General features: G+C 62.7%; 29 protein-coding genes (1 of these 29 only partly in view). 13 read left to right on the plus strand and 16 right to left on the minus strand.

Translation table 11 applies throughout. From position 1 onward, the window contains the following. Positions 1-1,716: the 5' portion of a tetratricopeptide repeat protein gene (locus AAGA68_10575; GenBank protein MEM9385496.1), read on the minus strand. 864 nt of this gene lie to the left of the window's left edge; only the first 1,716 of its 2,580 coding nucleotides appear in the window; the start codon lies at positions 1,714-1,716; its stop codon lies beyond the left edge, outside the window. A gap of 151 nt (positions 1,717-1,867) precedes the next feature. Continuing rightward, positions 1,868-2,599 (minus strand): choice-of-anchor H family protein, encoded by a 732-nt coding sequence (locus AAGA68_10580; GenBank protein ID MEM9385497.1) that lies wholly within the window; start codon positions 2,597-2,599, stop codon positions 1,868-1,870. Positions 2,600-2,996: 397 nt separating this feature from the next. Here AAGA68_10580 and AAGA68_10585 point away from each other — a divergent pair, with 397 nt between their 5' ends. The 3 genes from AAGA68_10585 (at position 2,997) to AAGA68_10595 (ending at position 10,141) form a co-directional block, all read left to right on the plus strand. Then, a complete protein-coding gene (locus AAGA68_10585) occupies positions 2,997-5,471 on the plus strand; it encodes an RHS repeat-associated core domain-containing protein (GenBank protein MEM9385498.1) in 2,475 nt (824 codons plus the stop codon). Positions 5,472-5,473: 2 nt separating this feature from the next. Then, positions 5,474-8,233 carry a hypothetical protein gene (locus AAGA68_10590; GenBank protein ID MEM9385499.1) on the plus strand — a complete coding sequence of 920 codons (2,760 nt, stop codon included), beginning with the start codon at positions 5,474-5,476 and terminating at the stop codon, positions 8,231-8,233. 147 nt (positions 8,234-8,380) lie between these two features. Next, positions 8,381-10,141 (plus strand): integrin alpha, encoded by a 1,761-nt coding sequence (locus AAGA68_10595; GenBank protein MEM9385500.1) that lies wholly within the window; start codon positions 8,381-8,383, stop codon positions 10,139-10,141. Positions 10,142-10,352: 211 nt separating this feature from the next. Here the strand turns inward: AAGA68_10595 and AAGA68_10600 are convergent, their stop codons facing one another. The 4 genes from AAGA68_10600 to AAGA68_10615 are packed head-to-tail and all read right to left on the minus strand — an operon-like array spanning position 10,353 to position 12,979. Continuing rightward, positions 10,353-10,889, minus strand: a complete 537-nt coding sequence (locus AAGA68_10600; protein MEM9385501.1) for a lipocalin family protein — start codon at positions 10,887-10,889, stop codon at positions 10,353-10,355. Beyond that, the gene (locus AAGA68_10605) at positions 10,886-11,572 is read right to left on the minus strand and encodes a DUF6134 family protein (protein ID MEM9385502.1); all 687 of its coding nucleotides are present in this window, start codon (positions 11,570-11,572) and stop codon (positions 10,886-10,888) included. The genes AAGA68_10600 and AAGA68_10605 overlap by 4 nt, the downstream gene beginning before the upstream one ends. Continuing rightward, on the minus strand, positions 11,569-12,378 hold the full coding sequence (locus AAGA68_10610; GenBank protein ID MEM9385503.1) for a DUF1295 domain-containing protein: 810 nt from the start codon (positions 12,376-12,378) through the stop codon (positions 11,569-11,571). Before AAGA68_10610 ends, AAGA68_10605 begins: the two co-directional genes overlap by 4 nt. Continuing rightward, a complete protein-coding gene (locus AAGA68_10615) occupies positions 12,371-12,979 on the minus strand; it encodes a DUF2878 domain-containing protein (protein ID MEM9385504.1) in 609 nt (202 codons plus the stop codon). The genes AAGA68_10610 and AAGA68_10615 overlap by 8 nt, the downstream gene beginning before the upstream one ends. A gap of 161 nt (positions 12,980-13,140) precedes the next feature. Here AAGA68_10615 and AAGA68_10620 point away from each other — a divergent pair, with 161 nt between their 5' ends. After that, positions 13,141-13,845, plus strand: coding sequence for a response regulator transcription factor (locus tag AAGA68_10620; protein ID MEM9385505.1), 705 nt, complete (start codon positions 13,141-13,143; stop codon positions 13,843-13,845). Then, entirely contained in the window at positions 13,842-15,188 is a 1,347-nt protein-coding gene (locus tag AAGA68_10625; GenBank protein MEM9385506.1) for a HAMP domain-containing sensor histidine kinase, read from the plus strand. The genes AAGA68_10620 and AAGA68_10625 overlap by 4 nt, the downstream gene beginning before the upstream one ends. On the opposite strand, the gene AAGA68_10630 is transcribed toward AAGA68_10625, so the two are convergent. Beyond that, positions 15,185-15,595 (minus strand): hypothetical protein, encoded by a 411-nt coding sequence (locus tag AAGA68_10630; GenBank protein MEM9385507.1) that lies wholly within the window; start codon positions 15,593-15,595, stop codon positions 15,185-15,187. The genes AAGA68_10625 and AAGA68_10630 overlap by 4 nt on opposite strands. A gap of 335 nt (positions 15,596-15,930) precedes the next feature. Beyond that, complete coding sequence (locus tag AAGA68_10635) at positions 15,931-16,443, minus strand: helix-turn-helix domain-containing protein (GenBank protein MEM9385508.1); 513 nt, start codon at positions 16,441-16,443, stop codon at positions 15,931-15,933. A 97-nt stretch (positions 16,444-16,540) separates the two neighbouring features. Between AAGA68_10635 and AAGA68_10640 the strand changes: the two genes are divergently transcribed. Together AAGA68_10640 and AAGA68_10645 are read left to right on the plus strand one after the other, a co-directional pair. Continuing rightward, entirely contained in the window at positions 16,541-16,909 is a 369-nt protein-coding gene (locus AAGA68_10640; GenBank protein MEM9385509.1) for a hypothetical protein, read from the plus strand. Between the two features lie 114 nt (positions 16,910-17,023). Continuing rightward, positions 17,024-17,290 (plus strand): hypothetical protein, encoded by a 267-nt coding sequence (locus tag AAGA68_10645; GenBank protein MEM9385510.1) that lies wholly within the window; start codon positions 17,024-17,026, stop codon positions 17,288-17,290. 72 nt (positions 17,291-17,362) lie between these two features. Here the strand turns inward: AAGA68_10645 and AAGA68_10650 are convergent, their stop codons facing one another. From AAGA68_10650 to AAGA68_10665, 4 genes are read right to left on the minus strand one after another with little or no spacing between them, the layout of a single operon-like run. Then, a complete protein-coding gene (locus tag AAGA68_10650; GenBank protein MEM9385511.1) occupies positions 17,363-18,940 on the minus strand; it encodes a long-chain-fatty-acid--CoA ligase in 1,578 nt (525 codons plus the stop codon). Further along, a complete protein-coding gene (locus tag AAGA68_10655; protein ID MEM9385512.1) occupies positions 18,937-24,771 on the minus strand; it encodes an amino acid adenylation domain-containing protein in 5,835 nt (1,944 codons plus the stop codon). The genes AAGA68_10650 and AAGA68_10655 overlap by 4 nt, the downstream gene beginning before the upstream one ends. Before the next feature lie 35 nt (positions 24,772-24,806). Next, positions 24,807-25,352 (minus strand): FcoT family thioesterase, encoded by a 546-nt coding sequence (locus AAGA68_10660; GenBank protein ID MEM9385513.1) that lies wholly within the window; start codon positions 25,350-25,352, stop codon positions 24,807-24,809. After that, a complete protein-coding gene (locus AAGA68_10665; protein ID MEM9385514.1) occupies positions 25,349-26,221 on the minus strand; it encodes a TauD/TfdA family dioxygenase in 873 nt (290 codons plus the stop codon). The genes AAGA68_10660 and AAGA68_10665 overlap by 4 nt, the downstream gene beginning before the upstream one ends. A 496-nt stretch (positions 26,222-26,717) precedes the next feature. On the opposite strand from AAGA68_10665, the gene AAGA68_10670 reads away from it, so the two are divergent. From AAGA68_10670 to AAGA68_10685, 4 genes are all read left to right on the plus strand, one after another. Then, entirely contained in the window at positions 26,718-28,388 is a 1,671-nt protein-coding gene (locus tag AAGA68_10670; protein MEM9385515.1) for a serine hydrolase domain-containing protein, read from the plus strand. A gap of 663 nt (positions 28,389-29,051) precedes the next feature. Beyond that, positions 29,052-31,853, plus strand: coding sequence for a hypothetical protein (locus AAGA68_10675; GenBank protein MEM9385516.1), 2,802 nt, complete (start codon positions 29,052-29,054; stop codon positions 31,851-31,853). 64 nt (positions 31,854-31,917) lie between these two features. Beyond that, positions 31,918-34,596, plus strand: a complete 2,679-nt coding sequence (locus AAGA68_10680; protein MEM9385517.1) for an RHS repeat-associated core domain-containing protein — start codon at positions 31,918-31,920, stop codon at positions 34,594-34,596. Positions 34,597-35,037: 441 nt separating this feature from the next. Next, positions 35,038-36,270, plus strand: a complete 1,233-nt coding sequence (locus AAGA68_10685) for a hypothetical protein (protein ID MEM9385518.1) — start codon at positions 35,038-35,040, stop codon at positions 36,268-36,270. Positions 36,271-36,393: 123 nt separating this feature from the next. Here AAGA68_10685 and AAGA68_10690 read toward each other — a convergent pair whose 3' ends face one another. From AAGA68_10690 to AAGA68_10700, 3 genes are all read right to left on the minus strand, one after another. After that, positions 36,394-37,167: a GDSL-type esterase/lipase family protein gene (locus tag AAGA68_10690; protein MEM9385519.1), complete on the minus strand. Its 774-nt coding sequence runs from the start codon at positions 37,165-37,167 to the stop codon at positions 36,394-36,396. A 125-nt stretch (positions 37,168-37,292) separates the two neighbouring features. Next, positions 37,293-39,035 carry a HAMP domain-containing sensor histidine kinase gene (locus AAGA68_10695; protein MEM9385520.1) on the minus strand — a complete coding sequence of 581 codons (1,743 nt, stop codon included), beginning with the start codon at positions 39,033-39,035 and terminating at the stop codon, positions 37,293-37,295. Next, positions 39,028-39,699: a response regulator transcription factor gene (locus AAGA68_10700; protein ID MEM9385521.1), complete on the minus strand. Its 672-nt coding sequence runs from the start codon at positions 39,697-39,699 to the stop codon at positions 39,028-39,030. Before AAGA68_10700 ends, AAGA68_10695 begins: the two co-directional genes overlap by 8 nt. A 176-nt stretch (positions 39,700-39,875) precedes the next feature. Between AAGA68_10700 and AAGA68_10705 the strand changes: the two genes are divergently transcribed. Together AAGA68_10705 and AAGA68_10710 are read left to right on the plus strand one after the other, a co-directional pair. Further along, positions 39,876-41,741, plus strand: a complete 1,866-nt coding sequence (locus AAGA68_10705) for a DUF1800 family protein (protein ID MEM9385522.1) — start codon at positions 39,876-39,878, stop codon at positions 41,739-41,741. A 19-nt stretch (positions 41,742-41,760) separates the two neighbouring features. Then, positions 41,761-43,164 (plus strand): DUF1501 domain-containing protein, encoded by a 1,404-nt coding sequence (locus tag AAGA68_10710; protein MEM9385523.1) that lies wholly within the window; start codon positions 41,761-41,763, stop codon positions 43,162-43,164. 109 nt (positions 43,165-43,273) lie between these two features. On the opposite strand, the gene AAGA68_10715 is transcribed toward AAGA68_10710, so the two are convergent. Then, positions 43,274-44,279, minus strand: a 1,006-nt coding sequence (locus tag AAGA68_10715; GenBank protein ID MEM9385524.1) for a hypothetical protein, incomplete at its 5' end; no start/stop codon positions are given.

Raw genomic sequence — 44,279 nt, forward strand, 5'->3', positions numbered from 1 at the left:
CGTTGATTCGGCTCGTTCGTAGTCGCCGCGGGCGTACTGAATGTGCCCCAGTTCGCTGAGACTCTTCGCCACATCAGTGTGGTCCTGAGGGTGCAGCGCCTGGTTGACGGCCAGGGCACGCTCGAGCGCCTCGGTGGCCGCTTCCAGTTCGCTCACTTCGTACAGTGTGTTGCCGAGCAATGCCAAGCTCTTTGCCAAACCGGCCTGGTCGGACAGGTCTCCCTGCAGCTCAATCGCATCGTTGAGGTGCTGCTGTGCCTCATCGTAGAGACCCAGACTCTCGTAAACGGATCCCACCGAGAATCCGAGGCTGGCGCGCACTTCGGGCTGGACTTCAGGATTTCGCTGCAGCATCTCAGCGCCGCGATCCAAGATCTGCTTCGCCGTGATATCCGCGCCGAGACGCTTGTCAGGATCGGAGTGACTGAATATCTCGACTAGAAGCTCCGCCGTTGCCGTGGCTCTGTCTGCCTCGAGGCGAGCGCGATCTCGTTCTTCGGCGAGCTGACTGTTGTGAAAGACGAAGGCGGCAGCACTGGCGAGGACGATGCCGAGGGCGACGGTGACAGGCCCGGGGTTTCGCTTCAGGAACGCCCCGAAGACGTAGGGCGCTGTGTTCGGTCGCGCCGCGACCGGATAGCCGGCCAGATAGTGCTCGATATCCGAGGCGAGACGCTCGGCGGTTCGGTAGCGCATCTCCGGTTCGCGGGCGAGGGCCTTCAACACGATGCTATCGAGGTCGCCGCGCAGTTGGGCGCTTCGCCTCTTCCGGTCGATGGCGCCGTCATCGTCAGCGTCCGGTATCAGGACGGCGTCGCTCGGTTGCTGCAAAGCGCCGGGATCATCGGAATCCGGCGGCATGTGGCCGGTCAACAGGGTATGCAGTAGCAGCCCAAGCGCGTAGATGTCGCTAGCCGTGGTGGTGGGCAACCCGGCCGCTTGCTCGGGGCTCGCGAAGCGTGGCGTCATGAGCCTGGACGTGAGCTCGGCGTCCGTCTGCAGCAGGCGTTCGATGTCATGGCCAACGAACTCGGAGATGCCGAAATCGAGGAGCTTCGGCGTGCCGTCCGCCGTGACCAGGATGTTGGCCGGCTTGATGTCCCGATGAATCACCAGCATCCGATGGGCGTGGCTAACGGCGCCGCACACCTCAAGGAAGATGTTCAGCATGCGAGCTAGAGGCAAGCGATGCAGACGGCAGTACTGATCCAGCGGCACGCCGTCAATGAACTCCATGGCCAGGTACGGTATGCCGTCAGCGGTTGCCCCGGCATCGAGAATTCTCGCGATGTTCGGGTGATCCAGCTTGCCGAGAATGCGCCGCTCTGCGTTGAAGTGGGCGACCAGATCCGGCGGCAGGCGTACAGGATCGACCAGCTTGATGGCCACCTGTTGCTCGAAGGTGCCGTCGTCGCGGGTGGCGAGGTAGACGTCGCCCATGCCGCCGCGGGCGATGAAGGAAACGACCCGGTACGGACCGATTTGCGCGCCTTCGTAGTGTGTCGTTGCGCCGAGGATCGCCTCTCTCGCGGAGTCGACGATCCCGGTAGCCACCGATGACCTCCTCGTGTCGTTGTTGATCATCGACTTGAGGAGATCAGCCAGCGCACTGTCTTGCTGACTCAGCTCATCTAGTGCAGCGCCTCGCTCAGAAGCATCCATCTCCGACAGTCGGTGGAAGTGGTGCTGCAGGGCATCCCAACGGTCCTTCTCCATCCGCGCGTTAGCCCACCAGCGTCGGGTTGTTTCGCCATAACGTGAGCATGAGATTGCGTGTCCTTGAGAGCTGCTTCGCGTGGCGTGCGCCACGCATCAACGGAGTGCGATCGATGCTATCTCCGATACTGGCACCCAGGCAAACTCGGCCCTAGTCGCTCGATGACTTGCGCCCAAGGCGGCGACGCAGGCCGAGCGCAGCGAGCAAACCACCGAGGGAGATGAGTCCCGCCGAGCCGCCACCGCCCTGCGAGGACACGACGACTGCAGGCTCACTGTTGCTGGCGTCCAGCGCGACGCTCTCGAGCGGCAGATCGAACAGCGCTGCGGATTTCTCCGGGCCGAAGTCGGCGACCAGTCGACCGTCGAAGGTATCGTAGACCTCGATCAGCACGTCGTAGTAGCCGGTGGGGAAGCCGGACACCAGGTCGGCGTCGAAGAAATACTCGTCTGCGCCGCTGGCCCCGAAGATCCGGAACGTGTCAGTCACGCCGTACTCGGTCCACGGGCCACCTTCGAGCGACAGATACAGCACGGCGTAGACGTCGGCTTGATCGAAGATCGTGTCCACATCGAAGGTCAGTTCGATACGCGTACGGAACCCGTCGAAGTCGAAGTCATCGCGGATGACGGCGAAGGCATCGAACACCCAAAAGTCGAGATTTAGAGATTGGCTAGGCGCGATGGTGGCCCCCTTTCGGGCGACCTTGTCGCCGGTACCCCGCTCGGGCTTTACCGTGGCCGTGCTCACGGGAAGATCAGCCTCACGCTGTGAGACCAACCCTTGAGTCGCCAGCGTCTCTGCATTGGGCTCGGGCGCGTTCTCCGCGACGGCCGTTAGCGCTAGCCCCGCCAGTGCGAGGGCGATAGTGTTTGCTTTCATGGTGTCTGCTCCACGTTCTTCACGGTGCAGATGTATTAGGCGGCATGGATGCTGAACGGGCCCTGAAAGTCGGCTTGGGGGCTTGCTACAGAAGCGGACACCTGCGTGACAGCAATGCCTTGCGGTCGGTGACCCGGTTTCTCTCCTGATTGCGCCTAGTGGAGTAAGGGAGCCTCTGACAGGCCACCGCTGCCGAGGTTGCAACCAGCCGTGGTTCAGCAGGAGCGTGCCAGGCTCGTTCCAGCCACGCCGTGCCGAGGCGATCGGGCGGCGCCAGGAGAGGTCACCAACGATGAGCCGTCCGCTTAGGATGTTGTCCCCAAGGGGATCAGGGAGATCCGCTCAGGTCACCCTCACCATCATCTCACCACTAGCAGCCGCAGCTTTGGTCTGGGGGATGGATGCTTTCCCAATCGCGGCCGACACCGCGCTGACCACCGCATCAGGTGAGTCGGTCATGTTCACCACGGGCGCCTTCGGCGAGGTCGTGAGTCAGGTGGACGAAGCGGGATTGCCCACGCTGATCACCCGGTCCTCCGATGGCCTACCGTTGATGGCCACGCTGCCGAGCGGCCGGCAGATCATCCGCACCTTCAACGGCGTTGGGGATGTGCTCAGCGAATTCGACTCTGCCTTCGCTGGCACCACCACCTACCGCTACGATAATACCCTCGCGCAGCTCATCGAGCTTACCGATTCGTTGGGTAATATCACTTCCTGGACCTACGATGACCGTGGCAACGCGACGCAGATCACCTCTCCCCTAGGCAGGGCGCTTCAGTTCGAGCACGACGAGCGTGGGTTGATCACCGCCTTCGTCGAGCGATCAGGCCTGCGCGTGGAAGTGTCCTACGGCGCGGCGGGACTCGCCTCCGCAATCACGGCCAGCGACGGCAACACCGCGCGATCCGGCGCTCGCACCCATACGCTCGCCGGGAACCTAATGTCCGAGACCAATGCCGTCGGGGAGACGCAGTCCTTCACCTACGACGCCCTTGGGCGGCTCAACTCGGTGACGCTGGCAGATGGCCGCGGCGTGGGCGTCGCCTTCGATGCGCAGAACAACCTCACGTCCGTCACACCGCCGGGAAGAGATGAGTATCGCTTCGAGTACGACCATACAGGGCGCACCACCGCCTATCACCCGCCATCCGGCGCGCCGATGCGCTGGGAGTACACGCTCGCCGGTGATCTGGCCCTCGTGCGACGCGCGGACGGTCGCGAGGTGAGCCTGCGCTACGACGATGCAGGGAGGCTGGTTGAGGTGACCGAGCCCGACGGCATGACCACCCTCGCATATGACCCCAGCACGGGCGAACTCAACCAAATAGCGTCCACGGACGGCGTGACCTTGAGCTACGAGTACGCCGCTGGCGTCAAGACCAGAGAGAGCTGGTCCGGCGCCGTGGACGGGTACGTCGGGTACGCCTACGACGCCAAGGGTCGGGTCTCGGCGTTGGATATCAACGGATCGATAGTCTCCTACGGCTACGATGCGGACGACGAGATCACCTCCGTCGACGCCCTGACCTTGACCTACGATGAGTCCACCGGTGACCTGCTGAGCGTGAGCGCGGGCGTCGTGACCGAGAGCTTCACTTACAACGCCTTCGGGGAATTGACCAGCCACCAGGTCACCGCCGGCGCGTCGATCCTGTACGACGCCGAGTACGTCTTGGACGGCCTCGGTCGCATCGCCCAAGCCACCGTGACGATCGAGGGCGACACGATGGTCTCCTCGTATGCTTACGACGCGGCGGGAAGACTCACCAGCGCCACCGTGGACGGCACACCCACCGACTACGTATTCGATGAGAATGACAACCGCCTAGACCTCGGCGCCACCTACAACGCGCTCGATCAGGTGCAGTCCCTCGGGACCACCACCTTCGCCTACAACGGCGATGGCGACCGGGTGGCCCGGACGCAAAGCGGTGTCACGACGCTCTACGAGTACTCCGCCCTCGGCCAGTTGCGTAGCGTAGACGACGGTACAACCAGCGTTACGTACCTCAATGATGGCGAGGGCCGGCGCGTGGGGCGCCTGGAAGGCGCCACGCTCACCGAGGGACGCCTATACGCCGGCAACGACCGCTTGCTAGCGCGTCTCGATGGCGCCCAGAGCACCACCCAGCGCTTCGTCTATGCAGACAAGCGCCAGGTGCCCTCCCTACTGATCGACGGCACCGATAGGTACAAGGTGGTTTCCGATCAGATCGGCAGCGTTCGCCTCGTCGTCGATATCGCCGATGGCAGCGTCGCCCAGCGCCTGGACTACGATCCTTGGGGAGCGGTGACCCTCGACACGAACCCGCAGTTCCAACCCTTCGGATTCGCTGGCGGCACGCTGGAGGCCGACGCCGGCCTGGTGCAGTTCGGCACCCGCGACTACGACCCCGATACCCAACAATGGACCCAACGCGACCCAAGCTACTTCTCAGGCAGTGCCTACAACCTCTACGCCTACGCCGGTGCAGACCCCGTGAACTTCTTCGACTTCTCAGGCCTGCGACCGGTGCGGGCTACGCGCAACGTAGCCAGGGTGGTCGACATCGCCGGTGCTGGTGGCCTGTTCCTGGTGCAGGAAGACGGTACGCGCACGCTCCTGCGCCCCGGGGATCGGGTATGTGTCGGGGATGTACTGGAGACGGATGTGAGAACGATCGCCGTGCTGGAGTTCGCCATTGGCGGCCAAGCGAATCTCGGGCGCGGTGACCAGGTACGCGTGGTCAGTGACATCGCGATCGAGTCAATCGACCAGAGTTTCCTCACCAAACTGAGCGGCGATTGGGGCCGCCTGCAGAAGCTTGAGAAGAACACGAAGAAGTTGCGGATCCGAACCACCTTTGGCGAAGTTGGGATAGAGGGATGAGGATGAACGTGAAGCGTTTCGCAGGGCTGACCATCGTGCTGTCGACGCTGCTGCCTGCCGCCTGCGGCGGCGGGGGTAACCCGGCCTCACCTACCCCGCCGCCCCCTGATCCGGACCCCGATCCCGGCGCTGCACCGCCGCCCGAGGGCACCTTCATCCGCGGCACGGTGGTGGATACGAATGCATTCGTGGAGGACGGCAGCACCGTGCCCATCGCCGGCGTGATCGTCCAGTTCCTGGGGGAGGCGGCCACTGCTACGAGCGATGATCGGGGCGTTTTCGTGCTCGACAACCTAGCACCGGGCGAGAAGGTGATCGACTTCGATACGACCAACGCGCAGTCGCCAGACGGCGGCGTCTACGCCGGGTTCCGAGAAGCGATCACTCTCCAGGAGGGCGCGAACGACATCGCAAGACCCTTCTACCTGCCGCGGATCGCCGCTGGCAGCCTCACTACCGTCGACCCCAACATCGATACGGTGGTCACCAATGCCGAGTTAGGCGTGAGCCTGACCGTGCTTGCCAACTCCGCGCGTGGGGAGAATGGCGAGTTGTTCGAGGGCGAGCTTTCGATTTCCGAGGTGCCCGATGGTCTCGCCCCTGCCGCGCTACCGGAAGACCTCGATCCCGGATTGCTCTTCACGGTCCAACCGGTGGGCGTGACCTTCGATCCACCGGCCACCCTGTCCATAAGCAACGAGCGCGATAGCTGGCCGGACGGTAGTCAGATCGATTTCTGGTCCCTCGACCCGGACCTCGGCGTGTTCTCCATCGTCGGCGAAGGGCTCGTGATCGGGGACTCGATCGAGACCGTCTCCGGCGGCGTGCGCGCCGCAGACTGGCATGCACCCCTACCTCCCCCGGTCGACCAGGGCGACACCCCCGACGACAACGACGGCGATTGCCAGGGCGAGGCCTGTTGCAAGCCTTGCAAGGCCAAGTTCGGCTCCTTTGTGCAAGTGGCCAATGGTCGTTTCACGGAGCAGATCGAGTTGCCCTCCTACTTCTCGCTGGGCGTCGAGCGCACCTTGACGCTCGTCTACGCCTCCGATCGCGCCTACCCGGTGGAAGCGATGGTGGTCGCTCCCGCCCTGCGAGCGACAACTCCCGTACCTAACGATTTCACCTATCGTGGCTTTTTGGACGGGGTGGACCAGGGCTACGACATCACCTTGGATGCATCCATGCTCAACACGGGCGAGGAGCAGTCCTTCCGTATCGTGCTGCCCCTCGATGGATCTGATCTGCAAACGGATGCCTACGTGGGCCAGGCCCGGGTCACCTCTCGCTACGACGCCACCAACATCACGGGACGGCTGTTCGAGGACGTCAACATCGTCAACGACATTCAATCGCCGGTGGGTGCCGGGTGGCGTATCGGCGGGGTCGACCGCATGTACTCCGCGAGCGCCGGTGGCCTGCTCCTCGTCGATGGCCGTGGTGATGTGGTGCGCTTTCGCGAGAGCAGTGGATCGGGGTCGCTCGTCACCTTCATCGCGCCCACGACAGCCGCGTCGCAAGTCACGCAGGTGCAGGCCTTGCTCGATGACATCGGCGTGCCCTACCAGACCCGTTCGATCAGCGAGTCCACAGTTCCTCAGATCTCACCCACCGATATCGCAGATACCGCCCTATTCGTTGCGATCGGCACCAATGGCGTGGGCCTGTTCGGCTTCCAGAGCATGCCGGAGGAGGACAAGCGCAACGTGCTGGATACGCTCGAACAGGGAGTCGAGCAAGGCGTGCCGTATCTGATCCTGGGCGATGACATCGGGCCGCGCGAGTCGACACTCGAAGAGGCAGACCTCGTTCGCTACGAGCGCCTGACGGGCATCCGCCGAGACACGGCCGAAGAGCCCCGGGGAGGCTTCTTTGGCTCCCGCGGCTTCTGGCGTCTGATCGATCCCACACAACCGATTTTCAACGGCCCCTTCGGCGCCTTCACGATCGACCCCAATTCGCCCTTTCCCGACGGCCTGGGCGAGGACAGCGATTATTCTCGCTCGACCGATCAGCGCGCGAACCTAGGTGAGGTGGTGCTGGTGGAAGAGTACCTCGACGGCGAGAACGCTAACTCCGTCGACTCGGAGATCCTCAATGATCAAGCCGTCTTTCTCTCCGAGTACCCCTCCGGTGCACGTGGACTGACCATCACGGCGAACCTCCCCTCCCAAGGGCAGACGATCGATCCCAACATCGGCTTCCTGCTGCAGAACGCGGTGGACTGGCTCACCACCGGGATCACCGCGCCGGGCGCGCTCGTCTCGCCGTCGGGTGACTTCTCCGTGGTCACGGTGAACGACGACGGATCGACCACCCGTCGCTTGCCCTCAGGGCTCGTGTACGAGTTTGATCCCGATGGGTACCTGCAAAGCAAAGCCGATCGCAATGGCAATGCCGAAACCTATGAGTACGACGCAGAGGGTCGCCTAGTGGCCAGGGAGGATCCGCTGGGCATGCGGACCACCTTCACCTACCAGAATGGCCGACTCAGTTCGATCACCGATCCAGCGAACCGAATCTCCTCCTTCGCCATGGATGCGCAGGGCAACCTGATTCAGGTTGAATTGCCCGATGGCAGTGTTCGCGAGTATGGGTACGACGATCGTCACCTGCTGACACGTCAGACGAACACGCGAGGCGAAACCACAGATTACGAATACAACGAGGTGGGCCACGCGATCCGCAGTACAGGCCCTGACGGATCGGTGATCACGTTGGCACCGAGCCAGTCGATCGGCCTTGGCGAGGCCGATGACTGACAGCGCAGCAGAACGCTTCACATTAGTGGAATTTGTCGCTTTAGGGAGATGATTTGGTACAGCGGGTAGCCACCTACGTTTACTGGCTCTAGGCGGCATCCGTTTGGTAGAGTGCTAGCAGTAGTTTAGCGTGCTCTAGGAGCCAACATGCCAACGGACTGGCCTCTCTCTCGGCGTGGCGCCAACGATCGCGATCGCCTCGCAGGCGACGTGCAGCGCAGCATCCGAAGGCTCTATGCGCCTCGCTTGTCATTGTTGTTGATGAGCAGTGCCCTCCTCGCACTGCCTCCAGCAACATACGCACAAGCCTTTCCCGCGCGCTTCGAGTTGCGCAGCCTGTTCCCGCCCGCCGGAGGTGATGGCAGCGAAGGGTTCGTCATCGTCGGCGCTAGTAACTTCGACGATCTGTCTGTCGTCACCGCTGCTGGCGATGTCAACGGCGATGGCATAGGCGATCTAGTCGCAGGCGCGAGCGGTGCCCAGGCCGGCGCCGGCGAGGCCTACGTGATCTACGGCAGCCAGGCGGGTTTCCCACCGCTGCTCGATATTGGCCTGCTCGTCTCAGGCCAGGCTGGTGAGGGTCAGACAGGCACCGTGCTGCAGGGAACGCAAACGGGCGATCTCACGGGCGCGGCTGTGGCCAGCGCGGGTGATGTCAACGGCGATGGGCTCGACGATCTACTGATCGGTGCCTCGGGTGCCGCAAACCGAAGCGGTCGCGTGTACGTGGTGTTCGGCCGATCGGGTGGCTTAGGTGCCACCTTCCCCTTAGAGCAACTTACCCCGGAAGCCGGTGGCGACGGCACGCTAGGCCTGGTTGTCGAGGGCATCGACACGGGGGATGTCGCCGGTAGCGCAGTAGGTTCCGTCGGTGACCTGAATGGCGATGGCCATGGCGATTTCGCTATCGGTGCCAGCAATGCGGGGGATACCCCTAGTGCGGGTGAAAGCTACGTCATCTTCGGGCGACCGAACGACACAGTGTTCCCTCCACGCCTGAACTTGGCCGAACTTTTGCCAGAAGCGGGCGGTGATGGCAGCGATGGCATCGTTTTGACGAGTCCGTCGATAGGCAACACGGTGAGTGGCGTCGGCCGAGCGGGCGACCTCAACGCGGACGGCATCGACGACATGTGGATCGCGGCGCCTCGCCGGGGCAACCCTGAGGGCCCTGGCGTGTACGTCGTCTTTGGCGATGACTCATCCCTGGCGCCCCGCGTTGATCTTAGCGCCCTCAACGGCGACGACGGGGTGAGAATCGACGGCACCTCCGTCTCCGCCTACACAGGCATAAGCGCGGGGGTGGCCGACATCGGGGATTTCAACGGTGATGGCATCGATGACCTCGTCATCGGCGAGTCGAGCGGTGGCGGAGGGTCGGGCAGGGCCTTCCTCGTGTTTGGTCGTGACGATGGATTCCCTAGCCGAGTTGCCCTCACGGACCTGACTCCCCCAGGCGGTGCCAACGGCACGCGGGGCGTGCTCTACGTGGGCGCAACCCCGAGGGAAGCGGCTGGTGCTTCCGTCGCGAGCGTCGGTGACGTAAACCAAGATGGCTGGCCGGATCTTTTGATCGGGGCGTCCGGCGCAGATCGTTTCGGTGCCGAAAACGTAGGCCGAGCCTACCTGGTTTACGGACCGTCGGCGCCAATGCTCGCCACCTTCCCCCTCGGCCGCTTGTTCGCACGCGCAGGCGGCGACGGCTCGGAAGGCGCGGTGTTCAACGGCGTGGACGAGCAAAACGTCGCGGGCGTTTTTTCGTCGGGTGTGGGCGACATCAACGGCGACGGCATCGACGACTTCGCCATCTCCACTAGCGCGTTCTACAGCGCCCTGAACCGCATCGCGGCAGGCGAAGCCTACGTGGTATTTGGCCAAGCCGACACGCCGCGCTCGCCGTCGGAATAGCTATTGCTACGTCGTGTCGTGCTCGTCTGGGGCGGAGGAACAACCTCCCCTGAAGAGTGCGCTTGCACATTGCGAGAGCCTCGTGCTCGCCGCTCGAAGCGTTGTCCGCCTTAACCGCCGCTCGCTCCCGCATGTTGTTCGGCTTGAACAAGCCACGGCTGCTCAACTCTGCAAGAGCCGAGCAGCCGCGACTTGTGACCGCTCCATGAATCTACGATTCGGTTAGTTCCCAGCGCTGCGGAACTCGACGAAGCTCAGATACGTCGTAGCCCATCTCTTCAACCTGGTTGACCAGGGCGGTGTAGATCTCCTCCGACAGCGCCGGCTCGCGGGCCATGATCCACACGTAGTCGCGCTTGTTGCGACCGATGATGGTGGTGTCGTAGTCGGCGCCCAGCTGCACGATCCGAAAGTCCGAGCGAAACGGCCAGATGAACTGCATAGCCCAGACTGCATTCGAATCCTCGTCCACCACGATGGCGTTGGGCTGGTACTCCTTCGACGGTCCGTCGAAGGCCTTGTTGTTGAAGGTGAAGGTGGTCTGGATACGGTCACCGTCACGCGCGTAGCTCTCCACCGCGTTGAAAGCATTGCGCTCGAGGGGAGCCGGGATGTGGGCGATGACGTACCAATCGCCCATGAATCGATCCAGATCCACCTCGGGCACCGTGGCCAACTCAGGCTGGCTCGCGCAGCCACCGAGGGCCGCAAGGCTTAGCAGTAAGCTTGTCAGGAACGTGCGTCTCATGTCCGCGCCAGTTCGTAGCGAAGCTGACGACCCTTTTCTACCGTGGAGGTCAGGGCCAGCCACTCGCCTTCGGGGGTGTACCAGAGATCCAGATCGAGACCCTCGGCGTTGAGACTGTAGCGATCAGCCACCACTGGCTGGCCCGCCACATCGATCGATTCGCGACCGACCAGGGCCACCTCTACCGGTTGATAGGCACCCGTTTGTGAGTTCAGCAGCTGCGTGTCCTGAAGGGCTGCCAGATCCCAGTAAGCAAACGTGCGTACGCAGCCGGCATCCAGGGAATCGGGGCCGGCGGTGGCCGCCAGGTCGAAGCCGCCGACATCGCGTTGACCGATCACCCGGAACTGGTCGCCGTTGTCGTTGGTGCGCGCCTCGATCCGCTCGAGGCAGCCGTCGCGCCAGGTCTCCACGTTCTCGTGGCGGTAGCGGTAAGCCGTCACGAACAGGAACTTGACCTTGAACTGCGCTTCGGTCTCCAGCTTGTAGCCGTTTTCCTGCGGGTTCAAGCGGAAGTTGTGGAACCCGATCGGGTTGTCGTTCAGATACACCTGGAAATTCCATTCCTGGGGATCCAAGGTCTCGTTCACATCGGTCACGCCTGCGGTGGCGCCGGCCACGGTGACGGCCATCAGCATGGCGGCGCCCGCTGCCGCCTTGGTGAGGGTGTTCGTCAGTTTCATGCCAAGTCTCCTTGTTTCAGATCGAGATCCTTCGAACGACGTCGAGGGCCGGGGAAGAACGCGTTGGTCTCCCGCACGTAGCGGGCGTACTCGGGGCGGCGATTGCCAATGTCCTTTTCCAGCAGGGCAACGCCAGACACTTTCAGCAGCAGGCCCGACATCAGCAGAGGCGAGAGGAAGGTCCACCAGCCGCCGGCGGCGAGGCCGAACAGGAAGAAGCCCCACCAGATGCAGAAGTCACCGAAGTAGTTGGGGTGTCGGGTCAGGGCCCAGAGACCGCTGTCCAGCACCTTGCCGCGGTTGTCGGGATTGGCGCGAAAGCGCGCCAGCTGCCAGTCACCGCCAGCCTCGAAGACGAGGCCGACCAACCAGAGCAGGGCACCGACGACATCGAGAAGCCCCAGCGGTGCGTCGCTCTGGATCGCCACCAGCAGCGGCATGGAGATCACGAAGGCCAGGAGACCCTGCAGGCCGAACACCATGTACAGGCTCTTGAACTCGAAGGCGGGCTGGTTGGCCGCACGAATCTCCTGGTAGCGGAAGTCCTCGCCCTCGCCCCAGTTGCGCCAGGTGATGTAGGCCGACAGCCGTACCGCCCAGATGGCGAGCAAGGCCAGCGCGACGAGGGCTCGGGGTCCGACCTCCCCCAGCGCCGAGGCGTAGGTGGCAGCGGACAGCAGGAACATCAGCGACCACATGGAGTCGACGATGCTCACGTCCTTCAGGCGCAGGCTCAGCAGCCAGCCCAGGCTCGCGAAGGCGAGCACCGCGGCGAGGGCGGTTAACAGTGCACTAAGCTCAAACATGCGCCACCTCTCCTGCCTTGACGGTCACGTCGGTGCTGAACGTCGAGGCCAGCGCGAGCAGCGTCGGCAGAAGCAGCGCCCAGGTAACGGACAGGCCGATCAGCGCCAGCGTGGTGTTCGTGAAGCTCACCGCGCCGATCGTCGATGCACCCAGGTACGACAGGGGTCCGCACACCGCGCCCAGCACGGTGGCCAGGACCCAGCGATGTTGCAGCCAGCGGAAGGCCACGTTCAGGGTGGTAGCGAAGGCCAGCCAGAGGCCGCCGATCCACACGGGGGCCAACCAGCTTGCCGCCTGCCCCGAGCCGTACTCGAGCAGTCCGGTGGCGGCGAACAGGCTGTCCGCGGCGACGCCTATCAGGGCCGTCAGCAGCGCGAGGTAAAGCTCGTGCCGACGGTTGGGAACGGTCCAGAGATGGCCCGCCAGGACCGCGGCGCCAGCCCCGACCCCAAGCCAGGGGTTCGCATTGGCTGCGCCGACGATCGCGGCGGCCCAAGCGGCCTGGAATGCCACGACGTTGGCAAGCACATGAACGGTGGACGGGGAAGCGGAGGGTCTCGTCTCGGGGGGATCGTCAGCGATGGTCGTCGGGGTCTGCATAGCTCTCTCCAGTTGGGATGAGCAGATGGTGCAGCGCTGGTCCCAGCGAGAGGTCTCAGTTCCTTTTCCAGTTGTTTCTGAATGTTTCTACGGCCCCAAAAAACTACGCTGGAGCCGCCAATTCAGGGTTTTTTACCGGCAAATGCCGCTAAGGTGAGGTCGTGAACCGGGTACTGATCATCGACGACGACGAGCGCCACTCGGCGCTGCTGAAAAGCTATTTCGAGCGATTCGGTATCGAGCTCGTATGCGCCGTCGATGCCGAGACCGGTTTGCCCCTGATCGACAGCGAGAAACCAGATCTCGTGCTGCTCGACGTTATGCTCCCCGGCAAGGACGGCTTTGAAATCTGCCGCGAAATCCGACGCCGGGGGCAGCTGCCTATCATCATGTTGACCGCCCGAGATGACGTCATCGATCGCGTCTCCGGGCTGGAGCTGGGCGCCGACGACTACATCACCAAGCCCTTCGAACCGCGCGAACTGGTGGCGCGTATCAATACGATCCTGCGCCGCTCCAGTGCCGGACAACCCAGTGCCGCGGCCGCCGACGGGACGCTGCGGTTCGAGGGGCTAGAAATCGATCCTGCCCAGCGCGCCGTGCGGGCGGCCGGCGAGGAGGTGCACCTCACCTCCATGGAGTACGAACTCCTGCTGCTCCTGGCCAGCCACCCGGGCCAAAAGATGTCCCGCGATGAAATCCTGAACAAGCTCAAGGGCATCGACGCCAACATCCTCACCCGCTCCGTGGACATCATGATCAGCCGCCTGCGGCACAAGCTCGACGACACGGAGAAGCCAGGCCGGCTGATCCAGACGGCCTGGGGTTACGGCTACGTGTTCACCGGCCAAGCGGCCGGCGAATGAAAGGTCGGCTGACCCGCTCCCTCTCCCTGCGACTGCTGATTGTCTTTCTGCTGCTGGGCGCACTGTTCGTCTACGGCGCGCAGCTTGCCGTGCGCTGGGTCTACGCCACCGATCAGCTGCGCGAGCTGGTCAGCGGCCACCTGTCTCTGCACGTGAACTACGTGCGCCAGGACGTCGGCTTTCCCCCTGCGATCGAGAACGCCGAGGCGCTGACGAAGAAGGTGCCCGTGGACATCCGGTTGGTCGGGCCGGCGCTCGACTGGGCGTCGCATCCGCAATTCCCCGCCCTGGAGCAGCTCGAGTTCGGCTCCAGCGATGCGTTCGGCGAAGATGTGCAGACCTGGCTGCGGGATCTGGAGGACGTGACCTTCGCCGTCCTGGACGGCCGCGGCTACCTACGCATGGACAACGGGCCCTTCGCAATCGTCGTCGCCACACCGGCGCTGAGCCAGCCTATTGATCAGCGTAGGCTTACCCCCTTGATCATCGCTATCGGCCTGGCCTTGGTGCTGCTGGCTTACCTGGCGGTGCGCTGGCTGTTCAAACCGTTGGATACCATTCGCGAAGGCGCAGCCCTCATGGGTGCCGGGCAGCTGCAGCATCGCATTACCGATGTCCGGGAGGACCAGCTCGGCGATCTCGCCGGTGAGATCAACGCCATGGCGAACCAGGTGCAGCGAATGCTGGACGCCAAACGCCAGCTGCTCCTCGGCATCAGCCACGAACTGCGAACGCCCCTATCCCGCATCAAGCTGGCCCTGGAACTGGCCGAACCCAACGATCAGTCTGAGGGCATGAAGCAAGATGCGGTCGAAATGGAGACCATCATCGATGCGCTGCTGGAGGCGGAGAGGCTCAACGACCGCCACCGGGCGTTGGTCCGGTCCGAGGTGAGCATCAGCGAGCTGATCGAGGCCATGCTGGCGGACTACTTCAGCCGGGATCGGGAGCACATCCGGGCAGTCATCGAGCGTGACGTGACGCTCCAAGCCGATCGCATTCGCCTGACGCTGATGCTCAAGAATCTGGTTGGCAACGCCCTGCGCTACGGTAACAGGGAGCAGGGGTCGGTTGAGATCGGTGTGTCGACGCAAGGGAATAGGCTGCTGATTGCTGTGGCCGACCATGGCCCGGGTCTGGACGCCCGGCAAGCCGACGCGCTGGGTGAGCCGTTCTTCCGCAGCGATGCCTCCCGGGCCCGCGACACCGGTGGCACCGGCCTGGGCCTTTACCTGGCGCGGCTGGTGGCCGAAGCGCATAGCGGAACGCTGGCCTATGACCCTGACTGGCAGGTTGGTGCGCGGCTGGTGGTGGTGCTCCCGTTCGGGGACGGCGAGCGCTAAGGCATTGTCAGCGACGCACTGAGGAGCGCAAGCGCATGCGTCCGAAAAGGGGCGAGGGTCGATCCCCAAAGCGCCAGGGTGGTCGGCTCCTCCACCTGCGCAGGATTGATGCGGAAGCTGTATGTGTAAGGCGCACCGGCGCGGAACTCCATCGGCGTGGTGATGCTCACGGAGCTGTCCGTGACGCTAGCGTCGGCCATGCCACCGTTGCCTCCGATGCGCTGCACCCCGGTGATGCCTCCCGGCCCCCCGTTCCAATCGAGGCCCAGAAACTCCCAGGAGATGGGGGCATCGAACTCACCTGCACCGAACCCGTCGGACACGGTGAGGTTGAGGGTATCGCCACCTATCAATTCCGCCCGCAAGGCGAAGGGCGCGAGCTCACCGGAGATCTCGTCGGTGAGCAAGGCGGTGACGTCCGAAGCGGCGCTGGCATCGGCAAGTAGGGCGCCGGACTGGGTGTTGTAACCAGTCGCGCCGATGCTGTAGCTGCAGCGCGTCTTCCCCTATGCCATCGGCGAGCACCGTGGTCGTCTGCGGGGCTCGATCCCTCGGACCATGCGGCTGGGCTGCTTCAGCACGTGGTAGATCGGCGCGTAGGCGCCGCTTGCCACGAGCCGCCGCGTAGCCTCGCGCCGGCCCCTCGAGGCGTGGCGCGACCCCGCCCGAGCTCAAGGCGCACAGCACGCCCCAATGCTACATCCCGTCGCTACCGCAACCCGGGCTTGCCCGATTCACCCCGTTAGCGGTGCAGAAGCATCTGCGCCAGCTTGCTCACAGCACCGCGCTTGAGTCGCATCCCTGGCGTCAGCATCTGGCCAAGCGCCGCCCAGTAGAGCAGCAGAGCCCGCGCGCGGGCCGTGCTGGCGCTCAGCCCCTCGCTCAGTAGCAACTGCTCTAAGAACGTCAGGCGCACCTCGTCCACCTGCGCCACCTCCTCGGCGACCCAAGTGGCCTGCGATGCCCATGCACGGACCGCACGCTCGAGCTCCCAAGAGGCTTCGAAGGCCTCGCCCATCAGGGTGGCCAGTCGATCCGCGCGCCGGGCCTCAATGCGCCGAATGACTTGCAGGGTGCTGCGGGCACGCCAGTGCTCCAGCACTGCTCGGTGAAAGGCCTGGATGTCTTGGAAGTGCCAATAGAAACTGCCGCGGGACACGCCCAGCTGGCGCGCCAGGGGTTCGGCCTTGAGGGCGGCGACGCCGTTCTGGGCGAGCACGCGCGAGCCATGCGCGATCCAGTCGTCCCGGCTCAATCTTGACTCCATGGCGTCTCACCATACAGCACTGTATTGACCGATCAAGGCTGCGACGTTACGCTCTTACCGTACATCACTGTATGGAGCGGCTGCCATGAGCGCGTTCTGGTTGTTTAGTGGAGGTGCCTTGGGGTCCGTGGTCGCGGTTGTACACGCCGTGCTTGGCCAACGCCTAATCCTGAGACAGGTGAGTGGGCTATCGGCCGTTGGAAAGCGTGTCTTGCTGGCGGTGTTCCACCTCTCCTCCTTGTATTGGGCGCTGGCAGGGCTACTGATGATGTGGCTTGCCTTGGCCGCACCCAAGGAGCACGTGCGCCCGCTAGGCATTGTCGTGATGGTCATTTACCTAAGCAGAGCTATCGGTAACTTCTGGGCGACACGGGGTCGGCATTTCGGCTGGGTCCTGCTGACCGTGTGCGGCGCTCTAGTTGGCGCAGGCGTGTTCGGACTTACACGCGGCTAGCCAGGATTCTTCAAGTGGGGTCAGAAGGACCGCTCGCTGCCGACAACCGTAAATCACGTGCATTGCCCAGCTCCGGTCCGCTACGCGGCTGGGCTGATCGAGGTTGCACGCACCATGACGAGACCGATGCCGTCGACAGCGCCACCGGGTAGAGCGCAGCGCACGGTCTTGTTCTGCTCACGCAGCTTGCGCGTAAGCTCGAACACCGGCCCCCTGAGCGTGGGCAGCGCTTACGAGGAGTCCAATCTCGACGAGACCTGTGTGTCAGGCGCGGGCGTACGAGCCGGGTTCCCGAAGATGCAAGAGGACATCGAGAGCGGCTGGCGCCCCCCGAAGCCCTCTGAGCTGGCAGTGAACGCAACGGGGCGGCTCGGCGAGTGATGGAATGCTGCCGACTCAAGTCTTGGCGGCCCCCTGGCGCCCCACTCACGACACGGAACATACCCCGTCTGATCAGACCAGCTCGCGTTTGAGCACTTTTCCGGACGCGTTGCGGGGCAACTCGGGAATAAACTCAATGACGCGCGGTAGCTTAAAGTCTGCCAACCTATCGGTTAGGTAATCGAGCAATCCTCGCTTCTTCGGCTTGCTACCATCGGCGACGACGAAGGCCACGACGATCTCTCCCCAGATCGGGTGTTGCCGGCCAACCACGGCGGCCTCCTTTACGCCGGGATGACTCTGAAGCACGGCCTCAACTTCCGCGGGAAACACTTTTTCTCCCGCGTAGATGATCATGTCCTTGAGCCGATCCTTGATGAAGACGTACCCGTCCGCGTCGATGCAACCCACATCACCGGTGTAAATCCAGCCATCCTGCATGATCTTGCTAGTGGCAACCGGGTTGTTGAAATACCCCACCATACGCGAGGGGGACTTGATGCAGATCTCGCCAACCTCACCTGCCGGTAGTGACTCGCCGGACGTCGAAACGACCTTCAGTTGCACTCCAGGCAGGGCACGCCCAGCAGATTCCAGGTAAGCACCGCCGTGAGCTGAGTGATCACTTGGTCGCAGGCAGACAGCCATGTTGCCAGTCTCCGTCATGCCGTAGATCTGATAGAAGTCGCAGCCGAACACGCTCATCGCCTGTTGCAGCAGGCGGTTTGGGATGGGCGATGCGCCGTACAGCAGCGCCTCGAGAGCAAAGCGCCCCGGGCGACATCCGGGCTGTGCGAGCACAAGCTGGATCATTGCCGGTACGAGCGCAGCTTTCGTAATCCGCTGCTCTGTCAGAATCTCGACTGCGTGCGCGGCATCGAAGCTCGGCATCAGCGCGCCGGCAGCACCTGCCAGCGTGCCCTGCACAACCCACCACAAACCACCGATGTGAAAGAACGGAAGCGCATGCAGCAAACGATCGTGTTGATTTAGCCCCATCCATTCATCGCCAAGCGCACGCATGCCCTGAAGCAGGTCCACAAAGGTGGTGTGCGCTAGCTCTACTCCCTTGGCTGGGCCGGTGGTGCCGCTGGTGTACAGCTGCACAACCACGTCGGTGCGAGACGGTTCGCCTAGCGCTTGGGTGGCCGGTGCACTGTCGCGCCACATCGCGTACTCGGTGTGCGACAGACTGTCCGCACCGCCCAGCACCACCACTCGCCGAAGTGACGGGCACGTGGACCGCAGGTCCTCAAACGCAGGCAACAGCGCGGCCTCGATGATCAGAAGCTGTGCATTACAATGCTGCAGAATGGCGACCATCTCTGCGGGCTTCAGGCGCCAGTTGATGCCAACGAGAACCGTCTGGGCTAGCGTGCAGGCCCAAAATACCTCATGGCAGGCGATGCAGTCGCGGGAGATGACGGCCACCCGGGCGCCACGCTCCAGCCCCTCATGGCGCATGGCGCGAGCGGTGGCAACAGCGCGCGACTCCAAGTCGCCAAAGGCCACGCTGTCGTCACCGCAGGTAAGGCACGTACGGTTGGGGTCACGCTCAACCGCGCGGCTTAGCAGATCAGGGAGCGTGTCAGACGCCAGGTGGATTGCCTCCATTGCGCATGTTGCCTTTGCCAAATTGACAGTGTTCATCCGTTGATCCATGTTGAGCAGTGGGGTGATTGCGCTACGGAGAAGTGGTCACCGGGTGCGTAATCCACGCGCACACTGTCGAAGAGTGCTTGCCAAGGCGCAGGAGACAGCGAGGCTCGGCTCTGCTCCGCAATGATCAGTCGTAGATCCATGGGCAGCGCAGTGGAAGGGGAAACGAACTGCGCTGTGGCGGCGGCGGTCACCACCGCCCACGCCCGACGAAAGAACGCGCGATCCACCACCACGCGTTCGGCGCGCAGGAACTGGATGAGTCGTTCGGGCCAAGAGTCCCCAGCCGGATCGCCTGCCACCATCGCATCAACTTGCGCCCGCAACCTCGGCGATGCGCCCTGCCGACCAGGCTGCATTCGAACCAGGAGATCGATGAAGTTGGTCACGACCGGTGCGGACAGGTGTTCGAGCGGTTCATGCAGGCGTGCATCGATAAAGGTCACGTGGCCGATTTCGAACGGCATCTCTCGCAGCTGATGCAGCATCTCGAGCGCGACCGTCGCACCAAAGCTGTGGGCGTAGATGTTGATTTTGCCGCGATCCTTGACCTGCGTCAGACGCTGAAGGTTGTGTTCTGCCATCGCACGAATCGACCTCAAAGCTGGCGTGTCATCGTGTCCAGCCATGGTGAGGCCCAGCACTTCGCTACCGTCTCTTAGCATGCTTGCGAGGCCGTAGTAGCCACCGCTCAGGCCAGGCAGACCGGGAACGATCAGCGTTGTGCAGGGCGAGCGCAGAACGTTTAGTCCCTGGCGCTTCTTCCGCTGGCTCGACTCCGTCTCGTGCAGATAATCGGCAATCCGTCGCACCGATGAGAGCTCGAAGAACGTGCCCAAGGGCACTTCGACGCCAAGCTCTGTTCGCAACTGGGAGAGGACCTGCACCGCCAGCAGTGAATGTCCGCCAAGGCTGAAGAAGTCATCGTCGATGCCCACTCTCGACGCCGACAGGGCCTGACGCCAAATCTCGCAAATGATCTCCTCGATAGGCGTACGCGGGGCGGTGAAGGACCGCCCAGTACGCACTCGGCTCTGAACCAGCAGTGCGTTTCTATCCACCTTTCCTTGCGTGGTCATCGGCAGAGACGAAACAGTCCGATAGCTTCCCGGCTGCATGTAAGCAGGAAGCCTATCGGCAGCAAAGCCGCGCAGTGCGGATTCGGCCAGCGGTTGCGCGGCGGCGCAGAATGCAGTTATCGCACCTCCACGATCTGGGTCGTAGATCGCTGCCGCCGCGCTAACGCCTGGCATCTGGGCGAGGGTGGTCTCGACTTCCCCGAGCTCGATGCGATGGCCACGGATCTTGATCTGGTGATCCCGTCGCCCGCCGTACTCGAGTCGCCCGTCCGCCAACCATCTGACGCGATCTCCAGTTTTGTACAGACGCCCTTCGCCGTAGGGGTTAGCGACGAAGCTGCGCTCCGTCAATTCACTTTGCCCGAGGTATCCCTGCGCCAGGCCGAGGCCGGTGATGTGCAGCTCGCCCCAAACGCCAATGGGGACCAGTGCGAGCGCCTCATCGAGCACCAGTAGCTGCGTATGGCTAAGTGGCTCACCGATCGACAACGGCTGCCCCTCGACCAGCTCTGTGATCGAGGCGTTCACCGTGTACTCGGTCGGTCCATAGGCGTTGAAGATCCGAACCGGGAAGCGTTGCGCATGGCTTCGCGTTGCGGCGGGCAGCGCTTCACCTCCAAAGGCGACGATACGAACGCTCTCGAACAGTTTCGACTGCTGGGCGTCATCGAGCGTCTCGATCAAGCCGTAAAAGGACGGCGTGATGTTGAGCACGCTGATTCGCTGCGTGGTGATGAGTGCTGCCAGCCGATCCGGCCTGAGCTCAGTGTCTGGGCGCACCACAATGCCCGCACCGGAGATGAGATACGGAAAGATCTCCTCGATCGACATGTCGAAGTACAAAGGCGCCGAGAGCATCACTCGGTCCTCGGACGTCACTTCATACTGTTGGGCAATATGTAGTGAGAGGTTGGTCAGGGCCACCTGGTCGATCGCCACCCCCTTCGGCTGGCCCGTACTCCCGGAGGTGTACATGATGTACGCCGTGTCGTTTGCGCGGCGCCGACCGCTGGCCTGGTCGGCTGCGGGCGCTCTCTCTGGCAAGGCCACAACGCAGGTGGGCAGCACCGCATCCAGCGTCGGATTGGACGCTAGCGTAAGCGCTAGGGCGGCCTGGCTCTGCTCGGCGATTGACCTAATTCGTTCCGCACCGAGCGCCGGGTCGATCGGCAGGAAGGCACACCCCGCCTCGAGAACACCCAACATGTAGATCACCGCCTCGAGCGATCGGGGCATGGCAACGATGACGAGCTGCCCCGCGTCGGCGCCGTGCGACGCGATACGCTGCGCTGCGCCGCGTATGTGAGCTTGCAACTGACGGTAACTCAGCTGGCGATCTCCATCGACGATAGCCACCGCCTCGCCAGCACGTTCAGCCTGCTCATGGAAGCGGTCCAACACGGTCCGGTCGACCCAGTCGCCGGCTCGCGAAGGGCCGTGGCGTCCCAGCAGGAACCTCCGCTCGTCCGCGGCGAGGAACGAGAGATCGCGCACCAGCGTATCTGGCTCCGCCTGCACTTGGCGAAGAATGGCGCCCAAATAGCGAAGGTGCCGTTCGATGGTCTCATCATCGAAAAGCGCCCGCTGATACTTCAGCTTGACCTCTATTCGGTGTCGCTCGTCGACCACCTCCAGTGCGTACTGGTCATCGGACTCCTGGTACATCTCATAGGTGGGCTCGATCGCCAGCGCTGCATAAGCCTCCCGTGGCAGCTCATCGAAGATGTTCTGGTAGGTGAATCCGAGGGGCAGTGACTTGTTGGTGGTCTTCATCAAGCCCAGTCCGAGCTTGGCGCCAACTAGCGGGAAGGGGTACTGCCCGTGCTTTACCGCCCCCGTGAAGGCCGACTTCACCTCCTTCAACAGCGCCGTAAACGAGGCGTCCGGCTCCACGCGAAGGCGGGTGACGACCAGATTGATGAAGCACCCCACCGAACTGGCGAAGGAGCGATCGGGGCGCCCCCCCAACGGCGTGACGACGGGGATCTCATCCAGTCGGGTCAGCGCTCGTACAAGGACACCGAAGGCCGCGAGAAGCACGACGGACAGGAAGTTGCGATTGGCCTTCGCCAGCCTGCGCAGGCCTTCCACTTCCTCGCCGTGTAGAAAGAACGATCGACTGCCGACGCCCACGCGGGATGCGTCTAGGACGGTATCGCTGCCCTTCTCTCGATCGCAAGGGAGGCGCACGTCGAGGATGCTGCCGTGGAGCTGCGCCTTCCACCACTCGAGGTCCGCATCGGCCTTGTCGCTACCAATGTACGACTCCTCCCACTCAAGGTAGCGGGCAAACCCCAGCTCCCGTCGGATCGGTATCTCCTGGGCGGGCGTACCGCGCGACAGTCGCTCGTAGGTGTTCCAAAACGTCTTGAGGAATTGCACCGCGGAGAAACCGTCGATCACGATGTGGTGCACGACGAACAGCAGATAGGCCGTGGGTGCGGATTCCTGGGTGAAGAGAAACGTGCGAAGGAGGGGGTCGTGCGCCAGGTCGAGGGGAGTGCGTAGCCGTTCCCAGGCCTGCGCAAGCATCTCGTCCTTCGTCGTGAAGCTAGACTGCTCGATATCGAGGTAAGGGGTGATGTCCCGGCGAACCGCCTGGGCCACTGCGCGCATGTCGTCGTCCTGGATGAAGCGCATACGCAAGGCAGGGAAGGACTGCAGACACACGGCCAGCGCCGCGCAAAGTAAACCAATCTCTAGGCCGCGATCCGCACGCTGGAAAATTGGCACGTTGAAACTCGTGTTTGCGGGCTGCGTCTCCTGCACCAGCCAGAGTCCCTTCTGGATTTCCGAGAGGGGCAGCAGCACGAGCGAGTCCTCGTCCTGGTCGAAGCGGGTGGGGTCCAACGTAGATCGCATCGGGAGAGCGCTCTGCAGCCGCCCGCCCAGGAATTCGGCAAGCTCCTGGAACGAGCTAAGCCCCAGCAGTTCACCTAGCTTCAGCTCAAGGCCGAGCTTATCGTTGACGCCTTGACAGAAGCGGACCACGGCAATCGAGTCGAAACCGTAGTCGATCGGTGATTTATCTGGATCGAGCGCTTCGAGGGGCCGGCCGAGCGCTTCCTGGGCGATGTCGTTCACCGTGGCCAGCGTAGATTCCGTGAGGTACTGCAGGTAGTGAAATGGCTCCTCGGTGGCCACTTCCTCTGAAGGTGACCCGGACGCAAGGGGCATACTTACTGTTGCCGCAGGGCCCTGCGCTGCTTCCGACAGCACGAGATGTGTGGTCATGCCGCCAATCGCGTAGCTATTCAGTCCCACCATTCGAGGTTCGTCGCCATCGCGCTGCCAAGGGCTTGGGGTCGCGGCAGCCGCCAGGTGGGGGAAGTCGTTGAGTTGAGAGGTCTGGGGAGCGTAGCCTGCGAGGCCCGGAATGATGCCGGCGCGCAAAGCGTGAATGGCCTTGACCAGCGCGGCGAAGCCAGAGGCAATTTCGGGGTGGCCCACATTCGGTTTCACGCTGCCGATCGACCACGTTTTCCCGGTTTTTGCGCTCCGCGCCGACAGCGCCGCGTCCAGGGCCGAGAGCTCGATCGTGTCTGCAAGCGGATTGCCTATTCCGTGCGCCTCGATACAGTCGAGCTGATCGCTGCACACACGCGCGTCGTCGAGGCAGGCCTCAACCGTCGCACGAATTGCCCTCGCGTTGGGTGCCTCCAGCGAATACGAGCGGCCCCCGTGCGCCGCTGCCGTGCCAAGCACCCAGGCCAGGGGCGCCAGCTCGGCGCACTCGGTAAGCCGCGGGGATGCGAGTACTAGCGCCCCCACGCCCTCGGCGCGCACGAAGCCCTCCGCGTCATTGCTGAAGCTGCGGACCACGTTCGTGGGATCCAATAGCTCGGCGTAGTCGCCCCTAGCAGCCGCTGCATAAAACTGGCCGTCGTCAACAAAGCTCGTGCCCAGCACAATCGCCAGCTCGCACTCGCCTTCGCGCAGGCTGCGCACCGCGCGATGGACCGCGACAAAAGAGCTGGCGCACAGGGCGCTCACCGTTTCGCTCGGGCCCTTCAAATCGAGCAGATAAGATACCGCGTTGGCCAGCGGCAGGTTGACGACGCTCCGTCCAGCCGCCCCCGTTTCCGCCGCGGCAAAGACCCCAACCCGGTGTGAGGTCAGGAGATCCTTCGCGATGCGATAGCGTTGGAGTGCTTGCGCCACGATGTCGAGCGCAGCGAAGACCGGCTTGCACTTCAGCAGTGCCTCGGCACCGACTACCCTCAACCCTAGTTGTTGGATTGCGCTTTCATCCGACGAGGGCAGCTTGACCTTTCCATAGCCTAGCGTGGTGTGAGGGCTGAAACTGCGAGCCTGAAGCGTTGCGCCATCCAGGGCACGTTGCCATAGCGTCTCGCTGGCGTCGCTTTCTGCAAAGCGAGTTGCCTCGGCTAAAATTGCAACTCGAGAATCGGTTTCCTGATCCAGCGGCTCCTGAACTGACGCTTGGGATGCCGCTTCCTGAGCCTGTTGCTGGCCCGCACGCGGTCGATCAACAAGAAAGCTCGCTAGGTCACCCACCGTCGGGCATTCGAAGAGCGCCGTATTTGGCACGGGGCGTCCCAACCGCTGCTCCAACGCTACGCGCACCTCCATCGCCTGCACGGAGCTAATCCCTAGATCAGCAAAGGCGTCCCTATCGGAGATCTCACTGGCCTCGTCCAGCATGACAAAGTCCACCAGGATCTCCCGAACGGTCAGCGACATCTCGGTCAGCTGATCCATGGCACGTGCCGTATTCAACATGAGCGGTTTCCGTGAGTGAGCGTCGGTGTCAGCGCCTAAGGATGGAGTATGCCGAGGGTGACCTCGCCCTTGGCACGACCCGCGCCAGCATCCCGGAAGGTGCACGCCATCTTGAGGATGACGCACTTGCGGCTGCTACGTGCGCTGACGATTTCGACACGTCCCTGAAACATCGACGCATCTATCGGGGCGGAGTAGCGAGACCGAATATCCATGATCAGGAAGTTGGAGAGCTTCTTCTCATGGAACGAATCGAGCGTGAAGTGGCCAAGCTCTGGAATGAACCCAAGCTCTATGCCCCGGGCGAGGAACACGTAGGCAAGCTGGTTGTAGCAGATGTTGAACTCGACCGCGTTGAAGTGGCCCGTGTCGTCGATGTAGCACGACTTAGGAATCGAGAAGGCGCCCTCACAAGCGAATGCGTTACCAGCGTCTGCGTTCGCAGTTTTGACCACATAGGCCCCTTGCAGGTAGCGACAATGATCGCGATAGGGCTCCAGTACACGGTCGATGAAGGCACCTTCGATGGCTGAGGTACCCAGGTGCATTGCCTCTTCGCAGCGGACGGCTTGGCTCATCATGATGCAATTCCCTCGTAGAACGGTTCGTGGTCGTAGATGCCGATTCGGTAGCTCTTGCTTTGTGTGCCGGGAGGGGCACCAGTCGACTTGTGGTTGAGACTCCTGTTGTCCCAGATAATCAGATCGTCCTTCTCCCAAGCGTGCAGGTGAACGAAGCGCTCCTGCTCGCAGAAGGAGAAGACCCGGCTCATCAGAGCCTCGTTTTCCTCATGCGAGAGGCCTTCGATCTTCGTGGTAAAGCCGCTGCTCATGTAGAGCATGCGTTCCTGGGTAACGGGATGGCGGATGACCGCAGGGTGGCGAACCGGAGGCACCTCGTGATGCACGCGATCGAGGATCTCCGCGAGCGAGAGGTCGATGTCGGACGCTTGTATCTTGTAGCGCATTTTTCCCTCGTGAATCGCCACGGCAGCGTCTAGGAAGGTTCGTAGATCATCAGGGAGTTCTTGATAGATCTTGACCATATCCATGTAATAGGTGCCCCGCTGCTCCCGTGGGAACACCAGCGGACGGATCGAGGTGAACGGCAGGGGACTGGTCTCGAACTGACAATCCGTATGCCAGTACCGTCCGGTGCCCGATACGCCCACCTTCTTGCCCTTCTCAAGCATGTTCGTGGATACGAAAATCTCGGGGTGCTCGGGATGGTGGTACTGGGGCTGAAAGTAGACCTGCGGTGTTCCCACTTTCCTGGTGAACTCCAGGTACTCCTGTGTGGTTAGCTCTTGCTTGCGAATGGCAAGAAGCTTGTTGCGATAGATCGCATCGCGGATCTGCCCTATCTCCTCGCTTTGACCATCAAGTTGCCGAACGTCTACGTTCACGAGCTCGGCGCCGATCCCGCCGGGTGGTGCATCGATGATTTGCATGGGTCCCTCTTTCGCTGTTTTGCCAGCGAGCTGTGTACACGTCACACCAACTCGAATTGCGTGCTCGAGACGCTACGGTGGGTTGTGCACGCCACGGCTGCTCTCGACCTCACCCCCTAATGCGGATTCCGACTAAAAATCGTGTCACTCGCGATGATTCCGGCGCTCGAAAGAGGTCTCGGCCGAGCATTTCCCAGTGGGACCGGAGCTCGGCCGATCCCCGACCTTCACCCAATCCACGTGAGCAAGCGAATGAGCGTTGTGGTCTAGGGCGCTCTTTTAGCAGCCAAAACGCGTGACGGTCGCCACGCCCGGCAGCGGGTCGCCGTGTACCCCCCCCCCGGAAGGACCTGGAAGTAGCACGCAGCCGGGGGCTGAATGCGATTGGGCGCTGGGAATGAGCGGCCAACGCGCAATGATCGGAAATGACCGATGTGTGATCCTACGATCGATATTGACGTAAGCTGCATTCCATGCAGCTACACGGAGAGCCTCGATGCGTCTCGCACTACGTAGCTGGATCGCCCTCAGTGCGCTGACACTTTTGTCGTGTGACTCCAAGGGCGCACCAGAAGTTGGCGATCACGTACGGTCAAATGCGCAAGCCCGCGTGTCGTCGCTCGAGCAAGTGGTCGACGATATCCGGGATTTGTACAACGCTCCCGGCGTTTCAGTTGGAATAGCGAGACGAGATAGCGTCGAAGCTGGGGGGTTCGGGCTGCGCCAATGGAACCGTGATGTGGGTGTAGATGCCCATACCAGCTTCCCGATTTATTCTGTCACCAAAGTCTATCTGGGCCTTGCGATTGCTCGATTGGCCGATGCCGGTAGATTGAGTTTTGACGACCGCGTTACAAAGTGGATTCCGAACTTCTCCGTTGCCGACAAGAGCGTTGTTGAAAGAGCGACAGTGCGCCATTTGCTGGCGCACAGCATTGGTGTGGAGTCTGCCGACTTCTGGCTGGAAAACGTACCGGGCGTCACGCTTGACGAGGTGATAGCTCGCATCGCCAATCAACCGCAGGCCAAGGCCTTCGGCGCGTTCTATTACAGTGACACTGAGACCAACCTCCTCGCCAAAGTCATTGAGGAAGCATCGGGGATGTCGTGGGGCGCGGCAGTCAAGACATGGGTTCTTGAGCCTATGGACCTGGAGAACACCTACATGCAGGCCCACGAGTTTGCGAAGCCGGGCTCGATCGTGCCAACAGGCGACGGCTGGGGCACGGAGGGTACACAGGTTGGTATGGATGCCGTAGCAGGGGCGCGCAACATAGCGCCGCCTCAGGCGGTGTGGCCCGATGGCACTGAGAGACTCGTGCGCGATGAGCGTGAGCGTGGTCCGAACGTGCTGCCGTTCCAGTCATCCCCAATCGACCCTGCGCAAAGTGCCTACTCTTCAGCGCATGACATGGCGAAGCTTGCGCAGATGCTGCTCAATGAGGGCGTGCATGAAGGTGATGTGTTTGTCTCGAAAGCCGCTTTTTTCAATCTGATCAAACCCGTGATCGAGTTCTCTGAGCGCCCCGCCGGTGGCACATCAGAGCGCCTGCGGTGGCGCACGGCGTCCGCCGGACCGTTTCTACTCTACGATGTCCACGGACAAGATTGCTTCGGCCATACGGGGGGATCGTTAGGCGCGGAAGCGGATCTACTGGTTTGTCCCGGGCTTGGCATCGGCACCTATGTCGGTACGACCGGCTCGCTCTATATCGGCGGTGCCGGCAGCGCCCTTGTCGATCACATTTTTTCCAAATACCTCGGGCGCGATGATGACGCGATTGACGCTGCGAAGAAGCGCTTGCGAGACACTGTCGAGAGTTACGCCGAGTATCAGCGCGAGTTCGATCTTCGGCTCGCTGAAATCCGGACGGACGGCGCGCCGATGGAAAAGCTCGAATCCTACATCGGCCGCTACGAGGACGGTTTCGCAGGCACTCTCAACGTGGTGATGGCCGATGAAGGGGCGCTAGTAGCTTCGCTTGGCCCAGGAGCTATTTGGGATCTAACGCCGCTCGCCGATGATACGTTTCTCGCCACGTGGAAGGGTCCGCGCCGAAGTCGGACACTCCATCGATTCTCGCGGGGTAGTGGCGAGACGATAAATGCGGTCACTCTGCCCCCTTACGGCGGCGGCGTCACAGTAACGCTTCGTCGTATCCAATAGCCACGACGTGGCTGACACTCCGCCACACAATGGTCTAGCTAGCGTCCTGGTTCAACACCTTGCCTCGGGAGTGCCCCTTCCCATACTTGCGGATTGGCAGGCTGGCGCATCGCAACCCACACCGCCATCACGGGGCGCTACCCGCAGAATCGGCGCGCTTCGAACTTTGGGTTTGCCGCCCGTAGCGGTCGGACCTCTCTGTCTTCCAGACTGCTCTCCACGTCCTTCGAAAACCAGCGTCCAGGATCACCGTGTCTTCCTGCCACCACGGACGCCTTCCGGGGGCACTGTGCACCCTCGACACCAAATTGCCGCGCGTGACGCGCACGCGCAGCGACGGGGGACAGCCTACACCAGGGCGTGCAGCATGCTGTCGATGGACGCCTTCGCATCCCCTTGAGTTGAACATCCACGTTCTCTGTCTCAAATACAGCTGGCTCTCGATACCCAAGTAATCAGTGGCCCGCGTCCTAGTACCCCCTGACGAGCCCTCTACCCTCTCCAGCTCCTACCCCTCCGTCACTTCGTCTGACCCGAATCAAAGCGTGACCCTCTTTTCACTAGGGCTGCGCCTAACCAGATACAGGCCCTAGTGGTTGGCGAACCTAACCCTAAGTAAATCGCCCATGGCCTACGGCCACGCCTAGTTGGAGGTAAGGACCGGTGAGCGCACGTAGAACCCTTAACGCTGTCATCATGATTTGCTCATTAGCGCTGGCCGCCTGCGGTGGTGGCGGCGGCGGGGGCAACGCGGGAGGCGGTGACGATACCGGTACGGCCCCACCAGATCCTCCACCGCCGCCACCCTCCCCGGCGGGGACATTCATCGCCGGCACCGTGCTCGACACGAATGCCTTCACGGCTGATGGCTCAGTCGTCCCGATCGCAGGGGTGCGAGTGAGTTTCCTAGGCGAAGGCACGGTGGTCGAGACGGACGGCGACGGCGAGTTTCTGATCGAAGATCTCGTCGCCGGGGAAAAGGTGATCGATTTTGACACTTCCGCCGCGATGGCCGGCCCGAACGGCGCCTCCTATGCGGGCTTTCGTGAACGCATCGTGCTGGTCGATGGTGCCAACCAGATCGACCGCCCGTTCTACCTTCCCAGAGTCAACGGGGACAGCCTAACGACGGTCAATCCCGCGGTAGACACGGTGGTCACCAACGCTGAGATCGGCGTCAGCTTGACCGTGTTCGCCGGGTCCGCCAGGGATCAGGAGGGCAATCTGTTCTCGGGCCAACTCTCGATCTCTGAGGTGCCCGATGGGTTGGCGCCCGCAGCGCTGCCGGAAGACCTGGAGCCTGGCCTGCTGTTCACCATTCAGCCCGTCGGCGTGACCTTCGACATCCCGGCGACGCTGTCGATTCGCAATGACCGCGACAACTGGCCTGCCGGAAGCGCCATCGACTTTTGGTCTCTTGACCCGGACCTCGGCGTGTTCGCCATCGTCGGTGAGGGCATGGTGGTGGGTGATGCCTCCACCATCGAGACCCTGTCGGGCGGTGTCCGCGCTGCCGACTGGCACGCCCCCTTGCCGCCCGCGGTCAGCGAGGGTGACACGCCTGACGATAACGACGGTGACTGTCAGAGCGATGTCTGCTGCGACAAGTGCGCGCGGTACGCCGGGTCCCACGTGGAAGTTAGCAACGGCCGCTTCCGTGCGCACATCAGCTTGCCCGCCCACTTCTCCCAGTCGCGCCATCGGCAGGTAGAGCTGATCTACTCCTCGGACCGCGCATTCCCGAACGAAGTCATGGTCGTCGCTCCCATCATCGATGCGGCCACACCGGTGCCGAACCAAATCTCATACCAGGGGATCATCGACGGCATCGATCAGGAATACGAGATCTTCCTCGATGCCTCGACCTTGGAGCCCGGCATCGACCAAGCGTTTCGCATTGCCCTGCCCCTAGATGCCACGGCGCTGCCCACGGGGTCCTACGTCGGGCAGGCCCGCGTATCGAGCCACTACGACGCGACCACCGTTAGCGGGCGAATCCTAGACGACTACATGATCGTCAACGACACGCAGTCCGAGTTCGGCGCCGGCTGGCGCCTGCGTGACCACGACAGGATCTACCCGGCTGCCTCGGGCGGTGTGGTGCTTGTGGACGGCAGCGGTTTTCCCAACAGGTTTCGCGAGGCAAACGGTTCCGGGTCCATCGTCACGGTGGTCGCAACCGCCGACGATCGCCCCGAAGTGGATACGCTTCAGAACCTATTAGATCAGATCGGTGCCGCCCATCAGTTCAGGCACACGGGTACGACCCTGAACACGGTCGATACGCCGCTCTCGATGGATGACATCGCCGACTCGTCGCTCATCCTGATAACGGAGACCAATGGGGTGGGTGTGTTCGGATTCGGAGGGCTCGACGACGACATCAAGCGCAATCTGCTCGACATCCTCGACGCCGCCCACGACCAAGGGGTGCCGTTGCTGTTCGCGGGCGCCAGCCTCGGCCCCGTGACGAGCCAGCTCGTCGAGGCGGATCTGTTGCGCTACGAGCGCCTCACTGGCGTTCGGCGCAACACTGCCGAGGAGCCGCGCGGAGGCGGCTTCGGATCCCGAGGTTTCTGGCGCCTGGCCGATCCTGGGCATCCGATCTTCAACGGACCCTTCGGCACGGTCTCCCCCGACCCGTCCGCACCGTTTGCCGGTGGCCTCGGCAGCGACACGGACTTCTCCCCGGGCATCGATCAACAAGCGAACCTTGGCGAGACCATCTTGGTCGAGGAGTACTTCGACCCGCAGGGCAACCCTAACTTTCAACCCGAAATACTCAACGACCAGGCGATCTTCACCCATCGAAACGCTGTGTCAGGCGCATCCGCTTTGACCGTGATGGCAACGATACCTGGGCAGAACGCAGCGCCGCTCGATCCAATCGTTGATTCAATTCTAAAGAACGCGGTGGTTTGGCTGACCAGCGAGATCGCCACGGAACCCGGCCAGCTGGTGTCCCCCGCCGGTGACTCCTCCGTCCTGACCGTGCTCGAGGATGGCAGCTATACGCGCCGCACGCGCGCCGGGGATCTGCACACCTTCGATCAGTCCGGCCTTCTTCAAACCCGCGCCGATCGCAACGCAAACACGACCACCTACGCCTACGACGCGAACGACCGCGTGGTGTCCATTACCGATCCGGTAGGCAGGATCACCACCTTGTCCTACGAGAACGCCACACTCCAGGCGATCACAGACCCCGTCGGCCGTCTCACATCGTTTGCCTACGACGGTGACGGCAACCTCCTCCAGGTCATGTTTCCCGACGGAACTACCCGTGAATTCACCTACGATGAGCGCCACTTGATGACCAGCCAGACCGATCAGCGCGGATTCACCAATCGGTATGAGTTCAACGCCGCGGGCCACTTCCTGCAAAGCACCCAATCGGATGGCTCCGTGCGGACCCTGGAGGCGGCCCAGAGTGTCGGACTGATCGAGGTCGACAGTGAACAATGACATCACGCCGGCGGCTAGCAGCCGCATCGACACCATCGCTAGGAGAACGTCCGTGAAGCATCTCATGAGGACAACCAAACCGAAGGCCACCGGCACCGCTGCCGCCCTCCTGGCCTGTGCATTGGCGGGCGCACAAGATGCACCGACGACAAGCCTAGAAGAGGCGATCAATGGTTTCGTTGATCCGGAGGGACGACCGGCGGCGATCGTGACTGGAGCCTTTGGCGAAGCGCTGGAAGTCACCGATAGCGCTGGGCTCAACACGGCCTTTCGACGCGACGCCCGCGGCAATCCGCTGACCGTGGCGTTCCCAAGCGGCGCGACCTTCGACAGCACCTACGACGGTGATGACAACCTGACGTCGCAGACGGATCGGACGCTCGGAGGCACGAGCACGTACGTGCTGGATGAGACCTTCGCCCGCGTCATCCAACAGACCAATCCGCGCAACGACACGGCCACCATCGAGCTGGATCGTCGAGGCAATCGTATTCGGGCAATAGCCATGTCCGGCCTGGACTCCGTGAGCGAGTACAACGGCGCCGGCCTTCCAACCTTCCATCGGCATGACTTCGGACTGGAGATGGTGGTCGAGTACACCGCCGATATGAACATTGCGGCCCAGCACTTCGGCACCGGCGGCGAGACGCGCTCCGTCACACGGACCTACTCGCCCGCAGGTTACCTCACCTCACTCAACTTCCCCGAGGGCCGCTCTCGATCATACGCGTACGATGTAATGGGGCGCGTGGTGCAAACGACCTTCTCGGATGGCACCTCCGCGACCATGACGCACAATGAAGTCGGCCAACTAAGCAGCCTGACCACGCCCGCCGAGCACACCTACGAGTTCGCCTATACCAGCGCCGGCCTGCTTAGCAATGAACGCTTGCCCGACGTCGGCGCAGGCACGCCGAGAGACATCACCTACGCCTACAACGCCGCACGCCAGCTGACCGAGGTGCGCCGTCCCGACGATCTGACCACGGTGTTCGAATACGACACGGCGGGGCGGCTCAGCACGGTGCGGATGCCGGAGTCCTACGCGCTTGGCTACGACGAGCAGACCGGCCTGCTGAGCACGCTGTCGTCCCCGAGCGGCATCTCCATGACGTACGCCTACGACGGCTACTTGCTCGCAGGCGTTGCGTTCGATGGCGCTTTGGTCGGTCAGATCGGGTACACCTACGATGTCGAGGGCGCTATCTCCTCGGTGGCCGTGGCGGGCGTCACCTACAACTTCCAGCACAACGCCGCCAACGATGTCGTCCAGGCCGGCGACCTACAGCTCACCTACGATGCCACGACGGGCCTGTTGACCGGGTCGAGCCTTGGCATCGTGCAAGAGACCTACGGATACAATCAGTTCGCGGAGATGACGCGGCATACGGTGACAGCAGGCGCGGAGGTACTCTACGACGCCGTGCTCACGCGAGATCTCCTTGGGCGCGTCATACGGCGCGTCGAAACCATCGAAGGGTCGACGCGCACCGTCGATCTCGCCTACGACGCGGCGGATCGACTGCTATCCGAAACCGTCGACGGATCGCTAGTCGCCGTGTTCACCTACGACGCCAACGGAAATCGTCTAGACGGGGCTGCCACCTACGACGCCAGAGACCGCGTGCTCGCGCTCGGCTCCGCGACGTTCTCCCACAGCGGCGCCGGCGAGCTGATGACACGCACCGAGGGCCCGGATATCACGCAGTACGGCTACGACACCGAGAGCAATCTCACCCACGTCACTCTGCCAGAGGGGTCCTCGATCCGTTACCTACAGGATGGAATAGGTCGCCGCGTCGCCAAGCAAGTCAACGGCGTCACGCAGGAAGCCTGGCTATACAGCGGTCGCTTGAGCCTGGGGGCGCGACTGGATGGCAGTAACAACGTACTGCAGCGATACGTCTACGCAGAGAAGTACACGGCCCCGGCGTACATCGACGACGGCCAATCTACCTACAAGGTGATCTCGGACCAGCGCGGCAGTGTACGCTTAGTAGTCGACTCATCGGACGGGACCGTCGTGCAGCGCATCGACTACGGTGTGTGGGGTGACATCGAGTTCGACAGCAACCCCGGCTTCCAACCCTTCGGCTTCGCGGGTGGTCTGTACGATCAGGACACGGGCTTGACTTACTTCAACTACCGCGACTACGACGCCTCCACCGGACGTTGGATGACCGCCGATCCATCCGGGTTCGTCGGCAGCAAGACCAATCTGTACGCCTACGTCGACAACGACCCCATCAACTTGATCGACCCTATGGGAATGGAAGACACGCCGGCAAGGGGGCCGCTAACGTCGACGCCTGGGTTTTCCCTGCCCAATCCGCTAACCGGCCTCGACAAGCAACTCGAGATATTCACTAAACCCGCGGCTGCCTTCAGGTACGCCAAGAAGCAAGCGCAGGATCGCGACCAAGCGATGAACGACATCGTGGCACGACCGCGTGACAACCGTATCCTGGATCATGTCAACGCTACGACAAGCGACACGATGTATGGCGTTCGGCAATCCGCCAAAGCGATGGTGGACGTCGGCAGCACGACCGGTGGCATCTCCGCGACGGGACCGTCCGCCACCGACAAGATCAGCGCATTCTGCGCAGAGCTACTGAACAAAACGATAGATGGCTTAGAGCGACTCCCCGGAGTCCTCGAGCGCAAGGTGGACGAAGGCATCGAATACAACAAGAACAACAAAGGCGCCGACTGGTGGCTTAACTTGGATGAATTATTTTAGCCGCGCGCGGGCACGATGAGACCTTCCCCTGGGCGGTCGCGTCGACAGCCTGCGTAGAACGGTGCGCTTCGCTGCCGTTCGCCGTGCGATTCAGTCCAAGGTCGAGGTGCGCTTTGAGCGTTTTAGCCCGGCCGCGGCAAACGCAACATCGGCGGTAGTCGTCCGCGGCTTCCAAGACTCGGTCACGCCATGCCTGGCAGCATACGAGGGCGGGAGCACGCTCACCGCGTTGCGCTGGGTGATGGCGCAGGACGAGCCCCGACAAAGCCCCGGTCCACGCACGCAAGCACTTTAGCTAACTGAAAAGAAGGTTTTTTTCCTTAGGGCCAGACCTAAGGGAAACCTCAAAGCAACCTCAAGTAGATCGCACTCGAGCCAGTTCACTCTGCGATGGCGCTCGCGTTGGCGTGCGCATCCATCAGTCTCTTAGGGAGTGGACCTATGCAAAACCGTACCAACATGCAGCAGCTCGCCGCCGTCACAACGCTCGCCCTGCTCAGCGCGCTCGGCTTGAGCGCTTGCGGAGGAGGCGACGCGGGGAACGCGCCGTCCGAAACAAACCCAGGCAGCGGCGCATCGGGCAATAGCGAACCGAGCGCAGTGTCCGGCTTGGCGGTAGCCGCGCCCTTACAAATCGTCGGCGAGCGCGCCGGCAGGTTGGCGCTTGATACGAGCGCGCTGCAGGTCAAGCGAGACGTCAGCCTGCTCTTCGTGACCGGCAACAACGCCGGCGAGTTCAACCCCTTTCTACAGGAAGTGGTGGGGTCGCGCCGCGACGACATCTTCGCCCTGGACTACACCGCCGGCACCGCGCGCCCGCTGTTCACCCGCCAGGCCTCCGGCACGACGATCATACCGCTCACCCTCTTTGCCCAAGGTTCACGGCTACATCAGCTCTACTTCGGCGGCGGTACATCGCTGTTCCTCCAAGAGATCGATTCGACGAGCGGCAACCTGATTTCAGAGACGGAACTCGCCTTCCTCGCGGAACGCTGCCTTGCGGTGGTAGGGGAGGATTTCTTCTACGCGATCGACGAAGACTTCTTCGTCGTGCGCGACTTTGCCGCACAGGGCTTCGTCGCCCAAGGCGAACGTCTTGCGCACGCCAACGTGTGCGGCGACGGCGTCTCTTTCCTCGACGGCGCGCTGGTTGGGATCGAGTACCCAACCGACGAGAGCCCAAACCGCGAGCGCATCACCGCTTGGGAGATCGACACGCAAACAGGCGAGCGCCTCGCCGCGCTCGCTGAGACGCCAGCTTCTGCATTGACCGATCAAGCGGCGTTCCGCGAGCCGCAGGTCGCACTGGCAGACGACGGGATCTACGTCCTCGCCTACGACTTCGTGAGCATTGAACTCTGGTTCATCGGGTACGGTCGACGCCCGGGTGAGGCTGGCGATGCCGACCCGTCCACGCCTGAGCTGCTTGGCCGCATCGAGATGCCGTTCTTCGCAAACATCATCCCGGGTGACGGCACCCTGTCGGTGGAGGAGATTTTCACCTTCGCCGCCCGCGGCGGCGTCGTGACGCTCAATCTGCGCCTACGGGAGCAAGCCGGCGATGGCACGTTCTTCTGGGGGCCGATGGTGGTACTGGACGTGTACGAGGATGCGGTCGATTTGATCGATCTCGGCACGCGCGTGTACGACGCCAAGGTGCTCACGGGAGACTAGGGAAGTTCTGCATAGGTCCGGTCGCCGGCGGCGTGAGTTGAAGGCGCGTTGCTGGTGCGCGGGGATGGCGGGCGGACTTGTGCGGAGCTTTCCCAGGGTCGACGGCGCCTCGCGGCCGCGCCCTCACGGGCCTTCGTGTGCAGTGCTGCGTTGCAGGTTCGCTGCCCAAATCTGGGTCGGCTGAATCTGCGGCAGCAGTGCTTCCAGATATCGGTTGGCGACGACGATTGCCCCGCGTACGTTGTAGTGGACTTCGTCGGCCATATTGCGATCGAACCAACCCTCGGCCATATCGACCGCTAGGACCGGGGACCGTGCCGTACTGAGGCGCTGTGCCGCCGTCGCCACCCCTTGGTTGAAGGCATTGAAGCTGGCGGTGAGTTGCGCCGTCATGATGTCCGATCTACCCGGTGCAATCTGCTCGACGATCACCGAGACCTCGGGATTGCGCTCACGCAGGAGGTTGATGATGGCCACGACGTTGGTCACGGCGGTGCGCACAGGAATTCCCGCGAGTAGGTCGTTGCCTCCGATGCCAAGTAGCACAACGTCCGGCACCTCGATCATGTCCAGGGTATCGTTCAACGTGCTGAGCACATCTGCCGTGGTGAATCCACCCACACCGGCATGATTGCGGTCAAAGGGCTCACCCATGAACGGACGGTAAGGCGCATCGTCGAAGCGCGGCCCTATTAGATCGATATCTGCGCCTTCAGTGACCAGGCGCTTCCACAGCTCGTAGCGGTAGCTCTCGAATTCCGGACGCCCCCCTTGCACGCGAGAATCGCCTAAGGGAAGTATTCGAGTGGCCGCATCCGCTTGGCCCCAAAGCAACATCACACCGCTTGCCAGCGCCGCTAGACTCATCAGGGCTTTGCTTCTCATTGGTTTGCTCATCTGCTTACTCCTGCATGGGGACGGGCTAAGGCCTTCCACAACTCAAGACGAGTCCAGGCTAGCAGCAGGCAGCGCGCCGGAAGATTAAAGATAAGTAATCGATCGCGCTTGCCTGGCTGATGGACTTACACAGAAGAGCGGGTGTCGCTGGGTGCTTGCGGCACGTGGATCCTGACCACCAAGCCGTGGTCATTCACAAGGGCTAGCTCGCCACCGTGTAGGCGACAGATGGCCGCGACCAGGGATAGGCCAAGGCCGGTGCCAGGGGAACCACGATGGGATTCCACACGGTAAAAACGCTCGGTGAGTCGCTGCAGCGCGTACTCGGGTACACCAGGGCCTTGGTCACGTACTTCTAGGCGCCAGTGGGGGCCATCGCTGCGCAGTGATAGCTGCACTCGAGCGCAGTCTGGCGCGTACTTCAGCACGTTTTCGAGCAGGTTGTTCAATAGCTGCACCCAGAGGTTGCGATCGCCCATGATTCGGGCGACCGCAGGCGTACTGACCTCCAGTTCCGTATGCGATTGAGCGAACACGGGCTCGAACATGTCCTGCACCTCCCTCGCTACAAGCGCGAGATCTAGCGAAACCAAGTTGCGCTGCTGACCAAGCTGTTCGAGTTGTGCGATGTGTAGCAGGTCGGTGAACGTCGCCAGCACCTCGTCGGCCTGCTCGACGATGGGCGCTACATCCTGCGCCGTGGGTGCTGGGTGGCGACTGAGAATCTCGATTCGGTTGCGAAGCCGCGTGAGCGGGGATCGCAGATCATGGGCGATGTTGTCTGAGATCTGGCGCACGGCGTCCATCAGCTGTTGCATTCGGTCCAGCATCAGGTTGATGTTCTCGCTGAGCGAGTCGAAGTCATCGCCAGAGCCCTCGAGCGCCAGCCGTCGCTCCAGGTCACCGAGGCGGATTTGCTCGGTCAGGGTGTTGATGGAGCGCAGGCGCGAGAACGTGTAGCGGCCGAGCAATAGGGCCAGGCTCAGCGCGATGAGCAAGCTCACGAAGGCACCGATGGCGCCGAGCTGACGCACCCTGACCACGACGTTCAACACGTCGGTAGCGACGATACCGTATTCGAACTGTCGCCCTTGGGTCGCCAGCACCCGCTTAACCAAGCACCGCTCTGCGGTTGACTCAGGAAAGTGTGTCGCCACGAGGTCGACCGCGCGCCATCCGCCTGGGCGGGATGCGCCAGCCTCCTGCCAGCTTCGGTTGGGCGCCGATGCCGGGATCAGCGCCTGGCCATCTTCGGTCACAGCGCTCATCCGAAGACAGCGGCTCTCGCGGTCGAGCTGGTCGCTCACCGCGTGCATCAGCACATCCCACCGGCGCTGGCGCGTCATCCTTGGCCAACGCCACTCTGTGGGCCAGCCCTGCGCTCGCTCGAAAACTCGCTGCCATAGAGCCTCGTGCAGTGAGTCCGGCGCGTCCTCGATGATCAGGCGTGCGTAGTAGCTGAGGGGATAGTCGATGTCGGGCAAGCTCGACTGATCGCCGAGTAGCCACAGGCGGATATCCACAGCGGCGCGGGCCGCCCCGTCGGTCCGCGTACGGGCCAATCGAAGTGCCGTTAGGTAGTCAGTCAGAAAGCCATCGAGGTCGGTGGCAGGCAGCGCTTGGGTGCCGATGAGTTGACCTTGCAGTTGCTTCCCGAACCACGTGCCCAGTTCGAGCTCCTCGCGATCGATGAGCGCGGAGAACCCATCGATTTCATCATCGAGTCTTACCATCGTCGGGGCAAGCAAGCTCTGCTCGGTCAGGGCGACGACGGCGAATATGACGCACGCAGGCACGACCCACATGACCAGCGTCAACGCTAGCGCTGAGCGTACGCTCGAGCTGCGAAGGAAGCTGCCCTTACGCACGCAGCATGTAACCCATGCCGCGCACGGTGCGAATCAGCGCGGTGGAGAATCCCTTATCTACCTTCTGCCGCAAGCGAGAGATGTGTACGTCTACGATGTTAGTCCGTGGATCAAAGTGCAGACCCCAGAGCGCTTCAAGGAGCATCGTTCGTGTCACTACCTGCCCCGTATGCTCCATGAGATATTCCAGCAGCGCGTATTCGCGCGGAAGCAGCTCGATCTCCCGATCGCCCCGCCTTGCCACCCGCGCCAGGCGATCGAGCAGTAGGTCACCCACCTGCAGGCACGTGCCTTGCGGGGTCATTCGGCTGCGCCGAACCAGAGCCTCGATTCGAGCCAGCACTTCGCTGAAGACGAAGGGTTTACTCAGGTAGTCGTCCGAGCCAGCACGCAACCCCTCGACTCGATGGTCGACGTTGCCCAAGGCGCTCAAGACTAGCGTCGGCGCGTGATTACCCGCGGCCCGAAGTGACTTGATGATATTGAGTCCATCGGCGCCCGGTAGCATTCGATCGATGATTAGTACATCGAATTGGCTACGGGAAGCGGCCACGCTGGCGACATGGCCGTCATGGAAGGTCTCCACCGTATGGCCGGCTTCGCGCAGACCCTTGGCCAGGTAGGCGCTGACTTCCTGGTCATCTTCAGCGATCAATACATGCATTGTCGAGGTTGCTTGCGGGAACGGGCAGTGACCATGGTAACGCGGCACGTACCGTGACCCCCACATTAAAGATCCTTAATGCGCACTCCACGTTCTCGCCACTTGGTGTTGCTAGGCTGCTGCTGCCTTTCAAACACTGGCTTGGGGGATGAGAAGTGCGCCCACGATACCGACTCTTGTTCACGCTGAGTATTTCAGCGGGACTGCTGACAAGCGCCAGTTGCGGTGGTGACACGGATGCCGCACCGGCCGGTGCGCTCTCTGTGCAAGCCTCCCCGTCCTCACCCGTCGCGCTGGTCGTAGGAGACGATCTTGTGAAGGACGCAGGGATTGCGGCGCAGGCAGCCCTTGCCGCCGCGCCAACCGAAGGAGGCGGCGCCTTTGCTACGGCATCACGTACCTCTCGCTTCCTGACCCAGGCGACCTTCGGACCGACACCTGGCGATGTGACAGCGCTCACCGGCACCAGCGCGTCGCAGTGGTTCCTGGCTGAGTTGGTCAAGCCGCCCAGTCGACACCTGCCGACGCTTCGGGAGTACAACGACCTGATCGCCGAGATCGACGTGGAGTCATCGCTCAGTGCCGCTCGGACTTCCCTTTCGTTCTGGCTCAAGTCGATCACCGCCGAGGATCAACTTCGCCAGCGAACCGCCTTTGCCTTGTCCGAGATCATCGTCGTGTCCAACGCCGGCGGCGAACTGCTGTCGGACATAGCGGAAGCCGTCTCGGCTTTCCAGGACATACTGATTACGGGCGCCTTCGCCAACTTCCGACAAGTGCTCGAGCGTGTGACCTACTCACCAGCGATGGGGTACTACCTGACCTACATGGGGAGCAAGAAGGCCAATCCGATGACGGGGCAACAGCCCGACGAGAACTACGCCCGTGAGCTCCTACAGCTGTTTACCATCGGCCTGATCGAATTGAACCCGGATGGTACGCCCCGGCTAGGTGAGGACGGGCTGCCAATCGAAACGTACGACAACGACGACATCACGGGCCTCGCCAAGGTGTTCACTGGCCTCAACCTGAACTACGACGGGCCCGAGGAGAACATCGAACGCGTCGGTCCTGTTCCCTGGAGCACGCCAATGCGGATCATCGCCGCCGATCACTCGCAGGCAGAAAAGCGCTTCCTTGGCACCTCCATCCCCGAGTTCACCGATGCGGCCACGAGTATCGATCTCGCCCTCGACGCCATCTTCGCTCATCCCAACGTAGGCCCTTTCCTCGCTCGCCAGCTGATCCAGCGGCTCACCACCAGCAACCCCGCCCCCGCCTACGTGCAGCGTGTGGCGAGCGCCTTCGACACGGGCAGCTACGTGCTCCCGGACGGTACGCCGGTTGGCGCTGGGATCCGCGGGGATCTTGCGGCCACGGTTGCAGCGGTGCTGTTCGATGAGGCCGTGCGCGACGATGCGAGCCTCGCCGATGCCACCTTCGGCAAGATCCGCGAACCAGTGCTGCGCTTCACCAGCTGGGCGCGTGCTTTCAGTGCGAGCACGGTGACGCCAGAGTTAACGCTGACGCTGTGGGAGAGCGCTGAGAGCACGCAGCTTGCACAACACCCTTACCGCGCGCCATCGGTATTCAACTTCTTCCGACCTGGCTATGTAGCCCCGGGCACTCAATCAGGCGCATTGGGTTTGACCGTTCCCGAGCTGCAACTGGTGAACGCGACGACGACCCCCGGCTACACCCACTACTTGACTTTCTTCATCCGGGGCGAGGGTGCCTTCACCGACGTTCGGGAGTTGGCAGAGACGTTTCGGATCGAGGGCATCCGGCTCGATCCGCGTCTGGCACGCAGCAGTTTCCTGCCCGACTACTCGACGGAGATTGCCCTTGCGAGCGATCCCGTAGCCCTGGTCGATCACCTGGCCAGCAAGCTCACCTACGACACCCTGCGCCCGGAGATGCGCACGGGGATCGTCCGCGTTCTCAACGCCCTACGTCTTGACCCGGAGGTGACAGCGCAGGAGCTCGTCGAGGTAAGCCTGAACTTGCTCATGTCCTCTCCCGACTACCTCGTGCAACGCTAACGCGCTAAAGGACAACGAAATGCCCTACACCCGACGCATGTTCTTGAGGGACTCCGCCGCGACCTCTTCCCTCGCCCTGACGACGCTGGGCGGCGCGCTGAGCAGCTTCGGCGCAGGCGCCGCGGACACGGAGGGCTACCGAGCCCTGGTGTGCGTATTTCTCTTCGGGGGCCTCGACAACCACGACACGCTACTCCCGTACGACCAGGCCTCCTACGACGAGTTCGCCACGATCCGTAGCACGCTGCTAGCAAGGCAGGGCGAATCGCGACTGCGGGAGAACTTACTGCCACTGGTGACGGCGGACCCGGAGCAGTTCGGCGGCCGGCAGTTCGCCCTGCCGCCCGAGCTCGCCGGCATCAAAGCCATCTACGACCAGGGGAAGGCAGCCATCGTCGCCAACGTTGGACCACTGATCGTACCGACAGATCGGCAAGCCTATGAGGAACAATCGGTTCCTGTCCCCTCGCGTCTGTTCTCGCACAACGACCAACAGATCACCTGGCAGGCGAGTGCGCCAGAGGGCGCTCAGTTTGGCTGGGGCGGGCTATTCGCCGATGCGGCGGTGGCCGCTGGGGCCAACGGTGCACCGGAGTTCTCGACCATCGGCAGCGTCGGTACTGGCGTATTCCTGTCTGGCCAGCTAGCTCAGCCCTACAACGTTAGCGCAGGCGGCGCCGAGCGTATGCGCCTGTTGGAGCTCCTCGAGGAGCGCGTAGGCGCGCCCGGTGGTGCCGGGGCGCTACAACTGGCTCGCGCACTCCTACGCGATCAGGTCTACGCGGGAGGACATGTGCTGGCACAAGACATCGGTGCGGGATTTCGAGCTGCCATCGACAGTAACGAGCGTTACAACGAGGCGATAGGCGGCGGTGAGGCGCTGCAAACCGAGTTCCCAGAGAGCGAACTCGGCATCAGTCTGAGGACCATCGCCGAGGCGATCAGCGTTCGACAGAACCTGCAGGCGAGCCGCCAGGTATTCTTCGTCGGGCTGGGTGGCTTCGACACCCACTCGACGCAAGCAGACGTCCTTCCGGGATTGCTTTCGACGGTGGACGCGGCGGTGAGCGCATTCTACGCAGAGATGGTCGCGCAAGGTATCGCCAACGACGTCACGCTGTTCACCGCCTCGGACTTCGGTCGCACCCTTGCCGTCAACGATGATGGTACTGACCATGGCTGGGGCGGCCATCACTTCGTGCTGGGCGGCAGCGTCCAGGGTGGTGCGATCTACGGCGACATGCCACCGGTCGGCTTTGGGCATTCCCAGGACTCGGGGAATGGACGACTCATCCCCACAGTCGCGGTCGAGCAGTACGCCGAACCGATGGGTCGTTGGTTTGGACTCGACGACAGCGAACTCGCACTTGCGCTTCCGAATCTGGCGAACTTCGCTGCTGAGCCTGGGCTCACCTTCTTGTAATGATCGCGGTCTACGACCCTAAGTGCGAATCGCTACCAATCGGACGCGTAGTGCCAACAAGCTGGACAGCAATAAAGCCACGAACCCCTGGTGCTACCCCTACCCCGAGTTATCCCCCGTCGCAGCTATTGGGAACTTCGCTCGGTCCGGGACCGGGGGTCGGCCCGGCGAAGAAGAGCTCACGCAGGCGGACGAAGTCAGCGCCGTTGACTAAACCATCACCAGTAAAGTCCGCGTCCTCGTCGTAGGGGTTCGGTGGCAGGGACTCGCGGAACAGTCGGGCATCGTCCACCGTGACCTGGCAGTCATCATTCAAGTCAGGATCGCACGCGTTACCGAAGCCATCCCCGTCCGTGTCGCGCTGGTCGGCGTTGGCGATTTCAGTGCAGTTATCCGCGTTATTCGGTACGCCGTCGGCATCGCGATCTTCCGTATCGCAGTCGAGGCGGCCGCCGAGGTCGTGGCGGGAGGTGAAAGTCCAGGCGATCTCATTAGCATCGATGTCCCGATTGCCGGTGGCCCCCGGCCAGTCGTGGCCACCTCTGTTCACCTTGTAGTGCTCGATGCTCACGCAGCCGGCGCCGTTGGACCAAGTGTAGTACTCCACGGTGCTGCCGTCGTTGGGCACCGTGTCCGGGATGTCGACGATCGTGGGCGTCGGGTCGGCGCCGGCGTTCGCCACCCAGTACTCGCTGGCGGCGATGAGCCCTAGACTGAAAGGCGGAGCGCCTTCGTAAGCATTATAGAAGTCTAAGGTACCGTGGATGCTGACCACGGGCACGGCCCGAGTGGGATGGCAACGACGTTCGGTCCACTCCCACATACTGCCGGCGACGGGCGCGATTGCCGCGATCCGATCGCTTAGGTAGCAGGCGAGCTCCCAGGTCATGTTCGCGCCGTTCGAGTAACCGGTGGCGTACACGCGGTCGCGATCGATGGCGAACTCCGAGGCGAGAGCATCGATCATGGTGGCCGTGAAGCCGATTTCGTCCACCCCGTTGGAGAAGGGGCCGACACTGTTCCAGATGGGCGCACCGTCCTCGTCGGGCAAGCCCTGGGGGTACACGGGTATGAAGCCGTTCGCGTCCGCAAGGGGGCGCATGTCGGCGAGGTTC

Source organism: Pseudomonadota bacterium (assembly GCA_039193195.1).
Lineage (GTDB): Bacteria > Pseudomonadota > Gammaproteobacteria > Steroidobacterales > JBCBZW01 > JBCBZW01.

Coding starts and splice junctions, on each gene's coding strand:
- AAGA68_10605 (MEM9385502.1), bottom strand. CDS start 11,572: ATGAAACTGACGAACACCCTCACCAAGGCGGCAGCGGGCGCCGCCATG.
- AAGA68_10595 (MEM9385500.1), top strand. CDS start 8,381: ATGCCAACGGACTGGCCTCTCTCTCGGCGTGGCGCCAACGATCGCGAT.
- AAGA68_10610 (MEM9385503.1), bottom strand. CDS start 12,378: ATGTTTGAGCTTAGTGCACTGTTAACCGCCCTCGCCGCGGTGCTCGCC.
- AAGA68_10690 (MEM9385519.1), bottom strand. CDS start 37,167: ATGAGCAAACCAATGAGAAGCAAAGCCCTGATGAGTCTAGCGGCGCTG.
- AAGA68_10640 (MEM9385509.1), top strand. CDS start 16,541: ATGAGCGCGTTCTGGTTGTTTAGTGGAGGTGCCTTGGGGTCCGTGGTC.
- AAGA68_10625 (MEM9385506.1), top strand. CDS start 13,842: ATGAAAGGTCGGCTGACCCGCTCCCTCTCCCTGCGACTGCTGATTGTC.
- AAGA68_10685 (MEM9385518.1), top strand. CDS start 35,038: ATGCAAAACCGTACCAACATGCAGCAGCTCGCCGCCGTCACAACGCTC.
- AAGA68_10700 (MEM9385521.1), bottom strand. CDS start 39,699: ATGCATGTATTGATCGCTGAAGATGACCAGGAAGTCAGCGCCTACCTG.
- AAGA68_10600 (MEM9385501.1), bottom strand. CDS start 10,889: ATGAGACGCACGTTCCTGACAAGCTTACTGCTAAGCCTTGCGGCCCTC.
- AAGA68_10680 (MEM9385517.1), top strand. CDS start 31,918: ATGAGGACAACCAAACCGAAGGCCACCGGCACCGCTGCCGCCCTCCTG.
- AAGA68_10660 (MEM9385513.1), bottom strand. CDS start 25,352: ATGATGAGCCAAGCCGTCCGCTGCGAAGAGGCAATGCACCTGGGTACC.
- AAGA68_10615 (MEM9385504.1), bottom strand. CDS start 12,979: ATGCAGACCCCGACGACCATCGCTGACGATCCCCCCGAGACGAGACCC.
- AAGA68_10645 (MEM9385510.1), top strand. CDS start 17,024: ATGACGAGACCGATGCCGTCGACAGCGCCACCGGGTAGAGCGCAGCGC.
- AAGA68_10590 (MEM9385499.1), top strand. CDS start 5,474: ATGAACGTGAAGCGTTTCGCAGGGCTGACCATCGTGCTGTCGACGCTG.
- AAGA68_10650 (MEM9385511.1), bottom strand. CDS start 18,940: ATGAACACTGTCAATTTGGCAAAGGCAACATGCGCAATGGAGGCAATC.
- AAGA68_10710 (MEM9385523.1), top strand. CDS start 41,761: ATGCCCTACACCCGACGCATGTTCTTGAGGGACTCCGCCGCGACCTCT.
- AAGA68_10585 (MEM9385498.1), top strand. CDS start 2,997: ATGGATGCTTTCCCAATCGCGGCCGACACCGCGCTGACCACCGCATCA.
- AAGA68_10670 (MEM9385515.1), top strand. CDS start 26,718: ATGCGTCTCGCACTACGTAGCTGGATCGCCCTCAGTGCGCTGACACTT.
- AAGA68_10655 (MEM9385512.1), bottom strand. CDS start 24,771: ATGTTGAATACGGCACGTGCCATGGATCAGCTGACCGAGATGTCGCTG.
- AAGA68_10665 (MEM9385514.1), bottom strand. CDS start 26,221: ATGCAAATCATCGATGCACCACCCGGCGGGATCGGCGCCGAGCTCGTG.
- AAGA68_10580 (MEM9385497.1), bottom strand. CDS start 2,599: ATGAAAGCAAACACTATCGCCCTCGCACTGGCGGGGCTAGCGCTAACG.